This window comes from Chondromyces apiculatus DSM 436 (assembly GCF_000601485.1).
Taxonomy (GTDB): domain Bacteria; phylum Myxococcota_A; class Polyangia; order Polyangiales; family Polyangiaceae; genus Chondromyces; species Chondromyces apiculatus.
The window spans coordinates 1-51875 of sequence record NZ_ASRX01000087.1 but is presented as its reverse complement, the minus strand read 5'-3'; the positions used below and the strand labels follow the sequence as shown (position 1 = coordinate 51875).

General features: G+C 69.6%; 39 protein-coding genes and 1 pseudogene. 16 read left to right on the top strand and 24 right to left on the bottom strand.

Annotated elements, in window-relative coordinates:
• Positions 1 to 211: 211 nt before the first annotated feature.
• The 3 genes and pseudogenes from CAP_RS37575 to CAP_RS37570 all read right to left on the bottom strand — a co-directional run.
• Positions 212 to 1546: pseudogene (locus CAP_RS37575) on the bottom strand (ISNCY family transposase); the annotation flags it as partial.
• Between the two features lie 138 nt (positions 1547 to 1684).
• On the bottom strand, positions 1685 to 2482 hold the full coding sequence (locus tag CAP_RS49280) for an AAA family ATPase (protein WP_081865677.1): 798 nt from the start codon (positions 2480 to 2482) through the stop codon (positions 1685 to 1687).
• Positions 2479 to 4026, bottom strand: coding sequence for a type I restriction-modification system subunit M (locus CAP_RS37570; protein WP_044249922.1), 1548 nt, complete (start codon positions 4024 to 4026; stop codon positions 2479 to 2481). The genes CAP_RS49280 and CAP_RS37570 overlap by 4 nt, the downstream gene beginning before the upstream one ends.
• 164 nt (positions 4027 to 4190) lie before the next feature.
• Between CAP_RS37570 and CAP_RS37565 the strand changes: the two genes are divergently transcribed.
• Complete coding sequence (locus CAP_RS37565; protein WP_044249921.1) at positions 4191 to 4619, top strand: hypothetical protein; 429 nt, start codon at positions 4191 to 4193, stop codon at positions 4617 to 4619.
• Between the two features lie 23 nt (positions 4620 to 4642).
• On the opposite strand, the gene CAP_RS37560 is transcribed toward CAP_RS37565, so the two are convergent.
• Positions 4643 to 5125 carry a PaaI family thioesterase gene (locus CAP_RS37560; protein WP_052376680.1) on the bottom strand — a complete coding sequence of 161 codons (483 nt, stop codon included), beginning with the start codon at positions 5123 to 5125 and terminating at the stop codon, positions 4643 to 4645.
• 293 nt (positions 5126 to 5418) lie between these two features.
• On the opposite strand from CAP_RS37560, the gene CAP_RS37555 reads away from it, so the two are divergent.
• Positions 5419 to 6942, top strand: coding sequence for an ATP-binding cassette domain-containing protein (locus CAP_RS37555; protein WP_044249919.1), 1524 nt, complete (start codon positions 5419 to 5421; stop codon positions 6940 to 6942).
• 56 nt (positions 6943 to 6998) lie between these two features.
• Here the strand turns inward: CAP_RS37555 and CAP_RS46455 are convergent, their stop codons facing one another.
• From CAP_RS46455 to CAP_RS55400, 4 genes are all read right to left on the bottom strand, one after another.
• Positions 6999 to 8144: a restriction endonuclease subunit S gene (locus CAP_RS46455; protein WP_231511932.1), complete on the bottom strand. Its 1146-nt coding sequence runs from the start codon at positions 8142 to 8144 to the stop codon at positions 6999 to 7001.
• A gap of 101 nt (positions 8145 to 8245) precedes the next feature.
• Positions 8246 to 9091: a DNA alkylation repair protein gene (locus CAP_RS37545; RefSeq protein WP_044249916.1), complete on the bottom strand. Its 846-nt coding sequence runs from the start codon at positions 9089 to 9091 to the stop codon at positions 8246 to 8248.
• Between the two features lie 49 nt (positions 9092 to 9140).
• The gene (locus CAP_RS37540) at positions 9141 to 9563 is read right to left on the bottom strand and encodes a hypothetical protein (protein WP_052376678.1); all 423 of its coding nucleotides are present in this window, start codon (positions 9561 to 9563) and stop codon (positions 9141 to 9143) included.
• 306 nt (positions 9564 to 9869) lie between these two features.
• Positions 9870 to 9998, bottom strand: coding sequence for a hypothetical protein (locus CAP_RS55400; protein WP_269324971.1), 129 nt, complete (start codon positions 9996 to 9998; stop codon positions 9870 to 9872).
• Here CAP_RS55400 and CAP_RS37535 point away from each other — a divergent pair.
• Together CAP_RS37535 and CAP_RS37530 are read left to right on the top strand one after the other, a co-directional pair.
• Positions 9997 to 12759: a serine/threonine-protein kinase gene (locus tag CAP_RS37535; protein WP_231511931.1), complete on the top strand. Its 2763-nt coding sequence runs from the start codon at positions 9997 to 9999 to the stop codon at positions 12757 to 12759. The two genes, CAP_RS55400 and CAP_RS37535, sit on opposite strands and share 2 nt — an antisense overlap.
• On the top strand, positions 12756 to 14237 hold the full coding sequence (locus CAP_RS37530) for a tetratricopeptide repeat protein (RefSeq protein WP_197041522.1): 1482 nt from the start codon (positions 12756 to 12758) through the stop codon (positions 14235 to 14237). The genes CAP_RS37535 and CAP_RS37530 overlap by 4 nt, the downstream gene beginning before the upstream one ends.
• Here the strand turns inward: CAP_RS37530 and CAP_RS37525 are convergent.
• Positions 14234 to 14908, bottom strand: coding sequence for a hypothetical protein (locus CAP_RS37525; RefSeq protein WP_156041494.1), 675 nt, complete (start codon positions 14906 to 14908; stop codon positions 14234 to 14236). The genes CAP_RS37530 and CAP_RS37525 overlap by 4 nt on opposite strands.
• Positions 14905 to 16413, bottom strand: coding sequence for a sigma-54-dependent Fis family transcriptional regulator (locus CAP_RS37520; protein ID WP_044249902.1), 1509 nt, complete (start codon positions 16411 to 16413; stop codon positions 14905 to 14907). The genes CAP_RS37525 and CAP_RS37520 overlap by 4 nt, the downstream gene beginning before the upstream one ends.
• A 377-nt stretch (positions 16414 to 16790) precedes the next feature.
• On the opposite strand from CAP_RS37520, the gene CAP_RS46450 reads away from it, so the two are divergent.
• Entirely contained in the window at positions 16791 to 17969 is a 1179-nt protein-coding gene (locus CAP_RS46450; RefSeq protein ID WP_081865675.1) for a polysaccharide lyase family 7 protein, read from the top strand.
• 162 nt (positions 17970 to 18131) lie between these two features.
• On the opposite strand, the gene CAP_RS37510 is transcribed toward CAP_RS46450, so the two are convergent.
• The 6 genes from CAP_RS37510 to CAP_RS37485 are packed head-to-tail and all read right to left on the bottom strand — an operon-like array spanning position 18132 to position 26266.
• Positions 18132 to 19601 carry an NCS1 family nucleobase:cation symporter-1 gene (locus CAP_RS37510; protein ID WP_044249899.1) on the bottom strand — a complete coding sequence of 490 codons (1470 nt, stop codon included), beginning with the start codon at positions 19599 to 19601 and terminating at the stop codon, positions 18132 to 18134.
• 6 nt (positions 19602 to 19607) lie between these two features.
• A complete protein-coding gene (gene preA, locus CAP_RS37505) occupies positions 19608 to 21002 on the bottom strand; it encodes an NAD-dependent dihydropyrimidine dehydrogenase subunit PreA (RefSeq protein ID WP_044249896.1) in 1395 nt (464 codons plus the stop codon).
• A 3-nt stretch (positions 21003 to 21005) separates the two neighbouring features.
• On the bottom strand, positions 21006 to 22427 hold the full coding sequence (locus CAP_RS37500; protein ID WP_231511930.1) for an FAD-dependent oxidoreductase: 1422 nt from the start codon (positions 22425 to 22427) through the stop codon (positions 21006 to 21008).
• 54 nt (positions 22428 to 22481) lie between these two features.
• The gene (gene hydA / locus CAP_RS37495; RefSeq protein ID WP_044249894.1) at positions 22482 to 23885 is read right to left on the bottom strand and encodes a dihydropyrimidinase; all 1404 of its coding nucleotides are present in this window, start codon (positions 23883 to 23885) and stop codon (positions 22482 to 22484) included.
• A gap of 49 nt (positions 23886 to 23934) precedes the next feature.
• On the bottom strand, positions 23935 to 24807 hold the full coding sequence (locus CAP_RS37490; protein WP_044249892.1) for a nitrilase-related carbon-nitrogen hydrolase: 873 nt from the start codon (positions 24805 to 24807) through the stop codon (positions 23935 to 23937).
• 1 nt (position 24808) lies between these two features.
• Positions 24809 to 26266, bottom strand: a complete 1458-nt coding sequence (locus CAP_RS37485; protein WP_052376676.1) for a CoA-acylating methylmalonate-semialdehyde dehydrogenase — start codon at positions 26264 to 26266, stop codon at positions 24809 to 24811.
• A 208-nt stretch (positions 26267 to 26474) separates the two neighbouring features.
• Here CAP_RS37485 and CAP_RS37480 point away from each other — a divergent pair, with 208 nt between their 5' ends.
• Genes CAP_RS37480 through CAP_RS37470 form a run of 3 tightly spaced genes read left to right on the top strand, consistent with a single transcriptional unit; the run spans position 26475 to position 29757 of the window.
• Entirely contained in the window at positions 26475 to 27257 is a 783-nt protein-coding gene (locus CAP_RS37480) for a TerC family protein (RefSeq protein ID WP_044249890.1), read from the top strand.
• A 59-nt stretch (positions 27258 to 27316) separates the two neighbouring features.
• The gene (locus CAP_RS37475; protein ID WP_044249888.1) at positions 27317 to 29161 is read left to right on the top strand and encodes an adenylate/guanylate cyclase domain-containing protein; all 1845 of its coding nucleotides are present in this window, start codon (positions 27317 to 27319) and stop codon (positions 29159 to 29161) included.
• Positions 29162 to 29193: 32 nt separating this feature from the next.
• Positions 29194 to 29757: a response regulator gene (locus CAP_RS37470; RefSeq protein WP_231511929.1), complete on the top strand. Its 564-nt coding sequence runs from the start codon at positions 29194 to 29196 to the stop codon at positions 29755 to 29757.
• A 234-nt stretch (positions 29758 to 29991) separates the two neighbouring features.
• Here CAP_RS37470 and CAP_RS37465 read toward each other — a convergent pair whose 3' ends face one another.
• From CAP_RS37465 to CAP_RS37445, 5 genes are all read right to left on the bottom strand, one after another.
• Entirely contained in the window at positions 29992 to 30294 is a 303-nt protein-coding gene (locus CAP_RS37465; protein WP_044249881.1) for a hypothetical protein, read from the bottom strand.
• 297 nt (positions 30295 to 30591) lie between these two features.
• A complete protein-coding gene (locus tag CAP_RS37460; RefSeq protein WP_197041520.1) occupies positions 30592 to 31392 on the bottom strand; it encodes a hypothetical protein in 801 nt (266 codons plus the stop codon).
• Positions 31393 to 31478: 86 nt separating this feature from the next.
• Positions 31479 to 32060, bottom strand: coding sequence for a hypothetical protein (locus CAP_RS37455; RefSeq protein WP_044249877.1), 582 nt, complete (start codon positions 32058 to 32060; stop codon positions 31479 to 31481).
• On the bottom strand, positions 32053 to 32772 hold the full coding sequence (locus tag CAP_RS37450; RefSeq protein ID WP_052376674.1) for a molybdopterin-dependent oxidoreductase: 720 nt from the start codon (positions 32770 to 32772) through the stop codon (positions 32053 to 32055). The genes CAP_RS37455 and CAP_RS37450 overlap by 8 nt, the downstream gene beginning before the upstream one ends.
• A 37-nt stretch (positions 32773 to 32809) precedes the next feature.
• Positions 32810 to 34912, bottom strand: a complete 2103-nt coding sequence (locus CAP_RS37445; protein WP_370866019.1) for a S9 family peptidase — start codon at positions 34910 to 34912, stop codon at positions 32810 to 32812.
• Positions 34913 to 35082: 170 nt separating this feature from the next.
• On the opposite strand from CAP_RS37445, the gene CAP_RS37440 reads away from it, so the two are divergent.
• The gene (locus tag CAP_RS37440; RefSeq protein ID WP_052376673.1) at positions 35083 to 36183 is read left to right on the top strand and encodes an STAS-like domain-containing protein; all 1101 of its coding nucleotides are present in this window, start codon (positions 35083 to 35085) and stop codon (positions 36181 to 36183) included.
• A gap of 21 nt (positions 36184 to 36204) precedes the next feature.
• Here the strand turns inward: CAP_RS37440 and CAP_RS46445 are convergent, their stop codons facing one another.
• Positions 36205 to 37323 carry an SUMF1/EgtB/PvdO family nonheme iron enzyme gene (locus CAP_RS46445; protein WP_156041493.1) on the bottom strand — a complete coding sequence of 373 codons (1119 nt, stop codon included), beginning with the start codon at positions 37321 to 37323 and terminating at the stop codon, positions 36205 to 36207.
• Between the two features lie 65 nt (positions 37324 to 37388).
• Entirely contained in the window at positions 37389 to 38636 is a 1248-nt protein-coding gene (locus tag CAP_RS37430) for a sterol desaturase family protein (protein WP_052376671.1), read from the bottom strand.
• Between the two features lie 27 nt (positions 38637 to 38663).
• Between CAP_RS37430 and CAP_RS37425 the strand changes: the two genes are divergently transcribed.
• From CAP_RS37425 to CAP_RS37400, 6 genes are all read left to right on the top strand, one after another.
• Complete coding sequence (locus CAP_RS37425; RefSeq protein WP_044249864.1) at positions 38664 to 40502, top strand: ABC transporter ATP-binding protein; 1839 nt, start codon at positions 38664 to 38666, stop codon at positions 40500 to 40502.
• 170 nt (positions 40503 to 40672) lie between these two features.
• Entirely contained in the window at positions 40673 to 41866 is a 1194-nt protein-coding gene (locus tag CAP_RS37420; protein ID WP_044249862.1) for an acyl-CoA dehydrogenase family protein, read from the top strand.
• A gap of 146 nt (positions 41867 to 42012) precedes the next feature.
• The gene (locus CAP_RS37415) at positions 42013 to 43269 is read left to right on the top strand and encodes a PepSY-associated TM helix domain-containing protein (protein WP_044249860.1); all 1257 of its coding nucleotides are present in this window, start codon (positions 42013 to 42015) and stop codon (positions 43267 to 43269) included.
• A gap of 81 nt (positions 43270 to 43350) precedes the next feature.
• The gene (locus tag CAP_RS37410) at positions 43351 to 44274 is read left to right on the top strand and encodes a 5'-3' exonuclease (RefSeq protein ID WP_044249858.1); all 924 of its coding nucleotides are present in this window, start codon (positions 43351 to 43353) and stop codon (positions 44272 to 44274) included.
• A 181-nt stretch (positions 44275 to 44455) separates the two neighbouring features.
• Positions 44456 to 45646 (top strand): hypothetical protein, encoded by a 1191-nt coding sequence (locus tag CAP_RS37405; protein WP_063748813.1) that lies wholly within the window; start codon positions 44456 to 44458, stop codon positions 45644 to 45646.
• Positions 45633 to 46937 carry a hypothetical protein gene (locus tag CAP_RS37400; protein ID WP_044249855.1) on the top strand — a complete coding sequence of 435 codons (1305 nt, stop codon included), beginning with the start codon at positions 45633 to 45635 and terminating at the stop codon, positions 46935 to 46937. Before CAP_RS37405 ends, CAP_RS37400 begins: the two co-directional genes overlap by 14 nt.
• Positions 46938 to 47207: 270 nt before the next feature.
• On the opposite strand, the gene CAP_RS37395 is transcribed toward CAP_RS37400, so the two are convergent.
• Positions 47208 to 50027, bottom strand: coding sequence for a serine/threonine-protein kinase (locus CAP_RS37395; RefSeq protein WP_197041519.1), 2820 nt, complete (start codon positions 50025 to 50027; stop codon positions 47208 to 47210).
• A gap of 582 nt (positions 50028 to 50609) precedes the next feature.
• Here CAP_RS37395 and CAP_RS55395 point away from each other — a divergent pair.
• Positions 50610 to 51875: serine/threonine-protein kinase (locus CAP_RS55395; RefSeq protein ID WP_063748812.1), on the top strand; the 1266-nt coding region annotated here is incomplete at its 3' end.

Here is a 51875-nt window from a genome sequence, read left to right as displayed (position 1 = left end):
GTTGCCGTCCCAGAACACTGGCTCCAGCGGTGGCCGGAGTGCCTGCCGAGGGTGGCGTGAGCAGTTCCGACTGCACCCGCGGACGGTCTGCGCCGCCAATGTGCCTTGTTTCACAGGCTGAGTCGCTTGATGGACACACGCCTACAACCGCCCGCGCTTGCGAGCGTCTGACCACGTCACCGCCGCGGGCCGGCGACGAACCGACGGCGGCCAGCGCGGTGGTCAGCAGGTTCGCCGTGATGACGGAGCCCATCACGTACGCGCGGAACGACGAGAAAGTGCGCCAGTCACAGCGAGCCAGGCCGAAGGCACGCTTGAGGTAGGAGATGATGCCTTCGACACCTGCTCTGAAGTTGCGCAGAGCGCGGTAGATCCGTGAACTCTTGACCATCTCCATGACATCCAGCCCGCGACGCTTGCTGAAGGCGACGTCGCGGACACCGAGGTCCTTGATCTCCTTCACGTTGGACTTGGAGGCGAACGCACCATCAAACGCAGCCTGCTTCGGCGGCTTGCCGCAGATCTCGATGTGACGCGTCATCATCGTGGTGGCCATGGAGGAGTCGGCGGGGTTTCCTCGGGGCACGACGACATCGAAGATGAGGCCTGATCTGCCGGCTGACAAGAATACCTTGTGCCCGAACAGCGTCTCGCGGTTGTCCTTCACGATCACGTCGACGTGCGGCTCAAAGATCGAGACGACCTTCTCGTGCGCTGGCACGGACTGGCCCCTCAGTACCCGACGCTGCGCCTGATCAAGCACGCGCTCGGCAGCGGCGACGTGATACTGGAGCTGTGTCGTCAAGCTGTCCACCTTGGCCTGGTCCTTCCCTCCCCGCACCCTGAGCAAGATGGGCAGCGCTGCACGCGCTTCACGGATCGTCCTCTTCGTCACCACGATCAGATCTCGATAAAGCGGTCGCCGCTGCTCTTCAGATTTGGCATGGGCAATCCCCAGCGCCCGCCGCTTGGCTCGTCGACGATGATCCGTGGCCTTCTTCTTCGTCCACGGGCGTAGACGACGCAGCAATCGGCTCAGAACGCGAACGCTGTCATTCAGGAGCGATGAGTCCGTTGGTTTATGAATGGCAGCCTTGACGACCGTCGAATCGACGCGGACGCGCTTGCCATTGTCGACGCCCTCACGCTTCGCGTACGCGACGATCATCCGATGGATCTCTTCAAGCGTCTGCTCGGAGACGGCCTTGATGTTCCGCTGCAACGTAGACTTGCTCGGCCCCGCGTCGACGACGCCCAAGCAGCAGAAGGCGCGGTACGTGGCCGAGTCTGCAAGGTGGAACTCCAGCTCCTCGTAGCTGAAGTCCTGCATCTGCTTGAGGATGAGCACTCGTAGTACTTGCTCCGCGCTCATGCCCTGCCGCCCTGTGTGAGGGTCGACGCCAGCCCCAACGAGGTCCTTGAGCACAAGCTCCGTGGCTTCGGGCAGCGAGTCCAGTACCTGCGCGATGTGCCCGAGCTGCTTTGCTTGAGGGTGATTGAGCCAGGGCTGCATGATGGGTCGCTGTCGGTCAAAGCTCTTGCGCATCGGAGCGCCGTCCTCCCTGACGGTGCAGGGGACCGCCGTGAACGCGGACCCTCCGATATACAAAGTTGCGGACAGCGCCTCGCCTTTTCCTCATCCGCACGAGATCTCGGCAAAATCTCTCGTTGGTCGACCCGTACGTCAGCAACCTCGACCGCAATCGCTGCTGGGTCGCACCGCCGCCGCAGATTCGCGCCGGCTAAGATCTCGGATACGCACCGGATCGAGGCTCCCCCCCTTTTGGGACGGGAACGAGATAGTACAACACCCCTCACTGACGTGGCTCGCTGGTATCCACTCGCCTGACGTAAGCTGAATCTGGAGTTCTTTGGACGAACTAGAGACATTCTCCAGACCGATGGATTGGATGCTCGGAAAGAGCTTCTGTACCTGCTGCTTAATTGGAAGAAAGGCCTCCACGTTATTATTAATTATTCTGTCATAGATTCCGGGCAGACCGGCGCCTCTTTCGTCTGTTGCAAGTGCCTGTTGCTTGGGAATTAGCTGGCTCTGGTGGCACAGTGAATCTGGATCGAGACGCAACATGCGTGGGCTTCGAGAAATCCAGTTACGAAAGGCGAACCCAAACATTGGCGCTTCTCGATTTCTGAGAACCGACGTACCAAAAGTTCTATTACCGATGTCGACATCCACGCCGAATGATCCATTCGTACGCCTCAATCGATACACTACGTTCCGCCAACATACTTCCAACCAAGAGTTCACCGAGACCTCAGGGTTGGCGAGCGGAAGTGAGACCCCTGCAGGCACCTCAGTATTGAGTTTTGCATTGGCGAGAACGTGCTCTATCGCCCGGAGCAGCGTCGACTTGCCGCTGTCGTTCGGGCCGATGAAGGCGTGGAGCGGCGTCAATTGCACCGTGACGTCCTTCAAGCATCCGTAGTTCTTCGCGGTGAAGCGCTCGATGTGGTCCGTCACGTTCCTTCGTCTCCCTCGCTGCCCTCTCCTCCCTCATACCCCAGATCCCGCAGCACGGCGCCGAGATGCGCGTCCGCGGCGGAGCGGTCGGCTTCCAGGGCGCGGAGGCGGGTGAGGGCAGCGGCGACGGTGGGGGGCTCGGAGGGGGTGGTCCGGGCGGTGGCGACGTAGCGGGTGACGGTGAGGTGGTGCTCGTGCGCGGCGATGTCTTCGAGGGCGGCGACGCGGGCGTAGCCGGGGGCGTCGGCGAAGGCGTGGAAGGTGGTGACGATGCGCTCGACGTCCTCGGGGCGGAGGCGGTTGCGGGGGGAGCCTTCCTCGAAGTCGCGGGAGGCGTCGATGAAGAGGACCTTGCCCTGGCGGGCGGGGAGCTTGTCGCGGTCGAGCACCAGGATGGCGGCGGGGATGCCGGTGCCGAAGAAGAGGTTCGGGGGGAGGCCGATGACGGCCTGGACGAGGTCTTCGGCGAGGAGCTTCTGGCGGATGGTGGCCTCGATGCCGCTGCGGAAGAGGACGCCGAGAGGGATGACGATGGCGGCCTGGCCGCGGGTGTCGAGGGTGGCGACGATGTGCTGGAGGAAGGCGTAGTCGGCCCGGGTGCGGGGAGGGATGCCGCGCTGGAAGCGGTCGTGACGGTCGCTGAGGATGTCGTCGTGGCCCCAGGCGGCGAGGGAGTACGGGGGGTTGGCGAAGATGCGGTCGAAGCGGAGGAGGTGGCCCTGGTCGTCGAGGAGGCGGGGGTCGCGCAGGGTGTCGCCGCGCTCGATGCGGGCGTCCATGCGGCCATGAAGGACGAGGTTCATGGTGCAGATGGACCAGGTGGCGTGGTTGCTCTCCTGGCCGTGGAGACGAAGGGTGCGCGGGTCGCCGCCGCGGTGGGCGAGATCCCGGGCGCTGCCGAGGAGCATGCCGCCGGAGCCACAGGTGGGGTCGCAGATGCGCATGCCCTCTTCAGGAGGGCAGAGGGCGACAGCGAGATTGACGACCTGAAGAGGCGTGCGGAACTCGCCAGCCTTCTTGCCGGCTCTCTCGGCGAAGCGCTCGATGAGGAACTCATAGGCGTTGCCGAGCATGTCGGGCTCGGCAAGGGAAGCGGCGCGGAGGTCGAGGGGGGTGAAGTGCTTGAGGAGGCGCGAGAGAAGGGCGTCACGGGCCTCGGGGTCGCCGAGGCGGCGGTCGTTGAAGTCGATGCCCGCGAGGATGCCGCGGAGGCGAGGGTTCTCTTCTTCGAGGGCGACGCATGCGTCGTTCAGAGCACTGGCAGGGTGCTCGGCACTGGAGAGGGTGGACCAGTGGGCGCTCGGGGGGACCTTGAAGGGAGAGGGGTCGTCCGCCGGTGCGACGGGCAAGGTGACGGGAGATGCGGAGGCTGCGGTGGCTTCGGCGTGCTCGTCGAAGCGGTCGGAGAGGTACTTCAGAAAGAGCAGGCCGAAGAGGTAGAGCTTGTAGTCGCTGGCATCGACGCTGCTCCGCAGGATGTCTGCCCCGGCCCAGAGGTGGCTCTGGAGGTCTTTCGGGCTGAGCGCCTTGAGGGGTGACGGCATGGGAGACGGAGAGGGGGTATACGCCAGGTGATGCGGCGTGGGGGAGAGGCGGATGGGCGCGCGGGACGCGAAGGCGCGCGTCGGCTAGGCTGCGCACCGGGACGAGAAAGATGCGAATTCCTAAGGGCAAAGCGAGAGAAGATCTTGGACCGCTACAACGCATCGTGAGCCCGTCGCGGGCGTCGGTGTTCCTCGCGCTCGCAGGGCAGGTGCTGGCATTTGCGGCGATGGTGGTGCTGGTGGGTGCATTTTTGACGGCCGATCGGCGGGACTGGCCGGAGATGCTCTCGGACTGGTCGCTGTGGGTGATCCCGTTCGGGCTGCTGGTGGTGAGCGAGCTGCTGCGGCGGGCGACGAGCCGGCGGCTCACGGTGGTGTTCGAGCACGGGGTGACGTTCGCGATGGGGCGGCAGACGCGCTCGGTGCGGTGGGACGCGATCGCGAAGGTGGTGGCGGAGGGCGGGCGCCTCGCGCTGAAGCTGCGCTCCGGAGAAGAGGTGGCGCTTCCCAAGCCGCTGGCCGGCAACGAGGCGGTGCGCGCGGCGCTGGTGGCCGGGGTGAAGGGTCAGGGTAAGGCCGCCGCGAAGGGCTGAGGCTCACCGCGAAGGGCTGAGCCTCAGGTCGAGGCGCGGGAGAAGCGGCGCCAGGCTTCAGGGAGGGGGCCTCCGAGGAGGCGCTCGGCGGCTGCCTGGTCGAGGATGGCGAAGGTGAGCTCGCCCGTGAGGGCGTCGACGCCACCCTGGGAGAGGCGGACGGCGATGGTGGCCGTGCGCGAGGAGTGACGAAGGATGCTGCCGCGGCCTTCCACCTCGACGCCGATGCGCATGGGGCGGTGCAGGCGGACCTGGATGGAGGCGGTGAAGCCGAAACGGTCGAGGAGGCCGATGACGGCCCAGGCGGCGACCTCGTCGGCGAGGGTGGTGACGAGGCCGCCATGCATGATCCCCGGAGGGCCCTGATACTGAGGGCCAGGGGTGAAGCGGGTGACGACCTCGTCGCCCTCGCGGGCGAAGCGGAGGTGAAACCCAATGGGATGGTCGGGGCTGCAACCAAAACAAGGCTGGTCAGGGCCGAAGGGATTGGGGTCGAGATCGGTCATAGGGTTGCGCGAGGCGCTGGCCTTTGGTATGAGATTGGTGCGTCACAGTGCAAGACCCCAGCGCATGGGCCAAGGGCCATGGCGTACGCAACCGAGGGATGCACTGACGGGATGCCCCGACGCATGGCTCTGACGCGAGGTTTGACGACGTGAAGTTCCGCTCCTGAATCCGGTCCGCAGGCTGTCGCCCCCGCGCTGGTCCCTTGTGCCTCGCGCCGTGGTCGCTGGGCAGCCTGCATTCCCGTGACCCGGGCTGGCGCATGTGCGCGCCGCCCGACGATTCAGGAGCGGTTATGCAGTCGATTCGGCTTTCTCGCGTTTCATTTTCCTATTCTGACGTGGCGGCCATTCTGTCGGACGCCGAGGTGCACCTGGCGCCCGGATGGACGGGCCTCGTGGGGCCCAATGGCGCCGGGAAGACGACGCTGCTGCGTCTCCTTTCGGGGGCGCTCACGCCCGATGAGGGGCACGTCCTGGTGGAGCCGCAGGGCGCACGGGTCGTGCTGTGTCCGCAGGCGGTGGAACACGCGGACGAGGAGATTGAGGCCTTCGCGGCAGAGGTGGGGGGCGAGGCGCGCCGGCTCCGGGCGATGCTGGCGCTGGATCCGGAGACGCTGGGGCGGTGGAGCACGCTGTCGCCCGGAGAACGGAAGCGGTGGCAGATCGGGGCGGCGCTGTGGGCTGCGCCGGACGTGCTGCTGCTCGACGAGCCGACGAACCACATCGACGCGGAGGCGCGGGCGCTGCTCGTGGGGGCGCTGCGGGGGTTCCGAGGGATCGGGGTGTGCGTGTCGCACGATCGGGTGCTGCTCGACGAGCTGACGGAAGACACGGTGCGCGTCGATCGGGGAACGGTGCGGACCTTCCCGGGCGGGTACAGCGCGGCCAAGGCGCTCTGGGAGGCCGAGGGGCGGGAGAAGGTGGAGGCCCACCAGCGGGCCCGCGGCGAGGAGAAGAAGCTCAAGCGGCAGCTCGGAGACGCGCGGCGCGACCTGGCCTCGGCGACGGCAAACCGGAGGACACGCAACCGGGCGAAGGGGCCGAAAGATCACGACGCGCGGGGCATGCTGGCGAAGGTGACGGCAGAGTGGGGGGAGAAGAACGCGGGGCGGCAGGTGACGCTGCTGCGGAAGCAGCACGAGGAGGCGCAGGCCGCGGTGGGGGAGCACCACGTGGAGAAGGAGCGGGGGAGGAGCGTGTTCGTGGATTACCAGCGGTCGCCGACGCCCTGGTTGTTCGTGCTGGATGCGCCGGAGATCCGGGCCGGTGGGGCCACAGGGAAGCAGGTGCTGGGGGAGGTGCGGCTGTCGGTGGGGAGGGAGGATCGGATCCGGGTGGAGGGGCCGAACGGCGGCGGGAAGACGACGCTGGTGGAGGCGCTGCTCAAGGCGTCGCGGGTGCCGCGAGAGAAGGTGCTCTACGTGCCGCAGGAGCTGGGCGAGGAGGCGGAGCAGGCGCTGGCCGCCGAGGTGCGGGCGCTGGATCCGGTGGCACGAGGGCGGGTGATGTCGCTGGTGGCAGCGCTCGGGGTGGAGCCGGAGAGGCTGCTGGGATCGGCACGTCCCTCGCCAGGTGAGGCGCGGAAGCTGATGATCGCGCTGGGGCTCGGGCGGCACGTGTGGGCGGTGGTGCTGGATGAGCCGACGAATCACCTGGATCTGCCCTCGATCGAGCGGCTGGAGAAAGCGCTCTCGGACTACCCGGGGGCGCTGCTCCTGGTGACGCACGATGCGGCGTTCGCGCGGGCTTGCACGCAGACGCGGTGGCGGGTGGGTGGGGGGCAGGTGGAGGTGTCGGGAGACGTCGAGGGCGCCTGAGCCCCGAGGCTGGGCTGCGCGGCGCGCGGGGGGGGCCTTCCCGGGGAGATGGAGCGTCAGGACATGGGGGGCTGGGGAGGCGGTTCGGGGACGGTGGGGGCCGGGCGGCGGCGCCCGGTGAGGAGGTCGGAGAGGAGGGAGCTGCGCAGCGCGAGGAGGGCCTCCTGGCGGGCGTGCTCGGTGTGGATGCGGGCGTCGAGGGCGGTGAGGGTCTCGTGGAGGGCGCGCTGTGCCTCCAGGGGAGGGACGGCGAAGCGGACGGGGTAGAGGTGCTTGAAGTTGATCTGGGGGATGCCAGCGTCGTCGGCGAAGGTGGCGAGCCCGCGGAACTGGAGGGCTTCGGCGAAGGCGTGAGGGTGGAGCGCGCGGCGCGGGGCGAGGACCATGAGGTTGGGGTCGACGGCCGCAGGGTGGGCGAGGACGCGGACGCGGTTCTTGGCGATGGCGCCGCCGCGCTTGGGGAAGACCAGGTGACCCGGGGGATGGACGCGGATGCCCGGGTGGGTGCAGGCCTGGAAGCGCGCGGCGGCGGTGTGGATGCTGCGGCGGTTGTCGGGGTGGGCGAGGTCGTCGACCTTGAGGAAGAGGGTGTCGCCCGCGGGGTCGGGGGTGATGGCCGAGAAGGGATGGCCACCGCCGAGGGAGAAGAGCTGGTCGCCGCGTTGCTGGATGCAGGGTCGGGTGAAGGTGTCGCGGACGAGGGCGGCGCGCAGGGTGTGGAGCTGCGCGGCGAGGGCCTGAGCCGCGGCGAGGGAGGCGTCGACGGCGCCGAGGATGGCGGTGATGCGGTCCTGCTCGGCGAGGGGCGGGAGGGCGACGGAGATCTCGTCCCAGGCGGCAGTGGGGACGCGCAGGCGGCCAGAGGTGCCGACGCGGCGCGCGATGAGGGGGCCGCGAACGGCGTCCCACTTCAGGAGGTAGTAGAGGTACGCGGCGGTGGCGCGCCGGGGGCCGAGGACGGTCAGTTCGGTGGAGCCGAAGCCGACCTCGCCGGGAGAGAGGGCGTCGACGATCGCTGTCTTGCCGTTCTCCAGCGAGGGGCTGATGCGCGCGAGCAGGACGTCGCCGTTCTGGAAACGGGCGCCGCTGCCAGGGAATGCGCGCTCGGTCACGCTGCGTAGCCGCGGCAGGAGGCCGTCGACGGCGGCCATGTCGACGAAGGGGGCGTTGCTGCCCCGCTGGAGAGGACGCGGGGGGTTCACGTCCGCGATGTCGGAGAGGGGGGCGCGCGTCCAGCCAGGAGGCAGAGCGGATGCGGGACGCGCTGGGGGCTGCGGTGTGAGGTGCATCGGTGGGGAGCTTCTCAGGGCTTGCGCGTGGGGCGGGGAGAGGCGCCTGTCTTCTTCGACGTTGCGCTCGCCACCTTGGTGCCCGCTGCTTTCCGGGTGACGGCGGCCTTGGCGGGGGTCGAGGCCTTCTTCTTGCTGGTCGTCTTCGCCGCTTTCTTCGTCCCGGCAGCCTGCGGCGCGGATGTCCCCTCCCCCGTCCTCGCCCAGATCTTCTCGATGGTGGCCACGGCATCCGAGGTCTTGCAAGCCGTGTCTCCGTGGTCGACCTCGACCTTGCCGATGCGCCGGGCAGCGGCGAGGGCCTGCACACGCAAGGCAGGCGTGCGGGTGCCGATGCGGATCAGGGCCTGGTTCATGGTCTCCCGGGTGCGGTTCTTGGCCGTGCCGATCCTGGCCTCGATCTCCTGGATGCGGCTGGAGAAGAGGGACTCGGGGAGCGACGGGTCACTGGCCGCGAGCTGGCCGAGGACGTCCCATCCGGCACGGCCGATGAACTCGTCCTCCGAAGCCGTCCATCGCTCCATGGCTTCGCGGGCGTAGGCGGCCCGGGAGACGACGTCCTTCGTGTACATGTCGATGAGCCCGTGCTGGCGGACGCCGACGAGCCAGGAATCCGCTTCTTGCAGCGAGGACTGGGCAGGGTCGGCGATCATCGTGGCGAGCGCGCGGGCGTCGGCGTTGCCGGTCGACCAGAGCTTCCGGGCCAGGAGGTGGTCGGTCTTGATGCGCTTCTTGATGGCGCCGAGGTGGGCGAAGCTAACGCCGAAAACGTTGTCGCCGGAGCCGTGACGCTTGTAGATCTTGCGGTTCTGCTCGGTGCCGAGTCCTTCGAGCTCGGCCATCAGGTCGTCGAGGTTCATACGCATTCCTGGAGCTTACAGAGGTGGAGGCATCTCGTGGAGGGACGTGTCAGGAAGGGGATAGCTCGGGGATGGCGAAGATCTCGGCGCCTCCGCGGGCGGCGACGAGAACCCGCAGAGGGGTGCCTGGCGCGTCGGGTGGGTGGGTGCCTCGGAGCTGGTCGGAGAGGGTGACGAGGTTCGGAGAGAGGGTGCCCAGGACCTCGGCAAGGGTGGTGGCGGTGGTGATGCCGGCCACGAAGGCATGGGAGGGCCCCTGGCCGAGCAGCGCGTGACGGAGGACAGTCTCGGGGTCGGGGTGCCCGAAGCGGCGCTTCAGGGCCACCGCGAGCAGGTAGCCGCTCGGCTCACGCACCGTGGCCAGGTAGGCGGCAAGGTCTTCGTCAGGATGCCCCTGCCGGGCTTCCTGGACGAGGCGGAGCAGGGCGGGTCGCTGCGCGGTGAGCAAGGTGATGCGCTCGGCGTGGCTCATGAGATCACCTCCGCGCAGAGGCTCAGCGCGGTGCTGTGGACTGACCGTGGCTGGATATGCGGCTCGATGGGCATCGGGTTCCTCTGGAGAGCAGCGCCGGTGCGAAGGAGAGGCGCGTGCTGATCTCTAATTCCGGGGACCTGCCTCGGGTTGGCGGGCAAAGCGGCGGAGGGGGTGGAGGAGGGGGGATGAAAAATCGCACCACGATGGCGTGGGTGCGCGTATCGCGTGCGCGTCGCTGGGTGATGGGCGGAGGTGCGATGCAAGAGTGGGGGTTGGCACGCTCGGGCTGGCCACGATGAAGGGCTACCGGGCCAGGGCGGGGTGGGGGTCGAGGGGAGGGCGGGTGGGGAGCGGGATGACGCTCTCCTCTGGACCCCGTCGCGGAGTTGCCGCATCGTCGGGCCAGACCGCCGCGCTGGCGGCGAACGGCATGGTCCACCTCTCTCCCGCCCTCGCGCGCCTCCTGGATCGTCCCGAAGCCGAGCGCCGGCTGGGACCGTTCCTGCTCGTGGAGCCACTCGGGCGGGGGGGGTTCGCGCCGGTATGGCTCGCGCGTGAGGTGTACGGGGATGCGGTGCTGCGCACGGCAGCGGTGAAGCTGTTCTCGCTGGAGCCGAGCCGGGAGGACGTGGCGCGCGGGGTGACGCCGAGCATGGCGCGGGCGCGGATCGTGGACGAGGCGCGGGCGCTCTGTCAGGTGGAGCATCCCAACGTGGTGCGGTTCTATGCCCTGCCCATCGACGAAGAGCTGGGGGTGATGGGGCTGGCGATGGAGCACCTGGCCGGGACCGCGCTCAATGCGCGCCTGTCGGCAGGGAGGGGGATGGAGGTCGCGGCCGTGCTGGCGGTGGGCGCGGCGCTCGCCTCGGCGCTGAGCGCGGTGCACCAGGCGGGGCTCGTGCACCGGGACGTGAAGCCAAGCAACGTGATCGAGGCGGCGGGGGTCGTGAAGCTCATCGACTTCGGGATCGCCGCCGCAGAGCAGGCGATGGGGGGTCCGCGGGGGTCGGTCGAGGGCCACCAGGAGACGCTGCAGGAAGTGGCCGCGCTCGATCCGGACCAGACCCTGCAGATCTCGGGGATGCAGTCGGGAACGCTGGGATACATCGATCCGGCGAGCCTGGGTGGGAACGCGCCGTCGACGCCAGCGAACGATCTGTATGCGCTCGGGGCGACGCTGTTCGAGTGCCTGACGGGTCACGTGCCCGCGGCGGCGCGCTCGGGCAGGATGGAGCCTTCGGTGCTGACGGGGCGCGCGATGCCACCGCCGGTGGGGTCCGTCGCCGCCAGCGTGCCAGCAGCGCTCGCGGAGCTGGTGGACGGGCTGATCGCGCCCGATCGGGCGTCACGGCCGCGCTCTGCGGAGGGGGTAGCCGTGCGGCTGGAGCAGATCCGGCGCGAGCTGCTGGGACGGGCCCGGACGCTCCCGGTCGAGGAGGAGGGGCCCTTCCGGGGGCTGGGCCGCTTCGAGGGGCGAGACCGGGACGTGTTCTTCGGGCGGACACGGGAAGTGGCAGCGGCGCTGGAGGTGCTGCGCAGCCGCGGGCTGCTGGCGCTGGTGGGTCCGTCCGGGAGCGGGAAGAGCAGCCTGGCGCGGGCCGGGGTGCTGCCAGCACTCGCGGAAGGAGGGCTCGGGGGGTGGCCTTCGCGGTGGGATACGGTGACGGTGGAGCCAGGGAGGGATCCGCAGGCAGCGCTCGGGGCGGCACTCGCACCGCTCGTGGGTGGCGCCGTGGAGCGAGGGCCGGAGGCCGTGGTGGCGGCGCTCGCAGACCGTGCCCAGGCGAGCGGTCGTGGAGCGGTGCTGCTCGTGGATCAGCTCGAGGAGCTGGCGACGGTGGCGGAGGAGACGAGCGGGAGGTGGGCGGCGCAGCTCATCGGCCGGCTCGGTGAGCAGGCGCTGCCGGGGGTGCGGGCCGTGGTGGCGGCGCGCCGAGACCTGCTCGACCCGCTCCTGGGGATCGCGGAGCTAGGGCGCGCGCTGCCACGAGGGCTCCTGCTGGTGGAGCCGGTGAGCGCGATCGAGTGGGGCGAGATCGTGGATCAAGCGCTCGCGGCGTACGGGTACTCGTTCGAGGACGAGGCGCTGCGGGAGGAGGTGCTCGCGGAGCTGAGAGAGACCGCAGGAGCGATGCCGCTGGCGCAGTTCGCGCTCGGGGCACTGTGGGAGAGGCGGGACGTGGCGGCGCGGCAGATCACGCGCGCGGGGCTCGGGGCACTCGGGGGGATGGCCGGGGCGCTCGAACGGCACGCCGAGGCGACGCTGCTCTCGCTGTGCAGCGCGCGGCCAGAGGCGCTGCAGGCGGCGCGGGAGGTGCTGCTCGCGCTGACGACCGCGGAGGGGACGCGGGCGGCGCGGAGGCGCGAGGAGCTGCTGGCACAGGCAGGGCCGGAGGCCGAGAAGGTGATCGATGCGCTCGTCGAGGTGCGGCTGGTGGTGCCCGGGGAGGGAGGACTGACGCTGGCGCACGAGGCGCTCCTCGCGCAGTGGGAGAGGTTGCGGGGGTGGGTCGCGGAGGCGCGGGAGGAGCGGCTGCTCGCCGAGGAGCTGGAGCGAGACGCCGCCCGCTGGGAGGCCGATCCGGAGGCGGTGGCGCTGTGGCAGCGGCGGCGGCTGGCGATGGCGCAGGAGCTCGGGTACGGCGGGGGGCTGCGGGTCACCGAGGGCGCGAAGGCGTTCCTGCGCGCGAGCCATCGGGCGGAGCGCAAGGCGCGGCTCACGGCGTGGGCCGCGGCAGGGGTGGCGGCGCTGTCGCTGCTCGGTGTCGGGGCCGCCTACGTGCGGGCGGTGCAGGCCGAGGAGTCGGCGGTGAGGGAGATCCTTCGCCAGGAGCAGCAGGGGCGGCAGTTGACCGAGGAGCAGAACCTGCGCCTGGAGGAGGCGCAGGAGCGCATCAACATGCTCATCGCGCAGCTCAGGAGGGAGGAGGGGGACACGCGCAAGAGCGCCATCCTGCGCGAGATCCAGGAGGTGCAGGCGGAGGTCACAGGCACGCGGGGAGGTCCGCTGCGCACGGCCAGCGCGGAGGGGTCGTCGTCCACGGCGCGGTCGGGGCCGAGCCGGGTGGCCCAGGATCCGCCTCCGCCTCCGCCTCCGCCTTCGCCGAGCGCCGCGCCAGCGCCGTCTGTCGTCTCCCCTCCCCCGCCCGTCACGGCCGCGCCACGGCCGCTCGATCCGATCGGTTCCTGGTGAGCGCAGGGATCTGCCTCGTGCGCCGCCCTGGAGGTCTGCGGAGCGTTCGCGGGACGTGGGTGCACACGGTCGCCGGGGCGCGGGTCGCGGTGCTCACGGGACTCATGGCGCTCGTCGTGCTCGTCTCCGCAGGGGGAGGCGCGTGGGCAGCGCCCCCCGAGGCGGCGCCACAGACGTCGGCGCTCTCGCCAGCGCGGCGGCTCGACGAGGCGAAGACGCTGTTCCGGCGCGGCAACGTGCTGCTGGAGGCAGGCGACGAGGAGGGTGCACTCGATCACTTCCTGCGCTCGCGGGAACTCGTGCCCTCGTACCAGAACACCCGGAACGCCGCGAGCTGCCTGGACAAGCTCGGGCGGTTCGATGAAGCACTGGAGATGTACGAGGCGCTGATCGCAGGGTTCCGCGATCAGCTCAGCGAGACCGATCGGGCGCAGCTCGCGGCCCGCATGGCCGACATCAGCCGGCGCACGGGGCGGCTCGTCATCCCGAGCAAGATCGATGGCGAGGTGTTCGTGGACGGTCGGCCGCGGGGCAGGCTGCCGCTGGAACGTCCTCTGCGCCTGCTCACGGGGTGGCGGCGGCTGCGGGTGATCAGCGAGGGGCACCTGCCCTACGAGACGATCGTCGATGTGAGGCACGGGATCGACATGTCCGTGGAGGCGCGGCTGGAGCGCCGGAGGTCGTCGCTGGGGTTCACGGCGTCACCCGCAGGCGCCATGGACGCGCTGAGTCGGGGGTGGTTCCTGGAAGCCTACGGTGGCTATGCAGGTGGAGGGAGCCTCGGCAGCGGGGCCGAGTCGGCCGTCGAGACGGTCTGCGCGAGCGGCACCTGCCCCGGGGTCAGCGGCGCGGTGGTGGGCGTGCGTGCCGGGTATCTCATGCGCTCCGGCCTCGCGTTCGAGCTTCACTCCGGGTATCTCACGGTGGCCTCGACGTTCCAGCGCTCGCTCGAGATCCCCAGTCCGGATGGGCTGGGAGCAGCGCTGGCAGTGTACGATCTCGACCACCTGCTCCTCCTGCGCGCGTCGTACCTCGGGGCGGGGGTGAGCTACCGGATGCCCATCGGCTGGAAGCTGTCGGGGCTCGGGAGGCTGTCGGTGGCCCTCGCCTCGGCGCAGGTGGCGGATGGGGTGACGGGCGCGGCGTATACACCGGACGGCGCGGAGCAGGCCCCGCTGGCGATCCAGGGGCGGGACCAGGTGCTGCGGGCGACACCGGCGTTCGTGGAGCCGGAGATCGGGGTGGAGCTCGCGTGGTGGCGGCTGCGCGTCTCCCTGTCGATGAGCATGCTCTTCTCGCCCTCGGTAGGGCCCGTGTTCGGTGACCGCGCCATCGGCGTGGATGCCGTCTGCCCAGGCCCGGGGGTGGAGTACGCAGAGCGTCTGGCCTGCGCGCCAAACAAAGCGCTCGGAGAGGAGCAGGCCTTCGGGTCCTTCCTGCTCTGGCTCCCCAAGCTCGCGGTAGGTTCCACCTTTTAGCGGCGCCGGGCTCGGCGCGAGGTCACGAGGGATGCGGCGGAGAGGAGCGTGGCCACGAGCGCCACGAGGCCCGCGGTGTTGCCCTCGGTGGCGCTGAACGCGCAGGAAAACGAGGGGTCGGGCGCAGAGAGGATCGGGGAGCTGCACGAGCCGTCTGCCGAGCAGGCCAGGCAGGCTCCGGACTCGTCGCAGCAGTCTGCGCTGCTCGTGCACTTGCGGGCCGCGCAGATCCCGCCGTTGCACTGGAAGCGCTGGTCGGCCCCGCAGTCGGCGTCCTCCACGCAGGTGCAGGCACCGGCCGCGCACTCACCGAGGGGGCAGTCGAGATCACGCTTGCAGTAGGGCGGCGAGGGGATGCACTGGAAGGCGGGGCAGGTGGTGCAGACGCCGCTGTCGTCGCGAACGCAGGGCGGCACGATGCAGATGGCGCCGCAGCCGCAGGAAGGCGTCACGCACCCGAGCTGGCGATCGCAGACGCCGCAGGCGGTGTCGCCATCCCCCGCGCCAGCGCCGTCCTCGCTGCGGGCGAGCGCCTCCCCCGGCGGGCCTGCGAGGTCCCCTTCCTCCGTGTCGCGGCCTTCGGGGGAGGGTTCACCAGCCGCGCAGGCAGCGAGCAAGAGCCCGAGGAAGAGCGCCAGGGGATGAAGCTTCCTGACAGGGGAACGAGTCACTCGGCGCCCCGCTTGCGCGGGCGAGGCAGCCCGTACTCACCGAGCCGCGTGACGAGGGTTCGCCTCGAGATGCCGAGGGCTTCTGCCGCCCGGGTCTGGTTGCCTCCGCAGCGCTCCAGCGCCTCGATGACGCGCTTGCGTTCCATGGCATCGAGGGCGGCCCGGATCTCCTCGACCGAGGAGGCGGGTGGTGCCACGGGCGGCGCTGCGGCCTCCGCCACCGCCGTGCGCTCGGGGGCTTGCACGGCGCTGCGCGCGCTGGTCTGGCCGTCGACCGCGGCCCTCGCAGGAGGGGGTTCCTGCCCGGGAGGACGAGCGCTCTCCGAGACCGCCACGCTGCGGGCCTCGGGAGAGCGAACGTCGAGCGAAAGGGGGAGGTTGGCGGGGGTGATCACGTCGCCCCCGCAGAGCAGGACGGCGTGCTCCATCGCGTTTCGCAGCTCCCGGATGTTCCCGGGCCAGCGGTGGGCCATGAGGACCGCGCGCGCCTCGTCGGAGAGAGGGAGCGGAGGACGATCCAGCTTGTGGCACGCCTCTGCGATGAAGTGGCCGCACAGCTCGGGGATGTCGGCAGGGCGCTCCCGGAGCGGGGGGATGTCGAGCGTCATGGCGCTCACGCGGTAGAACAGGTCTCGCCGGAACGTCCCGGCCTCTACCTCCGAAGCCAGCGCGCGGTTGGTCGCGCCGATGAACCGCACGTCCACGCGGCGCGGGGATCTGCCGCCCACCCGGGTGACGGTGCGCTCCTCCAGCACGCGCAGGAGCTTCATCTGCAATGCAGAGGGCAGCTCGCCGATCTCGTCGAGGAACGCGGTGCCTCCGTCGGCCACCTCGAACAGCCCGGGCCGCGCCTCGGTCGCGCCCGTGAAGGCGCCCTTCTCGTGGCCGAACAGCTCGCCTTCGAGCACCGAGCCGAGCAAGCCTGCACAGTCGATGACCACGAAGGGTCCCTGCGCGCGCGGCGAGCGGCGGTGGATCTCCCGCGCGAGCACTTCCTTGCCCACGCCCGTCTCGCCGAGGAGGAGCACGCTGATGGTGCCCCGGGCGGCGCGCTCTGCAGCCTCGTAGAGCCGCTGCATGGCCGGCTCGCGCACGATCGGGGCCACCTGGGCACCGGGCACCCGGCGGTCCTCGCCCGACTTGCCCGCACGACGCCGCACAACGGCGACGACACTGCCGAGAAGGATGCGGTCTCCGGGCACGAGCTCAAACGCGCCGCCGCTCCGGGGGCGCAGCTCGTTCGTCTCTGCCCGGTCCGCGAGCTCGCGCGCCTTGCGGACCAGCGTGCCATTCGCGCTCTCCAGGTCCTCGATCCGCAACGGGGGCCCCAGGTCCAGGATGGCATGGCGCCGCGACACGGAGCCGTCATCGATGCGCACGTCACAGTCAGCGCCACGCCCCAGCGTCAGGCGCCCCGACGCTGGCAGAGGGTGAACCGTGAGTTCTGTGCCCACAGCCACGACGAGCTCGAGCTCACCGGCGCTCGTGGGCTGCCTCTGAACCATGGGCGGAAGCTATCAAAGGCCAGTCGGGCCTACCAGAAGGACTCGCGCTGCTGGCCGGGGTACCCGCGCTTCGCTCACCTCGTCTCGCAGGGCCGATGGCAGCGAGGGCAGGTACGTCCCGCGGCGGCAGGGTGGAGACAGGTGCACCCCTGGACTCCATTGCGCCCTCCGGGAGCGACACCCGCAGTTCAAATGGCCGCCACGATTGCGGGAGAAACGCAGCGCTGCTGCATGACAGGTGGCCCGGCGAAACCGCCTGCGTCGCTTGACTCCGGAGAGGTCGCACATAGACTCGGCCGATGCGAATCAAGCGGCTCTCGACGAGACGTTCCTCGGGTTGTGCCCTGCTGCTACCCATTGCATTGCTCACGGCGTGCATGAATGGTGATTCTCACGAGGTGTACCCGGAAGGTACCGAGAGCGCCTCGGAGTCCTCTGCCCGGATCTCCGTCGCGCTCACCAATCCTGGCTTCGAGAGCGACAAGACCGGCTGGGGAAACGAGTCGCTGTTCGAGATCTCCACCAGTGACAAGCATTCCGGCAGCAAGTCGGCAAAGGTCACGGGCTCCGGGGATCGTGTGGAGCAGACGGTCACCGTCACCCCGAACACCACCTACGTCCTCGAAGCCTGGGTCCTCGGGAAGGGAACTGTGGGTGTCAAAGCAGGCTCCACGGTGCTGGGTAGCCAGAGCCTGAACAGCAGCGCCTGGAGCAGGGCGACCATCACCTTCAGCTCGGGCAGCGCCACGTCGGTGGCCCTCTACGGCGCCTACAACGGCGGGACGGGGCGCTTCGACAACTTCACCCTGGCGACGACGGACACTCCCCCTCCCGAGCCCGAGCCCGAGCCCGACCCTGAGCCCGATCCCGAAGAGCCGGCCGAGTACCCGTCGGAGGTCCTGGATCTGACCCACTGGAAGCTCACGCTGCCCATCGACACGTCGCATGCAGGGAGCCCGGACGAGATCAAGCGACCCGAACTCGATACCTTCCTCGACAGCACCTACTTCCGCGTGAACGCCACGGGCGACGCGGTTGCGTTCAAGGCCCATACCGGCGGCTACACCACGAGCGGCTCGGGATACCCGCGGTCAGAGCTCCGGGAGATGACCAGCAATGGCGCCAGCAATGCGAGCTGGTCGTCCTCTTCGGGCAAGCACACCCTGTTCATCGATCAGAAGGTGACGCATCTCCCCGACGTGAAGAAGCACATCGTCGTCGGGCAGATTCACGACGGAGACGACGACGTCATCGTCTTCCGCCTGGAAGGGCAGAAGCTGTTCATCGATCTGAATGGCGACGATGGTCCCACGCTGACGTCGAATTACGTGCTGGGGACCCGGTTCACCGTGAAGTTCGAGGTCCAGAACAACGTGGTCAAATGTTATTACAATGGCACCCTGGCGTACTCGTATCCAAAGTCATTCACGGGCGCTTACTTCAAGGCGGGCGCCTACGTGCAGTCGTCCTGCCAGGGGAGCAAGAAGATCACGGGCGAGTCGTGCAGCGCCTACGGTGAGGTGGAACTCTACGATCTACAGGTGCAGCACCAGTAGGTAGGCGACCTGGCCCTCCGGAGGCGTATGAGCTCGCAAGAGCAGGCCGGCAAAGCGTCGCGAGCGCCCCGCGGCCAGGAAGGCCGACCGAGGAATCCTCTCGGATTTCGAGGGAGGCCGAACGACGACGCGGGGCGCGCAGCAGCTTTGCCGGTCTGCTCTTCAGCCGGGGGAGGCGGGCGCCGCGCCCGGCTCGGAGGGCTCGCGCACGGACCTGACCATCAGCAGGTAGTAGATGGATCCAGCGACGAGCACGCCCACGAACCAGGCGTAGGTGTAGAGGGTCTTGAGCAGCGGAGGGACGGCGTCCTTCAGCGATGGGATGGCTTCGGCGAGGAACCCTGGGAGGTTGACGGCCACCGCGATGGCCATGGCGATGATCGCCTTCCAGTTCACGCCGTTCGAGTACTCGTAGATGCCGCCACGGCGGTAGAGGTCGTCGACGTCCAGCCGCTTCTTCCGCACCAGGAAGTAATCGACGATCATGATGCCGCCGATGGGCCCGAGCAGCGCCGAGTAGCCCACCAGCCACACGAAGATGTACCCCTGGGAGGACTCGATGAGCTTCCAGGGCATGATCAGCGCGCCGATCACGGCCGTGATCACGCCCCCCATCCGGTACGAGATGCGCGACGGGGAGAGGTTCGAGAAGTCGTTGGCCGGAGAGACCACGTTCGCCGCGAGGTTGGTCGACAGCGTGGCCACGCCGAGACCGAACATGGCCACGATGAGGATCAAGGCGCCCCCGATCCTGCCGAGCAGCTTCACCGGGTCCCAGATGGTCTCCCCGAAGATGATCGGGGTCGCCGAGGTGACTGCCACGCCGATGAAGGAGAAGAGGACCATGGTCCCCGGCAGGCCGATGGCCTGTCCCAGGGCCTGATCGCGCTGGCTCTTCGCGTAGCGGGTGAAGTCGGGGATGTTCAGCGAGAGCGTCGCCCAGAAGCCCACCATGGCCGTGAGGCCAGGGCCGAAGACTTTCCAGAAGCGCCCTTCGAGCTTCGAGGGCTGGGCGAGCATGGGGCCGAACCCGCCAGCGCGGGTGTACGCCCAGCCGAGCAGCACGAGGCCCATGACGATCAAGAACGGGGCAGCCCAGCTTTCGAGGAACTTGATCGACTCGGTGCCGCGCAGGATGAAGCGCAGGGTGATGGCCCAGAAGACGGCGAACCCGAGCAGCTCACCGGGCTGGATGCCCACCGCGGCCTTGAAGGTGGCCGAGGAGAGCGGCTCGACGATGGCGGGCACGGCAGCCGCGAAGAGCTGGTACAGGGCCTGACCGCCGATCCAGGTCTGGATGCCGAACCAGCCGCACGCCACGAGAGCCCGGAGGAGCGCCGGGATGTTGGCGCCGAGCACACCGAAAGAGGCGCGGGCGAGCACCGGGAAAGGCACGCCGTACCGGGTCCCCGGGTGGGCGTTCAGGATCATCGGCGCGAGGACGATGACGTTGCCCAGGGCGACGCACGCGATCGCCTCCTTCCAGCTCATCCCCTGGTCGATGAGGCCCGAGGCCATGGTGTACGTGGGGATGCAGACGGACATCCCGACCCACAGCGCAGCGTAATGCCACATCGTCCACGTCCGCTTCTCGGCAGGCGTGGGGGCGAGATCCTCGTTGGAGAGGGACATGGGGGATCAGGCGCGCCCGCGCTCGGCCCGAGCAGCGGCGGTGGCATCGAGGCCGCCTGGCACGACGTCGTCGCCGCGCTGCACCCGGTCGTTCCAGGTCTCGGGGGGCTTGCCGCTCGGCAGCTCTTTCATGCTGATGCAGCCGGAGACGGGGCACACCAGGGCGCAGAGGTTGCAGCCGATGCACTCCTCCTCGTCCACGAAGGGGACGCGCACGCCCGCGGGGGCGCCCTTGCCGAGGGCCACGATGTCGGGGACCTGCGCCGGGATGTGCGTATGCCCCGCCTTGCGGGACTGCTCCTCGGTGCGGCCAGGCAGGTGAATGCACTGGTGCGCGCCGTCCATGCACGCCACGTAGCAGAGCTGGCAGCCGATGCACTTCACAGGGTCGATGTCCGCCACCACGCGGTAGCTGAGATCGAGGTCGCCCCAGTGGGCGTAGTTCTGCACGGCGCGGCCGCGCAGCTCCTCGATCGAGCGCATGCCCTGGGAATCCAGGTAGTCGCTGAGGCCTTCGAGCATGTCCTCCACGATGCGGTAGCCGTAGTGCATCACGGCGGTGCAGACCTGGACGCTGGTGGCGCCGAGGGCGATGAACTCCGCGGCGTCGCGCCAGGTGGAGATGCCGCCGATGCCGGAGATTGGCAGGCGGCTCACCTTGGGGTGCCGGGTCAGCTCGCCGAGCATGTGCAAGGCGATGGGCTTCACGGCAGGGCCGCAGTAGCCGCCGTTCGTGGAGGCACCGCCCACCCGGGGCAGAGGGACCATGCGGTCGAGATCCACGGCCATGATCGACTTGACCGTGTTGATGAGCGAGATGGCGTGCGCGCCGGAGCGCTCCACGGCCTCGCCAGGCTCGACGATGTCGCCCACGTTCGGGGTGAGCTTGATGATCACCGGGGTGCGCGCGCAGTCGACGGCCCACCCGGCGATCTCCTGGAGCACCTTGGGCTCGGCGCCCACGGCGGAGCCCATCCCGCGCTCGCACATGCCGTGAGGGCAGCCGAAGTTCAGCTCCAGGCCGTCCACGCCGACGTCCTCGACCTTCTTGATGATCTCCCGCCACTCCTCCTTGGTGTCGACCATGAGCGAGGCGATGAGGGTGTGCTTCGGGTAGCGGCGCTTCACCTCGCGCATCTCCCGGAGGTTCACGTCCAGGGGGCGGTCGGTGATCAGCTCGATGTTGTTGAGCCCCATCATCCGGGTGCTGCCGTAGTCGTTGGCCCAGAAGCGGCTCGACACGTTGACGATCGGGTTGCCGAGCGTCTTCCAGACCGCGCCGCCCCAGCCGACGTCGAAGGCGCGCATCACCTGGTCGCCGGTGTTCGCAGGCGGCGCCGAGGCCAGCCAGAAGGGGTTTGGGCTCTTGATGCCCGCGAAATCGATGGACAGATCGGCCATGGCTCAGGCTCCCGCGGGCGACGTGGCGTCGACGAGTGCGGCGTGGATGGAGCGGGCAGCGCGCTTGCCGTCGGCGACCGCGGTGACCACCAGGTCCCCGCCGTTCACGCAATCCCCGCCGCTCCACACCCTGGGGTTGCCCGTACGTCCCGTGGCCTCGTCGACGAGGAGCCTGCCCCTGCCATCGAGCGCGACCCCCTCGAAGGCCAGCGCCACCTGCGTGGCGCGGCTCTGACCGATGGACACCGCCACGAGGTCCACGGGCAGCACCTCTTCACCCCCGGCGACGGGACGGCCCCCCTCCGTGCGCGCAAGGCGCACCCCGACGACGCGGCCGTCCTCGCGCAGGACCTCCACGGGTGCCCGGTCCTCGACCAGCCGTGCCCCGTCGACGCGGGCGCTGTCCAGCTCGTGCGCGTACCCCGTCATCGCGGCGCGCCCGCGGCGGTAGATCAGCGACACGTCGACGCCGAGCAGCGCCAGCTCGTGCGCCACGTCGAGCGCCGTGTTGCCGCCGCCGATCACGGCAGCGCGCCGGACGCCCTCCACGGCGAGCGCAGGGTCCACCTTGAGGCGCTCCACGAACGCCACGGCGCCCACCACGCCCTCGCCCTCTTCGCCGGGGATGTTGAGCTGCGAGTCGTCTCCGAGGCCCAGCCCGAGGAACACGGCGTCGTACTCCTCCAGCAGCGAGCGCGCGGCGATCTCGTGCGGTCCCCGTGCCTCGGCGGCCACCGAGACCCCGTGGCGCAGCTCGATGTCACCGAGAGAGAGGAGCCACTCGATCTCGCCGAGCGACTCGTCGGCCTTCATCTTGTAGGGCGCGACGCCGAGCGTGTTGAGGCCACCCGGCAGGGGCTTGCGCTCGAAGATGACCGCGCGGTGCCCCTCCAGCGCGAGCCAGCCGGCGACGGCGAGCGAGGCTGGCCCCGCTCCGATGCAGGCGATGCGCTTCCCCGTCGGCGCCTTCTTCTGGAACAGGGCCGGGTTCTTCTCCAGCGCCGTCTCCACGGCGTAGCGCTGCAACCGGCCGATCCGGATGGGGTCCCGATCCCACGTGTTGTAGACGCAGGAGCCCGCGCAGAGCACCTCGACGGGGCAGACCTGCCCGCAGGACTGGCCGAGCAGGTTGGCCGTGAGGATGGTGCGGGCCGCGCCGCGCACGTTGCCGGTCGAGATCTTGTGGATGAAGGTCGGGATGTCGATCTCGGTGGGGCACGCCTTGATGCAGGGAGCGTCCACGCAGTAGAGGCAGCGGTTGGCCTCCGTGACCGCCTCCGCCTCGGTGTAGCGCGGGTGCTTGTCCTCGTAGCGCTCCTCGGTCCTCCCGGGGGAGAGCGCCGCCACCAGGAAAGGAGCGCCATCCCTCCCCTTCGCAGCCGTGCCCGCCACGGCGCCCTTCATCGCATCAGACACATCGCTCATAGTCGAACTCGGGTCGTCTGCCGGCGTCGTCTGCCGGTCACAGAGAGGGTGGGTTCAGCTCCGCACGGGCTGCGGGAACGTATGGATCTGGCGGGGCAGGTAGCGGCCAGCGCCGCGCTGCACGTCGAGCTTGCCGTCCTTGAACTGCACCCGGCCATCGACGATGACGTGGCTCGGCTTGCCCTTCACCTTGAAGCCTTCGAAGATGCTCCGGTCACAGCGGTGGTGGTGCGTCTTCGCGCTGATCACGTCGGTCGCGTGGGGATCGAAGACCACGATGTCGGCGTCGGCGCCCGGCACCACGGCGCCCTTGCGCGGGTAGAGCCCGAAGATCTTCGCCGGCTGCGTCGCGAAGAGGTCCACGAACTTGTGCGCGTCGAACCGGCCCTCGACCACGCCCGCCGTCCACAGGAGGCCGAGGCGGTTCTCGATGCCCGCGGCGCCGTTCGGGATCCGGGAGAAGTTGTTCCTTCCCATCTCCTTCTGGCCCACCTGGTTGAACGGGCAATGGTCGGTAGCCACGGTCTGGATGTGCCCTGCCGCGAGCGCCGACCACAGGGCGTCCTGGTGCCCCTTGGGTCGAATGGGAGGGCTCATGACGTAGGCCGCGCCCTCGAAGTCCGGCTTCTCGTAGACCGAGTCGTCGAGCAGAAGGTACTGGGGACACGTCTCGGCCATGACCACCTGGCCGCGGGTGCGCGCCTCGACGATGGCGTCGACGGCCTCCTTGCAGGTCACGTGCACGATGTAGACGGGGTTGCCCATCATCCGGGCCAGCATGATGGCCCGGGCCGTCGCCTCCCCCTCCACCGGCGCCGGGCGGCTCAGCGCGTGGTACTTCGGGTCCGTCTTGCCCTCGCGCAGGAACTTCTTCTGCAGGGCCACCACGGCGTCGCCGTGCTCGCAGTGCACCGTGACCAGCGAGCCCATGGCCGCCGACTTGTCCATCACCTGGATCAGCTCCGGGTCCTCGATGCCGATGGCGCCCCGGTAGGCCATGAAGGTCTTGAACGAGGTGATCCCGTGCTCGCGCACGCAGGTCTCCATCTCGGAGATGGTGCGGTCGCTGAACCAGGTGACCGCCATGTGGAAGGCGTAGTCGGCGACCGACTTCTTCGCCTTCTCCATCCACATCGCATAGCCGTCGAGGAGGTGCTGCCCACGGGCGGGGATCACGAAATCGATGATCGTCGTGGTCCCCCCGGCCACGCCCGCGGCGGTCCCCGTCTCGAAGTCGTCGGAGCTCTCCGTGCCCATGAACGGCAGCTCCATGTGCACGTGCGCGTCGACGCCGCCCGGGAGAACGATCTGACCCGATGCATCGATGACCGTGTCGTCCGCCCGGAGCTTCTCCAGGCCGGGCGCGACAGCGACGATCCGGCCGCCATCACAGTAGACATCGGCCACGAAGCGATCGCTCGCCGTGATGATCTCGCCGTTCTTGATCAGAATGCCCATCTCGACCTCCCAGAGCGTTTCTCGCGCGTTCTTCCCCTGCCGTCAGCCGTCAGGGCAGGAGCTTCACCATGTCCTCGTAGGTCTCCGGACGGCGATCGCGGAAGAACTGCCACGTGCGCCGCACCTCCTCGATGAGGTCGAGGTCCATCTCCGCGACCACCAGCTCGTCCTTGTCCTCGCTGCCGACGGCGAGGAAGTTGCCGCGCGGATCGCAGAAGTAGCTCGTGCCGTAGAACTTGCCGATGTTCCACGGCGCCTCGGTGCCCACCCGGTTCGACGCGGCGATGTAGTAGCCGTTCGCCACCGCGTGGGCGGGCTGCTCGAGCTTCCACAGGTACTGGGAGAGGCCAGCCACCGTCGCCGAGGGGTTGAACACGATCTCCGCCCCGTTCAGGCCGAGCAGGCGCGCCCCCTCGGGGAAGTGGCGGTCGTAGCAGATGTACACGCCGATGCGCGCGTAGCGGGTCTGGAAGGTGGGGTAACCGAGGTTGCCCGGCTTGAAGTAGTACTTCTCCCAGAAGCCGTTGGTCTGCGGGATGTGGTTCTTCCGGTACTTGCCGAGGTAGGTCCCGTCGGCGTCGATGACGGCGGCGGTGTTGTAGTAGACGCCCGCCATCTCCCGCTCGTACACGGGGACGATCATCGCCATCTGGTACTTCTTCGCGTACTCCGCCATCCGCTCCACGGTGGGACCCGGCACGGCCTCCGCGATGTCGCACCAGCGCGGATCCTGCGAGGGGCAGAAGTAGGGGCCGTTGAAGATCTCCTGGAGGCAGAGGATCTGGACGCCCTTCTTGCCGGCCTCTTCGATGAACGGCAGGTGCTTCTCGAGCATCGCATCCCGCACCGTCGGGACCGACGCGCTGGGATCATTGATGGGGTTGGAACACTGGATCAGCCCGCCGATGACCTTCCTTGCCATGTCAGAACCACCTCGTGATGACGACCTTGCGCTCGGTGTAGAAGTCGATGGCGGTCGGCCCGTGGGCCTTGGTGTCGCCGTAGAAGCTGGCCTTCTGGCCGCCGAAGGGGAAGAAGGCCATGGGCGCCGCGACGCCGATGTTCACGCCGACCATCCCCGCCTCGATCTGGTTGTGGAACTGCCGCGCCGCCTTGCCGCTCGTGGTGTACACGGAGGCGGCGTTGCCGTAGCGGCTGCGGTTGGCGGCCGCGATGGCTTCGTCGAGGCTCTGCGCGCGCATCAGGCAGGCCACAGGCCCGAAGATCTCCTCGGTCGCGACGCTCATGCCGGGCTGCACGTCCTCGAAGATGCTCGGCCCGATCCAGTTGCCGTTCGGGCAGCCTTCCACCGTCGCGCCACGGCCGTCGAGGGTGAGGCGCGCTCCCTCGCGGGTGCCCTGCTCGATGCAGGAGAGGATCCGGTCCTTCGCGGCGGCGGAGACCACGGGCCCCATGGTGACCCCCGGCTTCGAACCATCACCGAGGACGATGGCGCGCGCCGCCTCGTGCAGGGCCTCGCGCACCCACTCGTACGCCTCGCCGACGCCCACGATCATGCTCCCCGCGAGGCAGCGCTGGCCGGAACACCCGTAGATCGACTCGGCCACGTTGGCGATGGCGCGCTCGCGGTTGGCGTCCGGGAGCACCACGATGAAGTTCTTGGCGCCCCCGAGCGCCTGCACGCGCTTGCCGTGCTCGGCGGCGGTCCGGTAAACGTGGAGGGCCACGGACGACGAGCCCACGAACGAGACCCCCGCCACGTCGGGGTGGGTGCAGAGGCCGTTCACCACGTCCTTGCCGCCATTGACGAGGTTCAACACCCCGGGCGGCAGGCCGATGCTCTGAATCAGCTCGAAGATGCGCCGCTGCGTGAGCGGGACCTGCTCCGAGGGCTTGAGGACGAAGGTGTTCCCCGTGGCAATCGCGTACGGCAAGAACCAGAGCGGCACCATGGGCGGGAAGTTGAACGGCGTGATCGCCGCGAACACCCCGAGGGGCTGCCGGATGGTCTGGCAATCGATGGCCGTCGCCACGTCCTCCAGGTTCTGGCCCATCATCAGGGTCGGGATACCCGCGGCGTGCTCCACGTTCTCGATACCGCGGCCGAAGTCATTGCGCGACTCGGACAGGGTCTTGCCGTGCTCGGAAGTGCAGATCGCGGCAATCTCTTCCCGGTGCGCGTCGAGCACCTCGCGGAGCTTGAAGAGATAGCGCGCGCGCACCGCCGGCGGCGTGGCCCGCCAGGCAGGGAACGCCGCCCGGGCAGCCTTCACGGCCGTATCCACATCACCCGCCGTCGACAGCGGCACCTGGGCGAGCACCTCGCCCGTGGCGGGGTTCTTCACATCGAGGAGCGTGGTCCCCGAGGAGCGGCTCCAGGCTCCGCCAATGTAATTTTCGAGTACTCGTGTCACGTTCACCCTCCGCGCGGACTCCCCCCCTGCTCCGTCATTGGGTTCACGTCAGTGAGGACGTTTCGCCCACGGCCGGGGCCAATGCGATCCAGCGCTACATGGGGTGGCCCCTCCCCGTCAAGGCTCCGAGGCGCCTGCATCCCCGCGAAAGATCAGGGCCCTACCGGACCAGGAACGATGCCGCGGCGCGCCGTGCTACAGACATCGGAACAACATGGACTTCAGTCCTCTTCTTCATGCTGATGGCTGGATCACCCTTGCGACCCTGAGCGCCCTCGAGATCGTGCTCGGGATCGACAACATCGTGTTTCTCTCGATCATGGTCGAGCGCCTGCCCGAGAAGCAGCAGCCGGTGGCGCGTCGCGTCGGCCTGCTCCTCGCGCTGGGCATGCGCTTGCTCCTGCTGCTCACCATCTCCTGGGTGATGAGCCTGAAGGCCACGCTGTTCACCCTGTTCGGCCACGGGTTCTCGGGGCGGGATCTGATCCTCCTCGTCGGTGGCCTGTTCCTGGTCGGCAAGGCCACCCACGAGATCTTCGACAAGCTGGAGGTCTCGGAGGAAGAGCATGCGCAGGGGGGCAAGGAGCGCAGCTCCTTCACCTCCGTGATCATCCAGATCATGCTCCTCGACATCGTGTTCTCGCTCGACTCCGTAATCACCGCGGTGGGCATGGCGCAGGCCGTCTCGATCATGGTGATCGCCATGGTCCTGGCGGTGGGGGTGATGCTGGTGTTCGCCGGCAGGATCGGGGCCTTCATCAACCGCCACCCCAGCATGAAGATCCTGGCGCTGAGCTTCCTCATCCTGATCGGCGTGGTGCTCATCGCCGACGGCACGGGCCAGCACGTGAGCAAGGGCTACGTCTACTTCGCCATGTTCTTCTCGCTCGCCGTGGAACTCATCAACATGCGCCTGAAGCTGCGACAGCGGTCCCCCGTGAAGCTCCACAACAAGGTCCCTGGCGGAGAGCACCACGCCGTCGTCGGAGAGGGCTGAGCCAGCGGAGCGCGGGCGGATCACAGGCAGGCAGAGACGCCACTCCCAGAGGAGCAGGCATGCGCGAGCCGATCGTCATCGAACGCCACATCGCGTGCCGGAGTGACCCGCATCAGCTCTGGTCGCTGGTCACGGACACCGAGCGGCTCAACCGCGCCGCTGGCCTGGGACGCCTCACCCTGAAGCCCCTCTCGGGGTCGACGGCCGCGCGCTACCACGTGGCCACCCGCATCGGGGCGTTCCAGGTGGAGTTCGAGGAGCGCCCCTTCGAGTGGGTGTACCCGCGCACCTTCCGGGTGCTCAGGCGCTTTCGCTCCGGCCCGGCGGCGCTCCTGGAGCTGAGCTTCCTGCTCGACCCCAGCGACGGTGGCACGTCGCTCACCGTGCGCGTGTCGGTCACCCCGGCGCTGCCGCTGGTCTCCCCTCTGCTCCGCATGCAGGCCTGGCACGGCCTGAGCCGCCTCGCGGAGGAGATCCAGCGCCTCGACCGCGAGCACGCGACCGAGGGGACCGTGGACGACGCGCCCGCCCGGACTCACCCCGCGGCCGCGGTGAACGAGGTGGCCCTGGCGCGCGCCGTGACCCTGCTGCGCCGCGCGGTGCCCGACCTGGCAGATCGCCTGGCCGCCCTGCTGCGCGAAGAAGACGACGTGACCGTGGGCCGTATCCGTCCGTTCGAACTCGCCGATGCATGGCACCTCGAACGGCACGCCTTGCTCGCGGCCTGCCTGCACGGGGTGCGGGCGGGAATGCTCGAGCTGCGCTGGGAGGTCATCTGCCCGAGCTGCCGCACGGCCACGGACGCGGTGCCCACGCTCTCCGATCTGACGGAGCACGGCCACTGCCAGCTCTGCGAGCTGAACTTCAACCTCGACCTCGATGAGGCGGTGGAGGCGGTCTTCAGGCCCGCCCCCGCGGTGCGCCTGGTGGACACGGGGACCTACTGCATCGGGGGCCCCGCGCGCACGCCTCACGTGCTCTCGCAGGCCATCCTGCCGCCCTCGGACGTGGGCCGGCTGGACATCCCGACCGCCCAGGCTTCCCCTGGCGCCGGGCCATCCTGGCGTTACCGGCTCTTCGTGCGTGGAGGGGCGAGCGCGCCCGTGGTGGTCACCGAGGAGGCTGCAGCATCCACCCGCGTGGACGCCGCCGATCCCGGCGCGGCGAGCCCCATCCGGGTGGCCCCCGGAGGGGTGCTCTTGCTGGAGAACCGGAGGCCCGCGGAACTCCACGCGAAGCTCGAACAGCTCGTCTTCGCAGAGCAAGGCGCGACGGCCCGGATGGTGACCAGCCTCCCCGAGTTCCGCCGCGACTTCTCCCGCGACATGCTCCGCCCGGGCAAGGCGCTCAAGGTCTCGCGGGTGACCCTGTTCTTCAGTGATCTGACCGACTCGACCCTGCTCTACTCACGCCTCGGCGACGCGGCAGCCTTCAAGCTCGTGCAGGATCACTTCGACCTCCTGTTCCCGGTCCTGGAGAAGCACGGGGGTGCCGTGGTGAAGACCATCGGTGACGCCATCATGGCCACGTTCACCGACGAGACCGAGGCGCTGAAGGGCTCCCTCGCGGTGCTGGCGGCCTTCGAGGACCTGCGCACACGCGACGCGCATGCCGCCCGCACCCACCTCAAGCTCGGCCTCTACACGGGCCCCTGCTACGCGATCGCCGCCAACGGGACCCTCGACTACTTCGGCCAGACCGTGAACATCGCCGCCCGGCTCCAGGGTCAGGCCGGGAGCGGCCAGCTCGTGGTCGAGGCAGCCCTCGCCGACCGTGCCGTGCTCACCGGAGCCCTGTCAGCCGACTGGATCGTGGAGCGCGCCACGGCCTCCCTCAAGGGCGTCGACCACCCCCTGGAAGTCGCCCGCCTGCAGCATCCAGCAGCCTCAGGAAAAGCTGGATAGGATCTGCGCAGTTCTCTACGCAAGCCCTGGACATGGGCCTCGCTCAGCACCACAGCAAGGACGGTAAAGCACCCAGCGTTGCCGTGTGCGCTTGGCACGAAACAAGCCGAGCCAGCGATTCCCTCTCTGGGAACCACGGCGTTGCGGGCCCCAGCATCCTCGACGAGGTAGGTGTGCGCGCAGACAGCAGCAATCAATCCGGCAAACATGTGGATGGATGGACGGTGATGCTCGTCGACGACGACGAGGCCATCGTGGATACCTTGCGCGATGTACTGGAAGCCGAAGGCTATCGGGTGGAAGCATTCACCGATGCGCTCCTGGCTCTGGAGCGCCTGCGCGCTGGCGTGCACGTGGACATGCTGGTGCTCGATTGTGTGATGCCGACAATGGACGGACGGCAATTCATGGAAACCCTCGATGCCGAGGGCCGGTCCCTGCCCATCGTCCTGGTGACTGCGCTGTCCGATCCAGGCTTCTGCGTCGATACCCGCCACCCGCTCGTGACGGCGCTGATCAACAAGCCCTTCGATCTGGACCAGCTCCTCGAAACCCTGGATTCACTGCGCGTCCGCCGCTCGGCCCGGGCGGCGTGAGCGCCCCCCCTCCCTCGCCGAGGTACCGGGAGATGGCCCCCCGATCACGGGGGGGAATGGCTCCTCGATAACGGGAGAATGGCTCCCGGCTGCTTGCTGGTGGCTTCCGGGATTCAGATGTCGGGGAGAGGAGTTGCAGGAGATCGGGAAAGGACGAGCGGCGGCGGTGGTCTATACCCCGTCCCCCTCGATCTCACGCCCTCGCTTCGAACGAAGGGCATTGCAGAGCGCGGCTCAGGCGCTGCGGCGAACCGACGCGGCGCAGGTGCGACGCACCTCGGACCACTCCCAGAGGAGCAGGCCCGCCACCATCGATTTGCTGCAGTCGAGGGCGTCGTAGAGCGCCCTCTCCTCCGCCTTCCCCCACGCGGTCACCCTGATCTCCAGATCGAGACGCATGTCCGGCGTGAGCCAGGCACGGAGCTGGACGCCAGGCACGTCGATCTCGAGGCTCTCCCGATCGCTCGACGTCTGGACCGGACGAGTGCCGCGTGTCGCCTCGTATACCGTGCGAATCAGTTCAGTCTGGATAGCCATACAACCTCTCCCCTGCCGCCAGGATGCAGGCCAACGTCCCCCGCACATACCCCCGTGCGGTGAAAACGTAGATCCCGCTCAGAAACCACCAGTGCAGCCAACGTAGCATGACGCCCTTGGCGGAGAAGCTCGCGAGATCAACTGCTTATGCATCAGGGAAGTGGCCCCAGAGGGTCGGGAAGCACCCCAGGCTCAGGGCGATGCACTAGGGAGGGACCGTAGCTGCAAGGGTGAATCTCATGAAGCCGGGCGCCCTGGGCAGACCTAGCCCCTTTGATTATCAGGCGCCGCCCGGCTTTATTTCTGCCGCTCCGAGGCCTTCGCTTTCGCCGCGTCCAGCTTCTTCTGGGCCTCGGCGCGCTTGCGCTCCGCCGCGAGCAGCACCTCCTCGGCGGCGCGCGCCTCGGCCTCTTCCTGGAGCCGCGCCTCCTCTTCCGCCTCCTCCTGCAGCTTCGCGAGCAGGTCCTCCTGCTTCTGCAGCCGATCGCGGAGCCGCAGCACCCCCTGCTCCACCTCGGACACCGAAGGTTTCCGCTGGCTCGTGTCGCGCAGGAAGAACCGGTCGCCGAAATCGCGGGGCAGGTTCAGATCCGGGCGCTTGTGGGGCAGCTCCGCCACCTGCCCGTAGGTCGTCAGGCGCAGCGCATTGAGCGTGTCGACGAATGCCTTGCGGGCCCCCATCATCACGAAGTCCGTGCGCCGCTGCGTCGCCTGGGCCAGCGCGGTGACCGCCTGGTCTGCCTCGATGACCCGCTCCGCGAGCTGCTGCCCGTAGCCCTGTAGCGTCGGCGGTGCTTCCTCGGCGGTCAGCGACGGCACCCAGTCGCGCATCGTCGCGAGCTGCTCACCGAGCACCGGCCGCTTCAGCTTCCAGGGCGGCGCCGCGCCGTAGTACCGCAGGTAGCGCTCCGCCTTGCGGTTGCCGCCCAGCTCCGCGAGCAGCGCGCTGGAGATGGCCACCGCCAGGACGTCGAAGGCATCGTCGATGGCCACGACGCGCGCCTCGGCGAGGGCGATGGCCCCCGGCCCCGGAGGCCTCCTCTCCCGGAACATCCTCGCCCCCGCAGACCTGGAGGCCTCCTCTCCCAGAAAACCCACGCCCCGGCCCCGGACCCCCCCTTGGCCAGACCACAGATCCTCCTGAAGAGCCCTCCTGAGGAGGCCGCTGTCCCTCGGCCTCCGGGTCAGGGCCCGCCCGAGAAGTGCACGTAGAGCACGGGGACCAGCACCCCCACGAGCAGCCAGAGGCCTCCTCGGCCGAGCAATCCGCGGCGACCAGGAAGCATCAGCACGCCGCTCACCGCCAGCACCAGGAGCCCCACGGCGTATGTGTCGGCCACGTAGGTCCAGGCCTTCTTGCCCCGGTTGAGGTGCAGCCAGTTGGCCATGCGCAGGAGGAACCTGGGCTCCTGCCCCTCGTCCACCACCCGGCCGGTGCTCGGCGTGACGTGCAGCGTGCGCCGCTCGAACACCACGTCGAGCTGGTCGTCCGCGGCCCGGTACACCTCCTGGGGGGTGTCGCGGATCGCGAGCCGCGCCAGCACGGTCTGCGCAATGCCTTCGTCATTGCCCGCGAGTGGCCCTCCCAGCTCGTGGACCTCCTCGTGGTTCCTGAAGTTCGGGTCCCAGTCCGCGATGTGGTTCACCGCGAGGCCGCTCAGCGCGTACACGAAGGTGAGACCGACCGCGACATGCCCGAGGTCCCCGTGGACGACCCGCACCAGACCACGCCACGAAAAGCGCCTCCCGCGCGGCTTGTCAGCCATACCGCTCCTCCTTCCAGGGGTCGGCGTGGTTGTGGTAGCCGCGGGTCTCCCAGTATCCCGGTCGATCCCGCGCCGAGAAGCGGATCCCGGTGAGCCATTTCGCGCTCTTCCAGAAGTAGAGATCCGGCACGAGGGCCCTCGCCGGCGGGCCGTGGGGTCGGCTGAGCGGCTTGCCTCCGTGCTGGTGCGCGACGAGCACGCCGGGCGCGAGCGCCTCCGAGAGCCGCACGTTGGAGGTGTAGCTGTTCGCCGCCTCGAAGATCACGTAGCGCGCCGTGCTCCTCACCCGCACCAGCTTGGCGAGCTCCGCGAGCTGGACGCCGCGCCAGGTGGCGTCGAACATCGACCAGCCCGTGACGCAGTGGACGTCGCAGGTGAGGTCGGTCTGCGGCAGGGCCAGGAGCTTCGCGAAGTCGAGCGTGACCGGGTTCTCCACCTCGCCGTGCACGTGCAGCTTGAAGCTGGCCGGGCTCGGGTCCCCGGGATCGCCGCCCATGGGCTTGAGGGCGTCGATGATGCGCTGGCCGGGAGGGAGCCGCGGGCGCCCGTCTGGACGCTGCGTCTTGGCCCGGGGGTCGTCTGCCGCGGCGACCACGTACGTGCCGCCGCCCAGGGCCACGAGGAGGGTCCCTGCGGCGGCGTTCTTGAGGAACCGCCGCCGCTCCAGGATGCGAGCAACCTCGGGATGCGTGTGCAGCTTGGAGGGGTCCATCACCCGAGTCTACGCCGGGTGTGCGGACCGGTTTCGCTCAGCGCTTCGGCAAGGCCTCGCTCAGCCCGTAGACCGAGTCGGCACCGGCCGGCACCTGGATGGTCGAGCCCTTGAAGTCCTCGCCCACCGGCTGGTACGACCCTCCGAGGCACTGCGCCAGGAAGGTCTCGGCCACGGCGTAGAAGGAGAGCCGGTTCTCGGGGCGGGCGAACCCGTGGCCCTCGTCGGGGTAGAGGGCGTAGGTCACCGGGATCTTCTTGTCCTGCATCGCCTTGACAATCTGGTCGCTCTCCGCCTGCTTGACCCGCGGGTCGTTCGCGCCCTGGCCGATGAGCAGCGGACGCTTGATCGCGTCGACCTTGGTGAGCGGCGAGCGGCTGAGGAGGAGCTGCTTGCCCTCCTCCGTGCGGGGATCGCCGACCCGCTTCGCGAACTGCTCCAGCATCGGGGCCCAGTACGGCGGGATGGACTGGAGCAGCGTCAGCAGGCTCGACGGCCCCACGATGTCGACGCCGCACGCGAAGGTGTCGGGGGTGTACGTCAGGCCCACCAGCGTCGCGTAGCCCCCATAGCTGCCGCCCATGATGGCCACCTGCTTGTCGGCGGCGATCTTCTGGTCACCCAGCCACTTCACGCTGTCGAGCAGGTCGTCGTGCATCTTGCCGGCCCACTCCTTGTCGCCCGCGTTGACGAACTTCTTCCCGAAGCCGGTGGAGCCCCGGTAGTTGACGCTGAGCACCGCGTAGCCGCGGTTCGCGAGCCACTGGTGCATCGGGTTCAGCCCCCACCCATCGCGCGCCCAGGGCCCGCCGTGGACGAGGAGCACCGTCGGCAAGGGCTGCGCCGGCCTCGCGTCCCCGTCCGGATCGGAGGCGACCGGCAGGGTCAGATAATTCACCAGGTCCAGGCCATCGCGGGCCTTGACGATCACCGGCGTCATCTTCGCGAGCTGCGCCTTCTCCAGCGCGCTCTGGTTGGTGAACAGGAAGTCGGCCTTCTTCTTGGCGCGGTCGTAGAGGTAGTAGCGGACCGGCCCGTTGGAGAGCACGTAGGCGACGGTCCACTTGCTGTCGTCGAGGGTGCGGCTGATGACGTCGAAGTCCCCGTCGGTGACCGTCTTCAGCGCGTCGAAGTCAGCCTGGAGCGCCTTGTCGATCACCTGCCACTGGCGCCGCTCGTAGTCCGATTTGACCGCCTGGATCTTCCCGGTCTTCGGGTGGGCCATCACGCCCTGGATGTCCGCCTTCGAGTCCTGCGCGAGGACCGTGGCCTTGCCCGCGGCGTCGAGGGTGACGAGCGCCGCGGTGTCCCGCCCGCGGCTGTCGAAGAAGTACAGGATCTTGCCCGCGGCGTCGTACCCCAGCGGGTTCGTGGTGAGGCTGTCCTCCTGCCCGTAGGCGATGAACGGCTTGGGCTCCTTCCCGCTCAGGTCGAGCACCTCTTGCCCTCCCGTGCCCAGCATCTTCGACCCGAGCCGCGCCTTGAAGGCGTCGTCGGTGATGATCTCCGAGAACTGCTCGTTCTTGTAGATCAGCTTGCGCTCGCCGCTCTTGAGGCTCACCCGGTACAGGTCGTGGTACTTCTTGTCGCGGTCGTTGAGCCCCACCACGATCTCACCGGGGATCTTCTCGCTGAGCCCACCGAACTCCGCGCGCGCGCCCTCGTAGGGGGTGAGGTCCTTGGTCTCGTTGGTCTTGAGGTCGACGGCGTAGATGTGGAAGTTCTCGTCGCCGTCCTTGTCCTGCAGGTAGACGAGGTGCTGGCCGTCGAAGGGCCAGAAGAACATGCGGATCCCCCGCTTGCGGTCCTGGGTGACCACCTTCGCCGCCTTGAGGTCGCCGATCGGCGCCACCCACACGTTGAGCACGCCCTGATCGGGCGCCAGGAACGCCAGGTGCTTCCCATCCGGGCTGATCCGGGGCGCGGCGCGCTCCGGATTGCCGAAGAGCACCTTGCGCGGGATCAGGTTGGCGTCCGCGCGCGGGGCCTTGATCGGCATCGCCGCGGCAGGGGGCGCCACCGCGGGGTTGGCGGGACTGGCGGCCGGGGGTGCCGAGGGCGGCGCCGGCTCGGCGGGTGGGGCACCCGAGCACGCACTGAGCAATGAGAGACCAACAATCGTCGTGAGGGAACGAAGAATTCTCATGATTCCTCCCTTTCGCGGGCGCCGTCTTAGCCGCCTTTCCTCCGGCGGTCGACCCCGACTGAGGACGGTTTCCGCACTGCGGGGATGTGAAGGCCATCAGGTCGCGTTGACAGTCGAGTCATTCTAAGTTGACAATCATTCGCGATCGGGTTTACAAAACGAACGTGAGTAGCTCCGCCCCGCCCTCCTCCAGGGGGCAACCGGCCCGCACGGCAAAAATCGACGCCTTCATCCTCCAGAAGGTCACTGCACACCCTGGCGATATCGCGAAGCTGGTCGCGGAGCGGTTCGGAATCTCCCGTCAGGCGGTGAATCGTCACCTGAAACGACTGATCGACGAGGGCAAGCTCGTCGCTTCTGGAGCGACCCGCAGCCGACAGTACTCACCAGTCGTCATAGCGGGCGAGAAATTTGAGCTGCCAGTCAATCCCTCGCTCGATGAGCACGACGTCTGGAGAGCTCGTGTTGGTCCGCGGCTTGAAGGTGTCACCAAGAATGTGAGTGACATCTGCCACTATGGCTTCACGGAAATGCTCAACAACGTCGTGGATCACTCAAGAAGCAGCACGGCGACGGTCACGGTGAGCCGTACGAGCGTGTCGATCATTTTCGTCATTCACGACGATGGTGTGGGCATCTTCCGTAAGATCTCGGCCGCTCTCGCCCTTCCTGACGAGCGTTTTGCAGTGCTGGAACTCTCCAAAGGCAAGCTGACGACGGATCCGAAGAGACACAGCGGAGAGGGGATCTTTTTCACCTCCCGGATGTTTGACACCTTCATGATCGAGTCCGGTGATGTCTCACTGGTTTGTACTAGTGGGAAAAGCATGCTGTTCGACAAACGAGAGCCGTATCAACCTCTCGAAAATTCGTTCGCTGAAGAAAGCGTAACGGGCACACGGGTCATCATGAAGATCAGCACGCTGAGTGGAAGAACGATGACCGAGGTCTTCGACCGCTTCTCGGACACTCTCGACGAGAATTACGGATTCGTGAAGACGCTCGTCCCCGTCTCTCTCGCACGTTTTGGTGACGAGAACCTCGTCTCCCGCTCGCAAGCCAAGCGCCTGCTGGCCAGGTTCGAACGCTTCAAGGAGGTCGTGCTCGACTTCAGTGGTGTCGAGACGGTAGGGCAGGCATTTGCGGATGAGATCTTCCGCGTCTTTCCGGGTGACCACCCCAACACGCACCTGCTCTGGATCAACACGACGCCCCAGGTGGAGAAGATGATCCGGCGAGCCATCGCCGCCAGGACGTCTGGCTGAACCGCAACCCCTCGTTCGCCCTCAGTGGGTGGCGTCCACCGCGCCCGGGCCGAGCAGCGTGCCGCACATCGTCTTGCAGAGGATGTCCTTGTCCGAGCAGTCGCACTTGCCCTGCTTCTTCAGCTCGAGCTTCTCCTTGATGGCATCGAGCGTGAAGCCGGCGCGCCGCTCCACCTTCTGCAGCGACCACCCGTCCTGGATCTGCCGCTCCGTGCGCGGATCCGTGGGCTTGCCGTCGGCCTCGCCGCAGCAGCGGAAGCTCAGGAAGTAATAGTAGAAGTCCTCGTCGTGCGTGTAGATCTTGGGCCGGCACTGGTTGCGGACGCCCTTGTACCAGGGCCCTCCGCTGTGCACGCTGTCGAAGTCGCCGCGGCGGCTGTTCTTGGGCTGCTCGCTGGACACCACCTCGTCGGCGTTCGCCGGCAGATCCGCCACCCCGAAATCGCTGATGCATTGCGGCTGCGAGCCGCTGCGCACGCCCTTCCAGAGGCGCGCCAGCTCCTTCGGGTCCCGCTTCGCCACCGCCTTCATGTTGGGGTCGTCCCAGGGGTGGTCGCCATTGCACTTGGCGGCGTCGCGCACGTAGCCGTAAGGGAATGGCTTCATCTCCGGGCCCTCGCAGGCGAAGGTCCACTCCGACTCGCTGCACATGCGCTTGCCCACCGCCGCGCACTTCATCTGCGCCTGGTGGAAGCGGTTCATCACCTCGGGGCGCTCACCCTTCACGTTCGGCCACTCGTAGGTGTCGATGCAGTAGCGCTTCTTCACCTTCTGCCCGATGCAGCGGGCGGTGGGCTCGAACTCCTCGCACACGGTCTTCTTGTTCGACTTGTCGAACCAGCTCTTCTTGCAGGTGTGCTCGACCTCGGTGCAGTACTCGCCTTCGACGAGCTTCATGTCGGCAGGACATGACGCAGGGCCCGCGGGCTCAGCCGCCGCGCTGGCGGAGGGCGCAGGTGCAGGCCCGGGGTCGGCGGAGGGGCTCGCAGAGGGTCCGCTCGCCGCGACCGCAGTACCGGGGGTGAACGGGGGCGGCGTCGCGGGTGGACCGGCCACGGGAGGGCGACCCGCAGGCTCGGGGGGCGCCGCGGAGCAGGCGAGGAGCAGCGTGGAGGCGAGGAGGAGCAGCGATCGACGCATAAGGCCGCGCCGGGATGGCAGAGGGGGGCGTGGGCGTCAACCGCGGGGAGGCGGCACGGCCGGGATCACGACGCCGACACCAGGGCCGGCGCCTCGCTCACCCGCCTGCGCAGGTAGCGCCCCACCCACAGGGAAAGGCCGAGCGCTACGGCCACGGCTCCCGCGGATGCCACCGCGAACGTCGACGTCCCTTGCGCGAGCCACACCACCAGGCCCGCCGCAGCCGCGAGCCGCGCCCACTCCAGGGGCACCGCCCACGACTTCGCCTCGACGAGGCCACCCCACGTCGCCGTCCCCAGAAGGACGACGCCGGCTCCCCACGAAAGCTCGGCGAACGACATCCGCGCCGCTCCCCAGAGCAGCAGCGTCGTTGCAGCCACCATCCCCGCGAACCCCAGCGCGCCGTACAGGTTGAGCCCCCGGGGCACCACCACGGCGTACTTCCGCTGCGCCTCGCGGCTCACCTCGGGCACGGTCACCGGGCCTCCCAGATCGGCGGGCATCCACTCCGGTGGCATCACCCACACGAGGAGCTTGTCGCGCAGGCGCCGGGTGCGGCGCGACCTGTGGAGCAGCTCGGCGAGGTGCTCCACGTTGGCCCACAGCGGGTTGAAGCTCCGGAGCGGCTTCACGGTGCCGTACACCGGCTCGTCCACCTCCGCCGTGAAGGTGCCGAACATCCGGTCCCAGAGGATGAAGATTCCCGCGTAGTTCTTGTCGATGTAGCGCGGGTTGATGCCGTGGTGCACGCGGTGGTGCGAGGGCGTGTTGAGCACGCTCTCCAGCCAGCCCAGCTTGCCCACCGCGCGGGTGTGGATCCAGAACTGGTAGAGCGTGTTCAGCGTGGTCATGGCCAGGAACATCAACGGCGGGAAGCCGACCACCGCGAGCGGCAGGTAGAAGATCCAGGAGGTGAAGCCTGTGAACCAGCTCTGCCGGAGGGCCGTGGAGAGGTTGTACTCCTCGCTCTGGTGATGGACGATGTGCGTCGCCCAGAAGAACGAGATCCGGTGGCTCGCCCAGTGGTAGACGTAGTAACCGAGGTCCACCCCGAACAGCAGCACGAGCCACGCGAAGGGCGCGCTCGGCGACAGGGTGGCGACACGGAAATGCTCGTACACGAACGCGTAGCCACCGAACCCCACGGCGGCCATCAGGAGGCCGATGACCTGCTGTCCCGAGCCGCAGCTCATGCTCGTGATGGTGTCGTGGAACGTGTACCGCAGGTCTCCCTGCCGCCGGTTGACGAGCATCTCCGCGCCGATGAGCACGACGAAGAAGGGAACGGCGAGCGCGATGTACAGGGCGTTCACGGGACTCTCCTGCGAGCATAACCATTCATGAGCACCGGCGAGAAGACCCTGGCCTCTGCGCCACGCTCCGCCTCCATCTGGCGCATCCTTTCGCTCGCCCGCCCCGAGCGCGGCCGCATCGCCCTCGGCCTGGTCTGTCTGGCCGTGGGGAGCGGCGCGGGCCTGGTCTTTCCGCAGGTCCTGCGCCGCATCGTGGATGGCGCCCTCGGCGAGGGGGGCGCCGGTCTCGCCGCGGTCGATAAAGCGGCAGCGTGGCTCGTCGCCGTCTTCTTCGTGCAGGCCATCGCCACCGCGGCGCGCGCGGCGATCTTCACCATCGCCGGCGAGCGCGTGGTCGCCCGCCTCCGGACCCAGCTCTTCGACCGCCTCCTCGAGCAGGAGATCGGCTTCTTCGACGAGCGGCGCACCGGAGAGCTGACGAGCCGCCTCGCCTCGGACACCGGCGCCCTCCAGAACGCCGTGAGCGTCAACATCTCCATGGCGCTGCGCTTCGTGGCCTCGGTGATCGGCGGCGTCGCCCTCCTGTTCTACACCTCGCCCCGCCTCACCGCGCTCATGCTCGGCGTGGTCCCTCCCATCGCCCTCGGCGCCTTCGCGTACGGCCGCCGCGTCCGCAGCCTCGCCCGCGAGGTGCAGGACGCCCTGGCGCGCTCCAGCGAGGTGGCCGAGGAGAGCCTCGCCGGCATCCGCACCGTGCGCGCCTTCGCCGCCGAGCCCACCGAGATCAGGCGCTACGCCGCCGCCGTCCTGGAGGCCTTCGACGTCGCCCGTCGCCGCGCCCGCATCAGCTCCACCTTCATGGGCATCGCCAGCTTCGCCGGCTACGCCGCCGTGGCGCTGGTGCTCTGGTACGGCGGGCGCCTGGTGACGCGGGGCGAACTCACCGTCGGAGGCCTGACCTCGTTCCTCGTGTATACCCTGCTCGTCGCCTTCTCCCTGGGCGGCCTCACCGACCTCTGGGCCGACTTCATGCGCGCGAGCGGGGCTGCCGACCGCATCTTCGAGATGCTCGACCGCAACCCGGCCATGTCCCTCGCGACCGGCGAGGAGCCGGGGCACGTGGAGGGGCACCTCGACCTCCAGGGCGTCTCGTTCGCCTACCCCTCCCGCCCCGACGCCCCCGTGCTCCGCGGCATCGATCTCACGGTCCGCCCCGGCGAAGCGGTGGCGCTCGTGGGCCCCTCGGGCGCTGGCAAGTCGACCATCGCCTCCCTCCTCCTTCGCCTCTACGACCCCACCGAGGGCCGCGTGCTCCTCGACGGCCGCGACCTCCGCGACCTCTCCCCTGCCTGGCTCCGCCGCCGCGTCGGCGTCGTCTCCCAGGAGCCCCTGCTCTTCTCTTCGAGCATCGCCGAGAACATCCGCTACGGCCGCCCCGACGCCACCGACGCCGAGGTCGAAGCCGCGGCCATCGCTGCGAGCGCCCACGACTTCATCACCCGCTTCCCGGACGGCTACCGCACCCGGGTCGGCGAGCGCGGCGCCCAGCTCTCCGGCGGCCAGAAGCAGCGTGTCGCCATCGCCCGCGCCGTCCTCAAGGACCCTCAGATCCTCGTCCTCGACGAGGCCACGAGCGCCCTCGACGCCGAGAGCGAGCACCTCGTCCAGGGCGCCATGAGCCGCCTCATGCAGGGCCGCACCACCCTCATCATCGCCCACCGCCTCTCCACGGTGATGGGCGCCGATCGCGTGCTCGTCCTCGAAGGTGGCCGCCTCGCGCAGGCCGGTACCCACGCCACCCTCATGGCCGAGGAGGGACTCTACCGCCGCCTCGTCGAGCGACAGCTCACCGGCGCTCCCCTCGCGTCTTCCGCTCCACCCGCCCCACCCGACACGCCGCCCGTCACACCTGACCACGTCGCCTGAACTCGGTTTCCCAGGTTCGTCCCAGCTCCTCGGCTCGGCGTTCGAGCAAAGTCACGGGGGTAGCGACCATCGGGAGCGTAGGGACCGTGGGTCCCTGCGCCAGGGTACGCAGTACTCGACAACCGGCCCGCTTCCGCGGTCTCCTGGCCCCGAGGAGGACCAGGGGCATCATGGATTTCGACCTATCTCCCGAGCTCCGCGCGCTGCGCCACGAGGTGCGCGCCTTTGTCGACGAACGGATCATCCCTGCCGAGGCGGCCATCGTGGCCGAGGACCGAGAGCGCCAGTACGGCACCCTCCGCGGCCTCCAGGCCGAGGCGCGCGCGGCTGGCCTGTGGACACCGCACTTGCCCCCCGAGCATGGCGGCCGTGGCCTGGGGATCATGGGCATGTGCGCCCTCTTCCGCGAGATGGGCCGCTCGCCCATCGGCGCTCGCGTCTTCCACTGCGATGCCCCCGACCAGGGCAACATGGACCTCCTCCTCAGCGCTGCCTCCAAGTCCCAGCAGGACCGCTGGCTCAAGCCCCTCTGTGCTGGCGAGATCACCAGCACCTTCTGCATGACGGAGCCTGCTCCCGGCGCGGGCGCCGACCCCTCGAACCTCCGCACCCGCGCCACGAAGGACGGGGATGGCTGGGTCATCGACGGCCACAAGTGGTACTCCACCGGCGGCGGCGACGCGGCCTTCCTCATCGTCATGGCCCGCACCAGCGACGACCCCAGGAGTGGCGCCACCATGTTCCTCGTCGACCGCCACGCCGAGGGCGTCGAGCACGTGCGCGACATCCCCGTCATGGCCGAGCCCCTCCTCGCCCACCGCGAGGCCGAGCTGCGCTTCCACAGCGTCCGCGTCGGCGACGATGCCGTCCTCAGCGCGGTTGGCGACGGCTTCCGCCTCGCCCAGAAGCGCCTCGTCCCGGCGCGCCTCACCCACTGCATGCGCTGGCTCGGCCTCGCCGTACGCGCCCTGGACCTGTGCAAGCAGTACATCTCCACCCGCCACAGCTTCGGCCAGGTCCTCGCGCGCCATCAGATGATCCAGAAAATGATCGCCGAGAATGCCGCGGCCATCCATGCCGGCAACCTGATGACCTTTCACTGCGCCTGGATGATCGAACAGGGCAAGGGCACCGAGGCGCGCCCGTACTCCTCCATGGCCAAGAACCACGTCGCCCGCACCTTGCTCAAGGTCCTCGACGACGCCATCCAGATGCACGGCGGCCTCGGCTTCAGCGACGACATGCCCTTCGCTGCCTGGTACCGCCACAGCCGCGCCGCGCGCATCGCCGATGGGCCCGACGAGGTGCACGACATGGTGGTCGCCCGCGACTACCTCACCCGCGGCATCGAGCTGCTGGTGTGAGGAGCCCGGCCGCTCATTGTTCGCGTCGACGAACACTCTCGCCGGCCAGCTCCCCCTAATCGCCAGCGCCCGCGCGCCGTAGGCTTCTGCCCCCGAGGAGGCCCCCGCACCGTCCCTCCACCATCGCCTGGCGGCCCCCGCTCCCCATGACGCTCCCCCTGCGCAAAGCCATCTTCTGGACCCACCTCGTCGCCGGCGCCATCGCTGGCCTCGTCATCGCGCTGATGTCGTTCACCGGCGTCGCCCTCGCCTTCAAGCCCCAGATCATGCAGTGGGCCTCGCAGGAGACCCGGCACGCACCGCCGCCGTCTCCCGGAGCGGCGCGCCTCCCTCTGGAGGACATCCTCGCGCGTGTACGCGCTGCCTCTCCCGAGACGCGCGAGGCGCGCCCCACCGCGATCACCCTCGACGCGGACCCGAACGCCACGGTCGCCGTCGCCTTCGGCCGCGCGGGTACCCACCAGGTGAACGGCTACACTGGCCAGGTCCTCGGCGAAGCCGCGCCCCGCTGGACGGGCTTCTTCCGCCTCATGGAGGACCTCCACCGCTGGCTCGGCGCCAAGGGAGAGAACCGCGACCTCGGCCGCGCCGTCACTGGCGTCAGCAACGCCGCCTTCCTCGTCCTCGCCATCACCGGCCTCTACCTCTGGTTCCCCCGCAAGTGGACCTGGCGCAACGTGCGCGCCGTCCTCTGGTTCAAGCGCCACCTCGACGGCAAGGCGCGCGACTTCAACTGGCACAACGTGATCGGCCTGTGGAGCGCGCCGGTGCTCATCGTGCTCACCGCCACCGGCATGGTCATCTCCTACAAGTGGGCCTCCAACCTGGTCTACACCGTCACCGGCAGCGAGCCTCCCGGCCAGCCTCCCGCGCCCGTCATCACTCCCCCGGCTCCCGACGCGAAGCCCCTCGCCCTCGACGCGCTCGTCGCCCTCGCCGCGCAGCAAGCGCCGCCCTGGCAGCAGATCACCGTGCGCCTCCCCGAGGGTCCCCCGCCCTCCCGCGCGGATGCTGCGCCTTCCTCCACGCCTCCCGCCCCGCCACCCGCGACGCGACCCGCCGACGCGGTCCGCATCTCCGTGCGCGACCGCGACCCGTGGCCCCTCTTCGCCTCGCCCCAGCTCACCTTCGACCCGTACACCGGCGCCGTCGTGGCCCGCGAGGACTTCGCCGCGTACTCCACGGGCCACAAAGCCCGCCGCTGGATGCGCTTCCTGCACACGGGTGAGGCGCTCGGCGTCGCAGGCCAGGCTGTCGCCGCCCTGGCCTCTCTCGGGGGCCTCTTCCTGGTGTGGACGGGCCTCTCCCTCGCCCTCCGGCGCTTCGCCCGCTGGCGTCAGCGTCGCGCCGCCAGCACCCGCTCCTCCGCAGATCTCACCGACTCCTCCGCAGAGTCCACCTGACCTCCGAGCCCGGCCCTCCCCGGTGCCCGATCGCACGGCCCTCCACCCTGACGCCGCCGACCCGCGCCCCATGCTCTCGGGGTGAGTGCTCCCAGCGACGAACCCCGCCCCGTCCTCCTCCTCGACGCCTTCTCCCTGTTCTACCGGGCCATGCATGCCCTTCCACCCATGTCCACGCGGGCGGGCGTCCCCACCGCGGGCCTTTATGGCCTCAGCGTGCTCCTCCTCAAGCTCTTCCGCGAGCAGCGCCCCCTCGGCGGCACCTTCGCCCTCGACCTGCCCGAGCCCACCTTCCGGCATACGGGCTTCGAGGGCTACAAGCAGGGCCGCAGCGAGGCGCCCCGCCCCGAGGGTGCGCGCGAGCAGCTCGAACGGCTGCCGAGCCTCATCCAGGCCTCCGGCCTCGCCGCCCTCTCGTCTCCCGGCTTCGAGGCTGACGATGTGCTCGCCACCCTCGCCCGCGAACTCGCCGAGAGAGGCCAGCGCCCCCTCGTCGTCTCCGGGGATCGCGACTGCTTCCAGACCGTGAAGGGCCCCGCGCGCATGCTCTACGTCGCCCGCGGCGTCGAGGCCACGCTCTACGACGAGGCGGCCGTCGTCGCCCGCTACGCGCTCTCCCCCGCCCTGCTCCCCGACTACATCGCCCTCGTCGGCGATCCCTCCGACCGCTTGCCGGGCGTCGCCGGCATCGGCCCGCGCATCGCCGCGCGCCTCCTCCAGCGCTTCGGCAGCATCGCCGCCCTCGTCGCCCAGATCGACGCGGTGGACCCGCCGCGCATCCGCGAGGCCCTCCGGCCCCACCTCGAACGGCTCGTCTTCTTCCGCGACCTCGCCGCCCTGCGCGACGACGTCCCGCTCGCACCTGGACCGCGCTTTCGTCCCCTCGACACCGAGGGCCTCTCCCGCATCTTCGCGGAGCTCGAGTTCACCTCGCTCCTCCCCCGCCTCACCGCCCTCGCCGCCCTCGCCGCCCAGCGCGACGACGTCCGCCCCGCTGCGGCGTGACGCCACCAGGAGCCTCGCTGACAGGCTCGTTCGCGCGATCCTCGCGCGCTCTGCCGTGCGCTCTGGCATCTCAGAGGATACCTGCCGAGGAAGCGGCGCCCTGGAGATCGACGGCGCACCACGCCGCCATGCCGCCTGGGACGCGCGCCGACACTCCTCGGGGCGAGAGCGATGCATGTCCATGTTCACCCTCGTGACCACCAGCCTGGCGCTCGTTGGCCTCGCGACCGTCGGCGCCGTCCTCGCCCTCCACGCCTTGCGCAAGAGGCGGCAGCATCACGTCCACGCCAGCGCGGCCGACGACCTCCGCACCGAGGTCTCCGTGGTGCGCCGCGAGCTCGAGCTGCGCAACGCCGACTGCGACCGGATCGCCAGGCATTACGCCCGGCTGAAGAACGAGCTCCGGGAGAAGGAGGAGTGCCTCGTGAACCTCGACAGCGACATCTCCTGGCACCGCGAGCAGCTCGCCCTCCGCCCCCCGCGCACGCGGCGGACCTACCGGATCCTCACCCTGGGCATCAAGTACACCGGCAAGACCTCGCTCACCCTCAAGTGGGCGAACCCCCTCATCGACCTCGGCGCCCTCAAGGGCACCAAGACCGAGCGTTACGAGCGTACTGTCAGCGTGACTGCCTCGAACGAGCGCCTCGTCGAGCACGTCTTCGAGATCCACGACTGGGGCGGAGAGCACATCGTCGACGCCCAGCAGGAGATGATCCTCGAAGAGATTCACGGCCTCCTCCTCGTCGTCGACCTCGCCGGCAAGGACGGCAGCGCCGTCGACGAGGCCCGCATCCGCGCCCAGCTCCGCGCCTTCCAGCCGGAGGTCCTCCGGTTCTTCTTCGGCCCGAAGAACCTCTCCACGTGCAAGACGGTGGTCCTGTTCATCAACAAGTCCGACGTCCTCTCCGGCACGTCCGCCGCGGTCGAGGAGGCCGCGAGGGCCTGCTACCGCGAACTCATCGGCGCCCTCGAACAGTACCGCCCCCTCATCGACCTGCGCGTCCTCGTCGGGTCCGCCATCTACGGCCACAGCACCCACCACCTCTTCGCCCACTTCGTCGAGCGCATCCTCCCGAAGAGCGGCCACGACACCCAGCTCCTCCAGCGCCTCAAGCCCATCCCCACCCTCCATCCGGCCCCCACCATCGCCACGGCCGGCTCGCTGCCGCCGCCCCGCGCCTCGCTGCTGCCGCCCCGCGCGTCCCTCCAGCCCCCTGTACGCGCTGCGCGCCTCCCGCATGCTGCCCGCGCCACGCTCCTCCCGCCGCCGGACGAAGGCGCCCTCGCCGCGTACCGGGTGCACCCCTCGACCGCCGCGATCACCATGAACGGGCGCGCGCGCCTCTGGACGGGCCATGTCCCCCGCTGAGCCCAGGGGCACCTACGGCCCTCCGCCGTACCGCGCACCCGAGGGGGCCACGTGGCTCCACGCCCTCCACGGCAACGTCCCCGAGCACCAGATCGACTTCATCTGCTGCCCCGAAGCGCCCCAGGGAGCCTTCACCCACACCCATCTCGGCCACCTCGGCCGGCTGATGCCGTACATCGACCCTGCGGGCGGCGCTCCCTTCGCCTTCGCCATCGGCAACCTCTCCCGCGACGACACCCAGCACGAGCCCGGACACGGCGCCATCGCCTTGCTCTTCGGCCTCCGCATGATCGGCGAGACCGACAGCCTCGGGCGCCCCGACCCGCCCCTCGCCCACGCCATCGTCGCCGTCGACCGCGAGCTCACCGCCGACGCCCTCCTCGCCGCGACGCTCACCCTCCACGGCCACCTCCTGGGCGGCGCAGGCCAGTGCACCCCCGAGGCCTTCCACCGCCAGTATGTGCACGCCATGGCCACGTCTCCCGCCGACGTCCCCGACTTCCTCGCCTGGTACTTCGCCGGCTTCCACGACCTGCCCTCTCTCCGCGCGAGCACCCTCGCCAGGCACCTCTCCCGCAGCACCGACACCCGGCCGCGCCGCATCTTCCTCCTCCTCGACGGAGACCACACCTTCGCGCGCATCGCCCGCGCCGCCTCGCGCATCGCCGCCATCCTCTACCGGTCTGGCCAGCGCTGGACGGCCATCACCTTCGGCAGCAGGGTCGACATCGCGGGAGGCCTCTCCGTCGCCTTCGTCCCCTCCCCTCCCGACGACTTCGGTCCTGACGACCTCGTGCTCCGCCTCGCCGACCTGCCCGAAGATGACAGCGGCATCGCCCGCGCGCTGCTCCTCACCCGCCCTCTCCTCCAGCGGATGAAAGACTTCCCGCTGCGGCGCACGCCACGGCCGCAACGCGCACCGCGTCCAGGCGACACCTCGTCCCTCCTGCAACGGCTGCTGCGGCGCAGCCAGGCCTCGACTCCCGGCATGCCGCCCGGATCTGCCGCTGGCGCGACCCGCTCCCTCGGCCCCGTGTCCAGCCGGAGGACGCCCCTCTCCCCGCCCTCCAGGCCGGGATGGCGCAACGCCGTCCTCACCGCGGGGGACTCCGAGGCGCCCCTTGTCTCCCGCACCGCGCCCCCGCGCGCCGTGTGGCTTCACCTCGGCGTCTTCGCGACGCTGCTCATCCTCGCCAGCGCCTCTCTCCTCGCAGCGCGTGGCCGCACCACCTCGCACCCGATGACGCCCACCGCGGTCCACCCCCAGAGCCACGCCCGCCCCGTACACTGAGGTTTTTACACGGCAGGGGCTCGCGCCCCCGCCCCTCGCCGAGCAAAGCTCGTCGGGGCCCCCACTCCGAGTCTCCACGAGGGAACTCGCATTCCCTCGCGCGGACCGCTCTCGCCAACCGCCACGCAGTGCCCTTTGTCGCAGCGTCGCGCGCTGGGTTTCCTTGGAGTTCGTCCCAGGTCCTCGGCGCGGCGTTCGCGCGAAGTCACGGGGGTAGCGACCATCGGGAGCGTAGGGACCGAAGGTCCCTGAGCCAGGGTACGCAGTACCTTACAGGGAGGGAGGCTTGCTCACGCACTGACCGCGGTGCACGTAGCGCGGCCGCTTGCACCACGCGGGCCCTGCCTTGTCGGCGGGGGCTGCCGCGGGCGCGCCCGCGGACACTGCGCCTGGACGCGCCGCCTCTCGGGCATGGTGGGGGTTCTTTGCCGCGGCCGGCGGGGCTGCCTCGCCGGACTCCTCGGGCTCCTCATCGAGGATGATCTCCCGCACCTTCATCGCTTCCGAAGGCTCTCCCGAGGGAAGCTCGGACGGCTCCACGGCGGGCGCTGCAGCGGGCGCCTCGGCCTGCAGAGACGCAGCCGGCGCAGCCGAGGTCACCGCCACGGGCAGCTCCATGCGCGGCAGCTCGCGCGCCAGGGCAGGGGAGGGTTGGGGTAGCAGCATGAACAGCGCCCCTGCCCCACCCAGCACCGTCACGAACAGCCCCGCGATCGCCAGGAACGCCGGACGGTTCAGCAGCGCAGAGGCCCGCTTCGTGGCCAGAGGCCCCTGGGGCACCGGGGTCGGCATCGCGGCGCTCGACGCCTGCGCCTGCGCGGCCAGTGCCGCTTCCAGTGGCAGCATGGGCAGCCCTCCGGGCGCCTTGTAGGGCACGGGCGCCGCGAACGGCAGACCGGGCGGCATTGCGCCCACTGCGTCTACCGCGCCCGCCGCGCTCGCTGCAACGGCTGGTGCGAGCCGCCCCGGTGCCGGCGCGCCTTGCATCCCGGGGACTGCAAACACTGGTACTGCCGGCGGCGCAGGAAGCGCCGGAACTGACCGACCGAACGGCGAGGGAGCACCAGGAGCCGCCAGCGCCGGAGCGCCCAGCGGCATGGGCGGCGTCAGCGCTGGCGGGCCCGACGGCAGGGGCGTGGTCAGTGCGGACGCTCCCTGCGGCGCCGACGCTCCCTGTGGTGCCGACGGTGTCAGCGCCGCCGGGGGTGCCAGCGCCGCCGGGGGTGCCAGCGCTGCCCCCATCGGGAGTGGAGGCGCCAGTCCAGCCAGCATCGGCGAGGGTGTGGCCGTCGCTGGCGACGCCTGTGGAAGCGGCGGAGGCGTGCCTCCCCCCAACGCCGCCGGATCAGCGGGCGCTGCCGGAGGCTTCATCACCCCCACGGCGGCCGCGATCTCCTTCAGGGCGGCCAGGGGCAGCGGAGAGAACGGCGACGCAGGATCCTGCGAGACGCGCACGGAAGGCAGCGCCAGCGCGTCCAGCATCGACGAGTGGAAGGGCAGCGTCTTCTCGTCGTCGTCGTCTGTCACCACCTCCTTCGCCACGGCGTCTGCGCTCCCTGGCGACGGTGACGTTGACGGCACCTCCGAGGACACTGCCACCGAGATGGGCGGCTCCGAGCGCATCGACACCGGCTCCTCGGCGCGCACCGAGGCGGGAGGCGTCGCGCGCATCGAGGCGGGCGAGGGTGCAACGGCCGGCTTGAGCCCGATCATCGACGCGCAGAACGGCCTGGTGATGTCGTCGTCGTTCTCTCTCCCCTGCGCATCGGTCCCCTGCACGCTCGGCGCGGCTCCGGAGAGCGGGCTCGGAGGCGGAGCGGGCACGGCGCTCCCCGCGCGGGTCACGCTCCCGGCGTTCCCCACGGGACGGCCGCCGCTCGCGTGCCCGGCGCTGCCCGCGTTGCCCACGTCGCCAGCGCTGCCCGCGCCGCCAGCATTGCCCGCGCTCCCGGCGCTCCCGGCGCTCCCGGCGCTCCCGGCGCTCCCGGCAGGCCCGGCACCGCTCCCGGCGCTCCCGGCAGGCCCGGCACCGCTCCCGGCGCCAGCGTTGCCTGCAGGTCCGCGGCTGGCAGCGACGACCGCGCTCGCCTTCACCGCTTGCCCCGCGCCGTTCGCGCGCTCTGCCTTGACCGAGATCGCGCCGTTCGCGCGCTCTGCCTTGGCCGCGCTCACACCGTTCGCGTTTCCTGCCTTGAGCGCGCTTCCCGCGAGCAGCCACGGGTCGCCGGTTCCCACGAAGGGCGCGAGCGTCTTCGCCACCTGCTCCGCGGGCCCCTGACGGTGGTCACGGTCGCGGCACAGGCACCCGGCCACGGCGTCGACGAGCCCCGGCACCACGTGCGGCGCGACCCGCGACACCCGGGTGATGTCCCCCTGCAGGATCTGCATCAGCAGCGCGCTGCTGTCGCCATGCCTCTGGAACGGGTACTGGCCGGTCAGCATCTCGAAGAGCAGCATGCCGAGGCCCCACAGATCCGACCGCGAGTCCACGTCGGCCGGCATGCAGATCTGCTCCGGGCTCATGTAGGGCAGCAGCTCGTTCACCCGCGCGGTCGACGCGCCTTCGGCGGGTGAGCCGTCCAGCGACAGGCCCAGACCCACGTCGAGCAGCTTGATGATCGGAGGCCCGTCCTCGGTCTCGCGGTGCAGGAAGACGCTGGAGGGCGTCAGGTTCCGGTGCACCACGCCCATCCCGTGCACGGCGGCGAGCCCCAGTGCCACCTCCCGGCCGATGTGGGCGGCCAGCGGCGGCGCGATGCGTCCCCGTCGGCTCAGCAGCTCGGCCAGCGGCTCTCCCTTGAGGAGTTGCTGGACCAGCACCATGGCTCCGCTCTCCAGCGTGACCAGATCGTAGATCTCCACCACGTTCCGGTGGCGCAGCGTCCCGCACGAGCGGGCCTCGCGATCGAGCCTGCGCCGCAGCTCGTCGCCCGGGGCCAGGAGCACCTTCACGGCCACCTCGCGGCCAGTGAAGACGTTGAGGGCCGTCCATGCCTCGCCCGCCGGGCCGCCGCCCATGCGATGGAGGAGCTGGTATCGCTCCGCGATCACCCTATCGGCGGCAAAGCTCGGCTGGGACGACGTGTGCACGTGTTCGTTATCGCGTTCGGAGGTGGTATCCATAGGTCGAGGTACGCGGGCCGCAGCATCGCCTCGAAACTCCTCACCGTCCTGGCCACGTACCCCGTCGAATTCGAAGTGGTGCGGACGGTGCAAGGCGACGTGGACCCTGCGCTAGGGCATTGGATGCTGCGCGCCGAGAGCGGATGCTCGCATTGCAGAGGAAATGGAGAGCGCGCATCAGCGCTGAATGGGCATAACTTCCCGGCCAGCGTGGCGAACGTCCAGCGACACGCGACACCATCGCCCCCCCGCGGCAGCGCGTCCGTGGACGGTCCGGAGGGAGGCGATCCGGTAGCAGCCGAAATTGCTCCAGCAACCTCCCGTTCGCGCCAGATCTCCGCGGCAACGCGGCGACCACCGCGATCCCCGGATCCAGGGGACGTGGTACGACATCGCCTTCCTGACGGGTGTCCATGGCACGGCTCCGGTGGTCCGGACGGAGGCACCTGGGATACAGTCGACGCTCGAAGGACCTGCGCGCGCCGTCGAGGCTTCACGCGACGCCACGCGACACCGCGCCACACTGCCAGCAAGACGCCACCGCCCACGATGCAGTCGACAGATCCCAAGATGGCGCCGACCCTGGCCTCTCCCGCCGAGACCCTCGCCCTCCCTCCTCCTCCGAGCCAGCACCCCGGCGCCCTGGTGGGCTCCCGCTACCGCCTGGTACGCATCCTCGGCACGGGCGGCATGGGCGCCGTCTGGCAGGCCCACAACGAGGCCCTCGACCTCGACGTCGCCGTGAAGCTCATCCGCCGCGACACCGCCACCGAGGTCTCCTCCGAGCGCCTGATGCGCGAGGCCCACGCCGCCGCGCGCGTCGATCACCCGTCCATCGTCCGCGTCTTCGATTTCGGCGAGACCGAGCACGGCGAGCCATTCATCGTCATGGAATGGATCCGCGGCGAGCCCCTCCGCGCCCTGCTCCTGCGCAAGAAGCGCCTCCCGCCCCTCGCCGCCGTGCAGACCCTCCTCCCCGTGGTGAGCGCCCTCGCCGCCGCCCACGCGAAGGGCATCGTCCACCGCGACCTCAAGCCCGAGAACATCCTCCTCGCCACCGACGAGCGCGGCGCGCTCCTCCCCAAGGTCGTCGATTTCGGCATCGCCAAGCTCCGCCAGCGCGAACACGAGATCCGCGTCACCCAGGAGGGCGCGGCCATCGGCAGCCCGGCCTACATGTCCCCGGAGCAGGCCCGCGGCCAGGAGGACATCGACGATCGCGCCGACGTCTGGTCCCTCTCCATCGTGCTCTACGAAGCGATCACTGGCCGGCTCCCCTTCGGCGGCAGGACCTACAACGCCCTGCTCGCCGCCATCCTCGAAGACGCCCCGGAGCCCCCGCCGGCGCTCGCGGAGATCGACGACGACCTCTGGCACATCCTCGAACGCGGCATCACCAAGGACCGCCAGCTCCGCTGGCAAAGCATGGACGCCCTCGGCGAAGCCCTCGGCCGCTGGGCCACCGCGCAGGGCGCCGAGACCGACGTCACGGGCCGCTCCATCGCGGTCACCTGGCTCGGCAAGCACGCGCGCCGCCCCTTCACCGACCCGCCGCCGCCCCCGGACGCCACCCTCTCCAGCGACGCCGCCACCCTCTCCCACGCGCGCCCACTGGACACCCCTGCGACAGCGAGCGCCACCACCCCCTCCGGCGCGCCCACCCCCTCCGGCGCGCCCACCCCTTCCGGCGCGCCCACCCCCTCTGGCACGCCCACCCTCTCCGGCGCCACCACCCCCTCTGGCGCGCCCACCCCCTCTGGCCCCCACCTCACCCTCTCCGGCGCGCCCACCTCCTCTGGCGCGCCCACCCCCTCT

What these genes read in the sequence shown, in the direction of transcription:
- CAP_RS37405 (WP_063748813.1), top strand. Translation starts at nt 44,456, where the DNA reads ATGTTCACCCTCGTGACCACCAGCCTGGCGCTCGTTGGCCTCGCGACC.
- CAP_RS37425 (WP_044249864.1), top strand. Translation starts at nt 38,664, where the DNA reads ATGAGCACCGGCGAGAAGACCCTGGCCTCTGCGCCACGCTCCGCCTCC.
- CAP_RS46445 (WP_156041493.1), bottom strand. Translation starts at nt 37,323, where the DNA reads ATGCGTCGATCGCTGCTCCTCCTCGCCTCCACGCTGCTCCTCGCCTGC.
- CAP_RS37555 (WP_044249919.1), top strand. Translation starts at nt 5,419, where the DNA reads ATGCAGTCGATTCGGCTTTCTCGCGTTTCATTTTCCTATTCTGACGTG.
- CAP_RS37470 (WP_231511929.1), top strand. Translation starts at nt 29,194, where the DNA reads ATGGGCCTCGCTCAGCACCACAGCAAGGACGGTAAAGCACCCAGCGTT.
- CAP_RS37450 (WP_052376674.1), bottom strand. Translation starts at nt 32,772, where the DNA reads ATGGACCCCTCCAAGCTGCACACGCATCCCGAGGTTGCTCGCATCCTG.
- CAP_RS37480 (WP_044249890.1), top strand. Translation starts at nt 26,475, where the DNA reads ATGGACTTCAGTCCTCTTCTTCATGCTGATGGCTGGATCACCCTTGCG.
- CAP_RS37490 (WP_044249892.1), bottom strand. Translation starts at nt 24,807, where the DNA reads ATGGCAAGGAAGGTCATCGGCGGGCTGATCCAGTGTTCCAACCCCATC.
- CAP_RS37475 (WP_044249888.1), top strand. Translation starts at nt 27,317, where the DNA reads ATGCGCGAGCCGATCGTCATCGAACGCCACATCGCGTGCCGGAGTGAC.
- CAP_RS37570 (WP_044249922.1), bottom strand. Translation starts at nt 4,026, where the DNA reads ATGCCGTCACCCCTCAAGGCGCTCAGCCCGAAAGACCTCCAGAGCCAC.
- CAP_RS37560 (WP_052376680.1), bottom strand. Translation starts at nt 5,125, where the DNA reads ATGACCGATCTCGACCCCAATCCCTTCGGCCCTGACCAGCCTTGTTTT.
- CAP_RS37510 (WP_044249899.1), bottom strand. Translation starts at nt 19,601, where the DNA reads ATGTCCCTCTCCAACGAGGATCTCGCCCCCACGCCTGCCGAGAAGCGG.
- CAP_RS37500 (WP_231511930.1), bottom strand. Translation starts at nt 22,427, where the DNA reads ATGAGCGATGTGTCTGATGCGATGAAGGGCGCCGTGGCGGGCACGGCT.
- CAP_RS37535 (WP_231511931.1), top strand. Translation starts at nt 9,997, where the DNA reads ATGGTCCACCTCTCTCCCGCCCTCGCGCGCCTCCTGGATCGTCCCGAA.
- CAP_RS37545 (WP_044249916.1), bottom strand. Translation starts at nt 9,091, where the DNA reads ATGAACCTCGACGACCTGATGGCCGAGCTCGAAGGACTCGGCACCGAG.
- preA (WP_044249896.1), bottom strand. Translation starts at nt 21,002, where the DNA reads ATGGCCGATCTGTCCATCGATTTCGCGGGCATCAAGAGCCCAAACCCC.
- CAP_RS37400 (WP_044249855.1), top strand. Translation starts at nt 45,633, where the DNA reads ATGTCCCCCGCTGAGCCCAGGGGCACCTACGGCCCTCCGCCGTACCGC.
- CAP_RS37520 (WP_044249902.1), bottom strand. Translation starts at nt 16,413, where the DNA reads ATGGTTCAGAGGCAGCCCACGAGCGCCGGTGAGCTCGAGCTCGTCGTG.
- CAP_RS37420 (WP_044249862.1), top strand. Translation starts at nt 40,673, where the DNA reads ATGGATTTCGACCTATCTCCCGAGCTCCGCGCGCTGCGCCACGAGGTG.
- CAP_RS37465 (WP_044249881.1), bottom strand. Translation starts at nt 30,294, where the DNA reads ATGGCTATCCAGACTGAACTGATTCGCACGGTATACGAGGCGACACGC.
- hydA (WP_044249894.1), bottom strand. Translation starts at nt 23,885, where the DNA reads ATGGGCATTCTGATCAAGAACGGCGAGATCATCACGGCGAGCGATCGC.
- CAP_RS37540 (WP_052376678.1), bottom strand. Translation starts at nt 9,563, where the DNA reads ATGAGCCACGCCGAGCGCATCACCTTGCTCACCGCGCAGCGACCCGCC.
- CAP_RS55400 (WP_269324971.1), bottom strand. Translation starts at nt 9,998, where the DNA reads ATGCCGTTCGCCGCCAGCGCGGCGGTCTGGCCCGACGATGCGGCAACT.
- CAP_RS37415 (WP_044249860.1), top strand. Translation starts at nt 42,013, where the DNA reads ATGACGCTCCCCCTGCGCAAAGCCATCTTCTGGACCCACCTCGTCGCC.
- CAP_RS37455 (WP_044249877.1), bottom strand. Translation starts at nt 32,060, where the DNA reads ATGGCTGACAAGCCGCGCGGGAGGCGCTTTTCGTGGCGTGGTCTGGTG.
- CAP_RS46450 (WP_081865675.1), top strand. Translation starts at nt 16,791, where the DNA reads ATGAATGGTGATTCTCACGAGGTGTACCCGGAAGGTACCGAGAGCGCC.